This window comes from Gaiella sp. (assembly GCF_057140465.1).
Window position 1 is genome coordinate 1 of the sequence record NZ_DBNHWK010000041.1, and the last position, 41,283, is coordinate 41,283.

General features: G+C 73.0%; 40 protein-coding genes. 19 read left to right on the plus strand and 21 right to left on the minus strand.

The genetic code is table 11. From position 1 onward, the window contains the following. Positions 1-48 precede the first annotated feature (48 nt). Positions 49-216: a hypothetical protein gene (locus tag AC162C_RS05905; protein ID WP_462975469.1), complete on the minus strand. Its 168-nt coding sequence runs from the start codon at positions 214-216 to the stop codon at positions 49-51. A gap of 120 nt (positions 217-336) precedes the next feature. On the opposite strand from AC162C_RS05905, the gene AC162C_RS05910 reads away from it, so the two are divergent. Continuing rightward, complete coding sequence (locus AC162C_RS05910; RefSeq protein WP_484096741.1) at positions 337-1,989, plus strand: MFS transporter; 1,653 nt, start codon at positions 337-339, stop codon at positions 1,987-1,989. 27 nt (positions 1,990-2,016) lie between these two features. Here the strand turns inward: AC162C_RS05910 and AC162C_RS05915 are convergent, their stop codons facing one another. Genes AC162C_RS05915 through AC162C_RS05925 form a run of 3 tightly spaced genes read right to left on the minus strand, consistent with a single transcriptional unit; the run spans position 2,017 to position 4,744 of the window. Further along, a complete protein-coding gene (locus AC162C_RS05915; protein WP_484096742.1) occupies positions 2,017-3,093 on the minus strand; it encodes a lysylphosphatidylglycerol synthase transmembrane domain-containing protein in 1,077 nt (358 codons plus the stop codon). After that, a complete protein-coding gene (locus AC162C_RS05920) occupies positions 3,090-4,232 on the minus strand; it encodes a glycosyltransferase family 4 protein (protein WP_484096743.1) in 1,143 nt (380 codons plus the stop codon). The genes AC162C_RS05915 and AC162C_RS05920 overlap by 4 nt, the downstream gene beginning before the upstream one ends. Before the next feature lie 50 nt (positions 4,233-4,282). Next, entirely contained in the window at positions 4,283-4,744 is a 462-nt protein-coding gene (locus AC162C_RS05925; RefSeq protein WP_484096744.1) for a MarR family winged helix-turn-helix transcriptional regulator, read from the minus strand. A 48-nt stretch (positions 4,745-4,792) separates the two neighbouring features. Here AC162C_RS05925 and AC162C_RS05930 point away from each other — a divergent pair, with 48 nt between their 5' ends. Then, positions 4,793-5,719 (plus strand): VOC family protein, encoded by a 927-nt coding sequence (locus AC162C_RS05930; protein WP_484096745.1) that lies wholly within the window; start codon positions 4,793-4,795, stop codon positions 5,717-5,719. After that, the gene (locus AC162C_RS05935; protein ID WP_484096746.1) at positions 5,707-6,357 is read left to right on the plus strand and encodes an alpha/beta hydrolase; all 651 of its coding nucleotides are present in this window, start codon (positions 5,707-5,709) and stop codon (positions 6,355-6,357) included. Before AC162C_RS05930 ends, AC162C_RS05935 begins: the two co-directional genes overlap by 13 nt. Here AC162C_RS05935 and AC162C_RS05940 read toward each other — a convergent pair. Next, positions 6,341-8,593 carry a bifunctional alpha,alpha-trehalose-phosphate synthase (UDP-forming)/trehalose-phosphatase gene (locus tag AC162C_RS05940; protein WP_484096747.1) on the minus strand — a complete coding sequence of 751 codons (2,253 nt, stop codon included), beginning with the start codon at positions 8,591-8,593 and terminating at the stop codon, positions 6,341-6,343. The genes AC162C_RS05935 and AC162C_RS05940 overlap by 17 nt on opposite strands. A 56-nt stretch (positions 8,594-8,649) precedes the next feature. Here AC162C_RS05940 and AC162C_RS05945 point away from each other — a divergent pair, with 56 nt between their 5' ends. The 3 genes from AC162C_RS05945 (at position 8,650) to AC162C_RS05955 (ending at position 12,427) form a co-directional block, all read left to right on the plus strand. Next, positions 8,650-10,410 (plus strand): glycoside hydrolase family 15 protein, encoded by a 1,761-nt coding sequence (locus AC162C_RS05945; RefSeq protein ID WP_484096748.1) that lies wholly within the window; start codon positions 8,650-8,652, stop codon positions 10,408-10,410. 9 nt (positions 10,411-10,419) lie between these two features. Beyond that, on the plus strand, positions 10,420-11,436 hold the full coding sequence (locus AC162C_RS05950) for an adenosine deaminase family protein (protein WP_462973521.1): 1,017 nt from the start codon (positions 10,420-10,422) through the stop codon (positions 11,434-11,436). A gap of 61 nt (positions 11,437-11,497) precedes the next feature. After that, the gene (locus AC162C_RS05955; protein ID WP_484096749.1) at positions 11,498-12,427 is read left to right on the plus strand and encodes an EamA family transporter; all 930 of its coding nucleotides are present in this window, start codon (positions 11,498-11,500) and stop codon (positions 12,425-12,427) included. 29 nt (positions 12,428-12,456) lie between these two features. Here the strand turns inward: AC162C_RS05955 and AC162C_RS05960 are convergent, their stop codons facing one another. The 3 genes from AC162C_RS05960 to merB are packed head-to-tail and all read right to left on the minus strand — an operon-like array spanning position 12,457 to position 14,560. Then, positions 12,457-13,869 (minus strand): cystathionine beta-synthase, encoded by a 1,413-nt coding sequence (locus AC162C_RS05960; protein ID WP_484096750.1) that lies wholly within the window; start codon positions 13,867-13,869, stop codon positions 12,457-12,459. A gap of 13 nt (positions 13,870-13,882) precedes the next feature. Beyond that, entirely contained in the window at positions 13,883-14,107 is a 225-nt protein-coding gene (locus AC162C_RS05965; protein WP_462973524.1) for a hypothetical protein, read from the minus strand. Between the two features lie 6 nt (positions 14,108-14,113). Further along, a complete protein-coding gene (gene merB / locus AC162C_RS05970; protein ID WP_484096751.1) occupies positions 14,114-14,560 on the minus strand; it encodes an organomercurial lyase in 447 nt (148 codons plus the stop codon). Between the two features lie 110 nt (positions 14,561-14,670). On the opposite strand from merB, the gene AC162C_RS05975 reads away from it, so the two are divergent. After that, on the plus strand, positions 14,671-15,000 hold the full coding sequence (locus AC162C_RS05975; protein WP_462973526.1) for a hypothetical protein: 330 nt from the start codon (positions 14,671-14,673) through the stop codon (positions 14,998-15,000). A gap of 4 nt (positions 15,001-15,004) precedes the next feature. Here the strand turns inward: AC162C_RS05975 and AC162C_RS05980 are convergent, their stop codons facing one another. From AC162C_RS05980 to AC162C_RS06010, 7 genes are all read right to left on the minus strand, one after another. Beyond that, on the minus strand, positions 15,005-15,532 hold the full coding sequence (locus AC162C_RS05980; RefSeq protein ID WP_462973527.1) for a C40 family peptidase: 528 nt from the start codon (positions 15,530-15,532) through the stop codon (positions 15,005-15,007). A 174-nt stretch (positions 15,533-15,706) separates the two neighbouring features. Next, on the minus strand, positions 15,707-17,248 hold the full coding sequence (purH, locus tag AC162C_RS05985) for a bifunctional phosphoribosylaminoimidazolecarboxamide formyltransferase/IMP cyclohydrolase (RefSeq protein WP_484096752.1): 1,542 nt from the start codon (positions 17,246-17,248) through the stop codon (positions 15,707-15,709). Further along, positions 17,245-17,778, minus strand: coding sequence for a phosphoribosylglycinamide formyltransferase (purN, locus tag AC162C_RS05990; protein WP_484096753.1), 534 nt, complete (start codon positions 17,776-17,778; stop codon positions 17,245-17,247). Before purN ends, purH begins: the two co-directional genes overlap by 4 nt. 5 nt (positions 17,779-17,783) lie before the next feature. Next, positions 17,784-18,743 (minus strand): phosphoribosylformylglycinamidine cyclo-ligase, encoded by a 960-nt coding sequence (gene purM / locus AC162C_RS05995; RefSeq protein WP_484096754.1) that lies wholly within the window; start codon positions 18,741-18,743, stop codon positions 17,784-17,786. Between the two features lie 11 nt (positions 18,744-18,754). Beyond that, the gene (purF, locus tag AC162C_RS06000; RefSeq protein WP_484096755.1) at positions 18,755-20,146 is read right to left on the minus strand and encodes an amidophosphoribosyltransferase; all 1,392 of its coding nucleotides are present in this window, start codon (positions 20,144-20,146) and stop codon (positions 18,755-18,757) included. Positions 20,147-20,150: 4 nt separating this feature from the next. Further along, on the minus strand, positions 20,151-22,247 hold the full coding sequence (purL, locus tag AC162C_RS06005) for a phosphoribosylformylglycinamidine synthase subunit PurL (RefSeq protein WP_484096775.1): 2,097 nt from the start codon (positions 22,245-22,247) through the stop codon (positions 20,151-20,153). Beyond that, entirely contained in the window at positions 22,244-24,688 is a 2,445-nt protein-coding gene (locus AC162C_RS06010) for a cation-translocating P-type ATPase (RefSeq protein ID WP_484096756.1), read from the minus strand. Before AC162C_RS06010 ends, purL begins: the two co-directional genes overlap by 4 nt. Before the next feature lie 120 nt (positions 24,689-24,808). Here AC162C_RS06010 and AC162C_RS06015 point away from each other — a divergent pair, with 120 nt between their 5' ends. The 4 genes from AC162C_RS06015 (at position 24,809) to AC162C_RS06030 (ending at position 27,848) form a co-directional block, all read left to right on the plus strand. After that, positions 24,809-25,690 carry a DMT family transporter gene (locus AC162C_RS06015; RefSeq protein ID WP_484096757.1) on the plus strand — a complete coding sequence of 294 codons (882 nt, stop codon included), beginning with the start codon at positions 24,809-24,811 and terminating at the stop codon, positions 25,688-25,690. Further along, entirely contained in the window at positions 25,687-26,616 is a 930-nt protein-coding gene (locus tag AC162C_RS06020; RefSeq protein WP_484096758.1) for a DMT family transporter, read from the plus strand. Before AC162C_RS06015 ends, AC162C_RS06020 begins: the two co-directional genes overlap by 4 nt. A gap of 57 nt (positions 26,617-26,673) precedes the next feature. Then, on the plus strand, positions 26,674-27,246 hold the full coding sequence (locus AC162C_RS06025) for an HdeD family acid-resistance protein (RefSeq protein WP_484096759.1): 573 nt from the start codon (positions 26,674-26,676) through the stop codon (positions 27,244-27,246). A gap of 68 nt (positions 27,247-27,314) precedes the next feature. Beyond that, the gene (locus AC162C_RS06030; RefSeq protein ID WP_484096760.1) at positions 27,315-27,848 is read left to right on the plus strand and encodes a GNAT family N-acetyltransferase; all 534 of its coding nucleotides are present in this window, start codon (positions 27,315-27,317) and stop codon (positions 27,846-27,848) included. Positions 27,849-27,902: 54 nt separating this feature from the next. On the opposite strand, the gene AC162C_RS06035 is transcribed toward AC162C_RS06030, so the two are convergent. Both AC162C_RS06035 and AC162C_RS06040 read right to left on the minus strand, forming a co-directional pair. Next, positions 27,903-28,412 carry a hypothetical protein gene (locus tag AC162C_RS06035; protein WP_484096761.1) on the minus strand — a complete coding sequence of 170 codons (510 nt, stop codon included), beginning with the start codon at positions 28,410-28,412 and terminating at the stop codon, positions 27,903-27,905. Next, positions 28,409-29,185 carry an MBL fold metallo-hydrolase gene (locus AC162C_RS06040; protein WP_484096762.1) on the minus strand — a complete coding sequence of 259 codons (777 nt, stop codon included), beginning with the start codon at positions 29,183-29,185 and terminating at the stop codon, positions 28,409-28,411. Before AC162C_RS06040 ends, AC162C_RS06035 begins: the two co-directional genes overlap by 4 nt. A 42-nt stretch (positions 29,186-29,227) precedes the next feature. Between AC162C_RS06040 and AC162C_RS06045 the strand changes: the two genes are divergently transcribed. Genes AC162C_RS06045 through paaK form a run of 6 tightly spaced genes read left to right on the plus strand, consistent with a single transcriptional unit; the run spans position 29,228 to position 36,707 of the window. Next, positions 29,228-30,604: an SHOCT domain-containing protein gene (locus AC162C_RS06045; RefSeq protein WP_484096763.1), complete on the plus strand. Its 1,377-nt coding sequence runs from the start codon at positions 29,228-29,230 to the stop codon at positions 30,602-30,604. An 8-nt stretch (positions 30,605-30,612) separates the two neighbouring features. Further along, positions 30,613-32,634 carry a phage holin family protein gene (locus AC162C_RS06050; RefSeq protein WP_484096764.1) on the plus strand — a complete coding sequence of 674 codons (2,022 nt, stop codon included), beginning with the start codon at positions 30,613-30,615 and terminating at the stop codon, positions 32,632-32,634. Positions 32,635-32,645: 11 nt separating this feature from the next. After that, a complete protein-coding gene (locus AC162C_RS06055) occupies positions 32,646-33,770 on the plus strand; it encodes an AI-2E family transporter (RefSeq protein ID WP_484096765.1) in 1,125 nt (374 codons plus the stop codon). Between the two features lie 58 nt (positions 33,771-33,828). Continuing rightward, the gene (locus AC162C_RS06060) at positions 33,829-34,944 is read left to right on the plus strand and encodes a lysylphosphatidylglycerol synthase transmembrane domain-containing protein (protein ID WP_484096766.1); all 1,116 of its coding nucleotides are present in this window, start codon (positions 33,829-33,831) and stop codon (positions 34,942-34,944) included. A 33-nt stretch (positions 34,945-34,977) separates the two neighbouring features. After that, on the plus strand, positions 34,978-35,391 hold the full coding sequence (gene paaI, locus AC162C_RS06065; RefSeq protein WP_484096767.1) for a hydroxyphenylacetyl-CoA thioesterase PaaI: 414 nt from the start codon (positions 34,978-34,980) through the stop codon (positions 35,389-35,391). After that, the gene (gene paaK / locus AC162C_RS06070) at positions 35,391-36,707 is read left to right on the plus strand and encodes a phenylacetate--CoA ligase PaaK (protein ID WP_484096768.1); all 1,317 of its coding nucleotides are present in this window, start codon (positions 35,391-35,393) and stop codon (positions 36,705-36,707) included. The genes paaI and paaK overlap by 1 nt, the downstream gene beginning before the upstream one ends. A 50-nt stretch (positions 36,708-36,757) precedes the next feature. On the opposite strand, the gene AC162C_RS06075 is transcribed toward paaK, so the two are convergent. The 4 genes from AC162C_RS06075 to AC162C_RS06090 form a co-directional block, all read right to left on the minus strand. Further along, positions 36,758-37,576 carry an alpha/beta fold hydrolase gene (locus AC162C_RS06075; RefSeq protein WP_484096769.1) on the minus strand — a complete coding sequence of 273 codons (819 nt, stop codon included), beginning with the start codon at positions 37,574-37,576 and terminating at the stop codon, positions 36,758-36,760. A 61-nt stretch (positions 37,577-37,637) separates the two neighbouring features. Then, positions 37,638-38,306 carry a DUF6962 family protein gene (locus AC162C_RS06080; protein ID WP_484096770.1) on the minus strand — a complete coding sequence of 223 codons (669 nt, stop codon included), beginning with the start codon at positions 38,304-38,306 and terminating at the stop codon, positions 37,638-37,640. Between the two features lie 81 nt (positions 38,307-38,387). Beyond that, positions 38,388-39,713, minus strand: a complete 1,326-nt coding sequence (locus AC162C_RS06085) for a DUF1254 domain-containing protein (protein WP_484096771.1) — start codon at positions 39,711-39,713, stop codon at positions 38,388-38,390. Beyond that, positions 39,713-40,108: a VOC family protein gene (locus AC162C_RS06090; RefSeq protein WP_484096772.1), complete on the minus strand. Its 396-nt coding sequence runs from the start codon at positions 40,106-40,108 to the stop codon at positions 39,713-39,715. Before AC162C_RS06090 ends, AC162C_RS06085 begins: the two co-directional genes overlap by 1 nt. A gap of 125 nt (positions 40,109-40,233) precedes the next feature. Between AC162C_RS06090 and AC162C_RS06095 the strand changes: the two genes are divergently transcribed. Beyond that, on the plus strand, positions 40,234-40,893 hold the full coding sequence (locus AC162C_RS06095) for a cysteine dioxygenase family protein (protein ID WP_484096773.1): 660 nt from the start codon (positions 40,234-40,236) through the stop codon (positions 40,891-40,893). Then, positions 40,890-41,174: a cupin domain-containing protein gene (locus AC162C_RS06100; RefSeq protein WP_484096774.1), complete on the plus strand. Its 285-nt coding sequence runs from the start codon at positions 40,890-40,892 to the stop codon at positions 41,172-41,174. Before AC162C_RS06095 ends, AC162C_RS06100 begins: the two co-directional genes overlap by 4 nt. Positions 41,175-41,283: the final 109 nt, after the last annotated feature.

A 41,283-nucleotide genomic window follows, 5' to 3' on the forward strand; every position in this document is an offset into this window, starting at 1 on the left:
GAGGGGCGCCCGGGGGGCGCCCGTCGACGACGTTCGGTACGGCTCGAATCAGACGTCGGAGACCTTGTCGACCCACTTGTCGGCGACCTTGTCCGCGACCTTCTCCTCCATCCGATGACCCTCGAAATCGGCTGAGTCCTCGGCGACCCGGTCTGCGACCCGGTCAGCGACCTTCTCGGGATCCTGCTCGAACCGCTCGCGCTCCTGATCGGACATTCCTCACTCCTTTCTCGCCGCCCCCCGGAACGGGGCCTTCTCGCACATGACGCGGCGAATAGGTGAAATCTTCCCTCGAATGTGGTGTCCTGTGCAACCGATGCTACTGAAACCCAGGCGATGAGCGGGTTCCGCGGCCGCGCTGTCGAGGCCGGCACGGCACTCGGGCGCTCGTTCCGCAACCCCGACCTCCGCCGACTCCAGCTCGCGTGGCTCGGATCGGTGATCGGGCACTGGTCGTACGTCGTCGCCCTCTCGGTCTACGCGTACGACCAGGGTGGCGCCGCGGCCGTCGGCCTCGTCTGGGTGCTCCGCCTGATCCCCGCCGCGGTGCTCGCCCCGCTCCTCGCGACGATCGCCGACCGCTTCTCGCGGAAGCGCGTGATGATCACGGCCGACCTCGCCCGAGCCGTCCTGATGGGCCTGGCCGCGGCGCTGATCGCGACGGACGCTCCGGCGGCGTCCGTCTATGCGGTCGCAATCGCCGCGACGGTGATCGGCGTCGTGTTCAGGCCTGCGCAGTCCGCGCTGCTGCCTCGCCTCGCACGCGACCCGTCCGAGCTCACCGCCGCCAACGTCTCCGCGAGCACGATCGAGAGCGTCGCCTCGTTCGCGGGCCCGGCCCTCGGCGGGCTCCTCCTCGCGGTCACGAGCACGGACGTCGTGTTCGCGGTCAACGGCGTCTCGTTCGTGTGGTCGGCGCTGCTCGTGCTGGGCGTGCGCACCCCGTCGGACGTCGCCGAGGACCGCCCCGCAGGTCACCCGAGCTTCCTGCGGGAGATGACCGCCGGCGCCGGGACGATCGTGCGCACGCCCGCGATCGCGACCGTCTCCGGGCTGTATGCCGCCCAGACCCTGGTCGCGGGGGCGATGAACGTGCTCGTCGTCGTGCTCGCGCTCGACCTGCTCGATGCGGGCGAAGCCGGTGTCGGCTACCTGAACGCGATGATCGGCGTCGGAGGCATCGTCGGCGGCTTCGTCGCACTCGTCCTCGCGACGCGCGGAAAGCTGGCGGCGGACTTCGCCGTCGGCCTCGTGCTGTTCGGGCTCCCGCTCGTCGTCCTCGGCGTCGCGACGGAGGTGCCCGTCGCGATCGTCGCGTTCGCGGTGCTGGGCGTCGGCAACGCGATGGTCGACGTGACCGCCCTCACGATCCTGCAGCGCATCGTCCCCAACGACGTCCTCGGTCGCGTCCTGGGCACGCTCGAGGGGGTCCTGCTCGGCGCGATCGGCCTCGGTGCGCTGCTCACGCCCCTCCTGATCGAACTCGTCGGGGAGGAGGCGACGCTCGTGGTCGCCGGGGCGCTGCTCCCGACCCTGACGCTCCTCACGGTCGGCGTCCTGCGACGCATCGACCGCACGCGCGCGGCGCCCGAGCACACGGAACTGCTCCGCGGCGTCTCGATCTTCGCGCCGCTCCCGGAACCGGTGCTCGAGCACCTCGCCGCCGCGCTCGTCGAGGTGCGGCGCCCGGCGGGGAGCGCGGTGATCACGATCGGGGAGCCCGGCGACCGCTTCTACGTCATCTCGCAGGGGGAGGTCGAGATCGAGGGCCGGCGCTTCGGCCCCGGCGAGTCCTTCGGCGAGATCGCCCTCCTCCACGAGGTCCCGCGCACGGCGACGGTCACCGCGGCGACCGACGTCGTCCTGCAGGCGCTCGAGGGCGGGGAGTTCCTCGCCGCCGTCACCGGGCACGAGCCCGCCCGCGCGGCGGCGGACGAGGTCGTGGCGGCGCGTCTCGGCCGCCTCGAGAGCGGCCTCCCGCCGATCTGACACCGCCGATCCACGATCACGCGGCCTCTAGGAGCGGCCGGCGCCCACCTGCTCGCGCGACCGCTCGTCGTCGCGCGCCATCTCGGCGAGAATCGCGTCCTCCGCCTCCTCCTCGGACTCCTCCATCGCCTTCAGCGAGGCGAACGAGAGGCCCTCGTGGGCGAGCATCACGAGCCCGACGCCGACGCCGACCGACATCTCGATCGCCTGCAGCACGAGCCCGTACGCGAACCCGGTGCCGTAGGCGACCCCGTACGACACGAGCGGGAGCGCCACCGCGGCCTGCAGCAGTCCGACGTTGCCCGGCCACAGCGGGAAGATCGTCGCGACGTTCATGAGCAGCAGCACGACCCCGGCCGCGTGCAACGGGACGTCCATGTCGAACGCCATCGTCACGACCCACACGGCGAGCAGCTGGAGCAGCCAGCCGACGGTCTGGAAGAAGATCGCGGCCGCCGCCGCCAGCGGCGCGCGCATCACGGCCAGGCCCTGCCGCGCCATCCCGAGCAGCCGCCGGACGGTGCCGGTCGCCTGGGATCGATGCGAGCCTCCTCGACGGGCGGAGAGCATGGCGAGCGCGAGGAGCGCGAGGCCGACGAGCCCGAGGATGACGAGGCTCGTCACCGCCCAGTGCGGGATCTTCGCCGTGACGAGCACGAAGGCGACGAGGAGCGCGACCGGGAAGAGGTCGAAGAGCCGATGGGCGAAGACCGTGCCGAGGAGCGTCGCGCTCGAACCGGGCCCGGCCTCCACGTGCCGGCGCAGCACCGCCACGCGCGCGAGCTCGCCGGCGCGGGCGGGGAGCACCGCGTTCCCGAGCAGCCCGATGCCGAAGGCGGAGAAGACGCGGCCGAACGGCGGCTGCGGGTCGGGGAGCGCCTGCCCGATCGTGAGCTTCCAGGAGATCGCCCGGGCGAGCACGGAGACGAGGTTGAGCGCGAGCCCGGCGACGATCCACCGCCAGGCGACGAAGTCGAACGCGTGGTAGACGTCGTCCCAGTTCGGGCCCCGCCACCAGAGGGCGAGCAGCGCCGCGGCGAGGACCAGGAGGACGAGCACGCCGCGCGCCCAGGGGTTCCGTGCCAGGACACGCAGCCGGTTCACGCGGCGGCGGCCTCCTGGGCTGTCCCGAGCACGCTCTCGTACACCGCCTCCAGGCGGCGGGCGACGTCGGACCACGCGTACCGCTCGACCGCGAGCTCCCGCGCGGCAGCGCCCATCGCGGCGCGACGGGGCTCGTCGGCGAGCACCGACTCGAGCGCATCGGCGAGCGCGCCCGGGTCGCCGGGCGCCACCGGCACGGCGGTCTCCGGCGTGACGACGTCGCGGTATCCGGGGATGTCGGAGGCGACGACGGGCGTCGCGCACGCGAACGCCCGGGTGAGCACCATCCCGAAGCTCTCGCCGCCGAGCGACGGCGCGACGAGCGCCTTCGTGGTCGAGAGCGTCGACGTCAGGTCCTCCTGGCTGAGGAAGCCGAGGACGTCGACGCCGTCGGCGGGGACCCGCAGGCGTGCGAGCAGGAGCTGCACCGCGAGCGGGTCGGCACCGGCGATCTGCAGTCGCGCCCCGGTGCGCCGGTGGACCTCGGGCCACGCGCGCAGCAGCACGTGCAGGCCCTTCCGCGGCTCGTGGCGGCCGGCGAAGGTGACGGTGTGCGTCCGCTCGCCGGGATCCACCCGCTCGGGGAGGAGCACCCCGTTCGGGATCACCTCGAACTCCCCGCGGAGCCACCGCGCCGCCGAGGCGCGCGCCTGCTCCGAGACGGCGATCCGGCGGTCGACGCGGTCCATCAGGAAGCCCCAGATCGGCATGCCGAGGCGCATCCACCCGAGATCGCCGGACGCATGGTGCGTCGCGACGATCGGGCAGGTCGCGAGCGTGAGCGCCGAGACGCAGATCGCGGGCGTCATCGGCTCGTGCAGGTGGAGCACGTCGAAGCGCTCGCGCTCGAACACCCGGCGGACGCGGAAGAACGCGCGCGGGCTGAGCGAGATGTTCGGGAGCGACCCGTTCGCCGGCACGATCACCGAACGGCCCACCGGGATCACCCACGGAGGCGGATCACCGTGCCGTCCGACGCGCGGGTGGAGGGCGCGGGTGAACTGGCCCGGCGGGTCGTTCGCCATCACCAGCCTGACGTCGTGCCCACGGGCAGCGAGCGCCTCCGCCTGGAGCTCGGCGTGCTCGACGACCGCCCCCCAGAACGACCACGAAAAGGGCACGACGATGCCGACCTTCACGCCGGGAGCCTATTCGGTCGGGGTGAGGCGATGCGTCGCCCGGGCCGGGCTCATGCGACGGCGCCGGGCACGATCGCGGCCCAGCACCGCGCGAGCGCGGCGAGGTCGCCGTCGTCGAGCCGCTCGAGGAACAGCGCCCGCACGCCCGCGAGATGCGTCGCGCGGGCGGCGTCGAACGCGTCCCGCCCCGCGTCCGTGAGCATCGCCCACTGGCCTCGTCGATCCTCTTCGCACCGCACCCGTCGCACGAGGCCCTCGCGCTCGAGACGATCGACGAGGCGCGTCAGGCCGCTCTGGCTGAGCAGCACCGACGCGGCGAGCTCCGACATGCGGAGACGGCTCTCCGGCGCGTCCCGGAGGTACAGGAGCACCTCGTAGGCGCGGAGCGGCAGCCCGTGCTCGACCTCCAGCTCGTGGTCGAGCTCGCGGACGAGGTGCGCGTGTGCCCGGAGGAGGCCGCGCCACGCGGCGAGCTCCTCACGCGACAGCTTGGAGGCCTCGGTCGACGCCATCGTTCGACTATCGTTGAGTCTACAACTATCCCCGCGATCAGGACGACCATGCACCTCGAGGGAATCCACCACGTCACGTGCATCACCGGCGACGCCCGCTCGAACGTCGACTTCTACACGCGCGTGCTCGGCCTGCGACTGGTGAAGAAGACCGTCAACCAGGACGACCCCACCGTCTACCACCTGTTCTACGCCGACGAGGAGGGGAGCGCGGGGAGCGACATCACGTTCTTCGAGTACCCCGGCGCCCGCCGCGGACGCGCGGGCACGGGGATGGTGCACACGGTGACCTGGCGGGTGCCGTCGCCGGAGGCCCTCTCGTTCTGGGAGCAGCGCCTGGCCGGGGCGGGGGTCTCGACACGCCGCCGGGACGACCGGCTCGCCTTCGCCGACCCGGAGGGCCTCGGGCTCGAGCTCGCGGTCGTGGAGACGGACGATCGACCGCTCGTCGCCTCCCACCCCGAGATCCCGGCCGACGTCGCGCTGCAGGGCTTCGACGGCGTGCGCGCGTTCGCCGACGATCCCGAGCGGAGTCGTCCACTGCTCGAAGGGGCACTCGGATTCGCACCGGCCGGCCCGGCGTCCTGGGACGTCCGCGGCACCGCGCGCGGCGGGCTCTACGCATTCGATGCGCCGCCGGCCTCCGGCCCGGGGGTGCCCGGCGCCGGAACCGTCCACCACGTCGCCTGGTCCTCCACGATGGAGGCGCACGAGGCGTGGCGCGAGCGGGTGGCCGCTGCCGGCGGCCGGCCGACCCCGGTGATCGACCGCTTCTGGTTCCGTTCGGTGTACTTCCGCGAGCCCAGCGGCGTGCTGTTCGAGCTGGCGACCCTCGGCCCCGGCTTCGCCGTGGACGAGGACCCCGCGCACCTCGGCGAGGCGCTCATCCTGCCGCCGGCGTTCGAGCGCCTGCGCCCACAGGTGGAGGCGGTGCTGACGCCGATCGAGAACCCCCGCGCCGCGTGGAGCCGTTGACGCCGCTCGTCCGGCGCGTCCGGCCCGCCGCCGGGGACCCGGAGGGGGCGCTCGTCCTGCTCCACGGTCGCGGCGCGGACGAGCACGATCTCTTCCCGCTGCTCGACCTGCTCGACCCCGAGCGACGGCTGGTCGGGATCACCCCGGGAGCGCCGCTCAGCCTCCCGCCGGGCGGACGCCACTGGTACCGGCTCGCCGGCATCCCGACGCCGGACGCCGCGACGTTCCATGCCTCGATCCCGGCGCTCGACGCGCTCCTCGCCGAGCTGCCGGTCCCGTTCGAGCGGGTCGTCCTCGGCGGGTTCTCCCAGGGCGCGGTGATGTCGTGGGCGCTGACGCTCGGACCGGGTCGGCCTCGACCCGCAGCGGTGATCGCGCTCTCGGGGTTCCTCCCCCGGGTCGAGGGCTGGCCGCTCGACCCGTCGCGTCTCGGCGGCGTCCCCGTCGCGATCGCTCACGGCTCCCTCGACCCGGTGATCCCGGTGGCGTTCGGCCGCGAGGCGCGAGACGTCCTCGAGGCGGGAGGCGCCGAGGTCAGCTGGTCGGAGACGCCCGTCCCGCACACGGTCGATCCGGGCTGGATCCCGGCGCTGCGCGCGGTCGTCGCCGGGGCGCTCCCGCCTACGACGCCGACGTGACCGCGTCCACGATCTCACGGAGCAGCGCACGGGCGCTCTCCGGGTCGGGCAGCTGGTGCTGGTGGCGGACCGGCCCCAGCGGATGGCCCGTGCCGACGTGCAGGCTCGACGCTCCGGGAGGGAGCGCCGCGTACATCTCCTGGTCGGTGCGGTCGTCGCCGATGGCGAGGATCGCGTGCCCGCGCTGGCGCCCGTGGGGGAACAGGCGCCCGACGTAGACGCCCTTGTTGACGCCGTTCGCCCTCACCTCGACGACCCGGTGCCCGAGCAGGATCTCGGCCGGGACCCCGGGGAGGAGCTGCTCGATCATCAGCAGCAGCTCCTTCGCGCGCCAGGCGCCGTACTCCGGCTCCGCCTGGCGGTAGTGCCAGGCGACCGCGCAGGCCTTGCGCTCGACGAACGTCCCCGGCACCTCCGAGGCGACGCGCCGCAGCACCCGCTCCATGCGCGGGAGCCATGCGAGGTCGACGTCGAGCAGTTGCCGCCACGGCTGCCCGGGCGCGCGCTCGACGAACCCGTGCTCGGCGCACAGCCACAGCGGGAGCGCGCCGAACCAGTGCTCGAGCGACTTGCGGTCACGGCCGCTGACGAGGTGCACCTCCGTCTCGGGAAGCGCCGCGAGCTCGCCGAGGAGGTCGAGGATCTCCGGCGTCGGCGCCGCGAGCTCCGGGTGCGAGACGAGCTCGCGGAGGGTGCCGTCGTAGTCGAGCAGGATCGTCCGCCGCCGCGCCCGGACGAAGCGCTTCAGGAGCCGCCGGCGCGACGCCTCGGAGAGCGGCGTCGCGACGCGCGCACGCCGCCGCCGCCGGGCGGAGGCGTCGAGCCGGGACAGGAACGTGGCCGCCCACCGACGCGTGTCGAGCTGCGCGATCCGGGCCGCCATCGTCTCGAGGCGGGTCTTCCGCTCGGCGCGGCCGAGTGCGGCGGCCTCCGCGAGCCGCTCCGCGATGTCGCCGACGTGCCACGGGTTCACGAGCACCGCACCCGGCAGGACGTGCGCTGCGCCGGCGAGCTCGCTGAGGAGCAGCACGCCGTTCCAGCGCCGGGGCGGGCCGGGAACGCTCTGGCAGTACGCGAACTCCTGTGCGACGAGGTTCATCCCGTCGCGCAGCGAGGCGACGACCATCACGTCTGCACGGCGGTACGAGGCGACGAGCTCGGCCCGGGAGATGCTGCGATGGATGTACTCGACCGGCGTGATCCCGGGCCGTCCGAAACGCCCGTTGATCGCGGTCACGAGCCGCTCGATCTCGTCGAGCTGCGCCTGCACCTCGGGGCTCTCGAGGCGCGACGGGACGAGCACCTGGAGCATCGTCGTCGTCCGTGCGCGCTCCGGGTCGACCTCGAGGTACCGCTCGAACGCCCGGAGCTTCTGGAGCACGCCCTTCGTGTAGTCGAGCCGCTCGACCCCGAGCACGAGCGTCTGCCCCTCGTACCGCTTCTCGAGCTCGGCCAGGGTCTCCGCCGTCGCGGGGTCCTTCGCCGCGGCACGGAACGCGGCCGTGTCGATCCCGATCGGGTCGATCCCGATGCCGACGGTGCGCCCGTCCACCTCGAGAGCGTCGGGTGCGGAGTCGAGGCCGAGGATCCGGAGACAGGCGGAGCGGAAGTGCCGCGCGTCGTCCGCCGTCTGGAAGCCGAGGTAGTCCGAGCCGAGCAGCCCCCGCAGCACCTGCTCGCGCGCGGGGAGGAGCCGGTAGACCTCGCTCGAGGGGAAGGGGGTGTGGAGGAAGAACCCGACCGCGAGGTCCGGGCGCTCGGCTCGCAGCATCGCCGGCACGAGCATCAGGTGGAAGTCGTGCACCCAGACCCTCGATCCGTCGCTCGCGATCGCGAGTGCGGCCTCGGCGAAGCGACGGTTCACGGTGACGTAGTGCTCCCACGCCTCCTCGGTGATGCGGAGGCGGTCGACGAAGTAGTGGAAGAGCGGCCACAGGGTGTCGTTGCAGATGCGGCCGTAGAAGCCCTCGACCTCGTCCTCGTCGAGGAACACGGGATGGAGGCCGTCCTTCGCCAGCGACTCCGTGACACGCCGCCTCTGGGCGCGGGAGACGGGGCCCCCCGGCCAACCGACCCACCCCTCCAGGCCCTCGACGGCGGAGAGGGCGCTGACGAGCCCCCCGGCGCTCGGCTCGAACGTGATCCGGCGCGCGCCGGGCACGAGCCGGACGGGAAGCCGGTTCGAGACCACCACGACCTTGCCGGGCGGGCGCGGCCGATTTCTTGCCACCGTCATGCGGGATTGCACCTCCCCGTGTCGAACGGCGTCACGTACGACTCTAGTCACATCGAATGGCCAACGGACTCGGCATCATCGGGAACTGCTCCTACGCCGCGCTGCTCGATCGCGGCTCGGTCGAGTGGCTGTGCTGGCCGCGCCCCGACTCGAGCTTCGTGTTCGGGGCGCTCCTCGACCGGCAGCGGGGAGGCGCCTTCGTCGTCGAGGGGGTCGGCGCCGAGGAGATCACCCAGGAGTACCTCGAGAACACGAACGTCCTCCGGACGACGTTCACGGGGCCCGGGGGCAGCTTCGAGCTGATCGACTTCGCGCCGCGCTTCGCCCAGTACGGACGCCACTACAAGCCGTTGATGCTCGTCCGCATCCTCCGTCGCGTCGACGGTGAGCCCCGGGTGCGGATCCGCTGCCGGCCGGTCTACGACTACGGGGCGGTGGAGACCCGGTCCTGGCGCGCGAGCAACCACATCGAGTACACCGACCTCCCCGCCCCGGTCCGTCTGACGACGAACGTGCCGCTCAGCTACCTCGAGGAGGAGCGGCCGTTCCTCCTCGAGCGCGACCACCACGTCGTGCTGACCTGGGGCGAGCCGCTCGAGGCCGGGCTCGAGGAGACGGCCGAGCGGTTCCTCGAGCGCACCGTCGACTACTGGCGCCAGTGGGTGAAGGGGACGCGCACCCCGCGCGACTACCAGCGTGAGGTGATCAGGTCGGCGCTCGTGCTGAAGCTCCACCAGTACGAGGACACCGGGGCGCTCCTCGCGGCGACGACGACGAGCCTGCCCGAGCACCCCGGGTCGGGACGGACGTGGGACTACCGCTACTGCTGGCTCCGCGACGCGTACTTCACGCTGAACGCACTCGAGCGGCTCGGATCGAACGACGAGATGGAGCGGTTCCTCGTCTACCTCCGGAACCTCGGCGAGGAGAGCGCAGGGATACTGCAGCCCGTCTACACGATCTCGGGCGGCGACCGGGCACCGGAGCGGGAGATCGAGGCCCTCGCGGGCTACCGGGGCGAGAAGCCGGTGCGCGTCGGCAACCAGGCGTTCGAGCACGTGCAGAACGACGTCTACGGCGAGATGATCCTCGCCGTCAGCCGGCTCTTCCTCGACGCACGATTCGCCGGCGAGGTGCCGCCGAGCACGGCACTCGACCTCGTCAGCCAGCTGCTCGAGCAGATCGAGGTCCGCCTCGAGGACCCCGACGCGGGCCCGTGGGAGCTCCGCGGCATGCGCAAGCTGCACGGGTTCACGGTGCTCGCGCACTGGGCGGGCGCGCAGCGCGCGGCGGAGGTGGCCTCGGTGCTCGGAGACGCAGCGCTCGAGGCGCGGGCGGGAGCGCTGCAGCAGCGAGCCGGGAGTATCCTCGACGGGCGGTTCTGGGACGACGAGCTCGGCGCCCTGACGCAGGCCGCGGACGAGCCACACCTCGACGCGGCGATGCTGCTCGCGGTGCAGCTCGGGTTCCTCGAGGCCGACGACCCGCGGGCGGAACGGCACGTCGACACGATCCGCGAGCAGCTCCGCATCAACGGCGACCTCCTCCAGCGGTACCGGGCGCCGGACGACTTCGGTCGCCCCGTCGCGGCGTTCACCGTCTGCTCGTTCTGGCTCGCCGAGGCCCTCGCGCTGCTCGGGCGGCACGAGGAGGGGCGCGCGCTCTTCGACCACCTGCTCACGCTGCACAACGGGCTCGGGCTCTACAGCGAGGACATCCTTCCGGAGACGTACGAGCAGACGGGCAACTTCCCGCAGACGTACAGCCACGTGGGCCTGATCAACGCGGCGTTCCGCCTCTCGCGCCGCTGGGAGTAGACTCGGCGCGTGACGGACGCGCCGAACGGGCTCGCCGAGCTCCACACCCACCTCGGCGGGTCGGTCGCCTCCGACATCCTCTGGAGCCTCGCGCACGAGCAGGGGATCGCGCTCCCCGTCAAGGACTACTGGGCCTTCGACGCGCTCGTCACGGTCAGCGACCCGCGCGGCGTCGAGAACCTCGACGCGCTCGACGCGATCTACCACTGGGTCGAGCTGATCCAGTCGTCCCCGCTCGCCGTCGAGCGGTCGGTGCACGGCGCGATCGGCGGCGCCTACCGCTCACAGGGGATCACGACGCTCGAGCTGCGCTTCAACCCGATGAAGCGGAACCGCGGCGGTGAGCGCGACCTCGACCACATCATCCTCGCCGCAGTCCGCGGGCTCGACCGGGCCCGCCTGGAGTACCCGCAGGTGCGGGCCGGCCTGATCCTGATGATGGACAGGACGTTCGACCACCGTCAGAACGAGGTGATCGTGGAGAAGGCGATCCGCTGGGCGGCACGCGGCATCGTCGGCGTCGACATCGCGGGGCCGCGCCCCGGCGGGCTCCGGTACGACTACACGCAGGTCGCGCCGATGGTCGAGACTGCGCGCGAGGCCGGCCTCGGGATCACGATCCACGTCGGCGAGGAGGGTGGCGTCCACGGGCGCGAGGAGATCGGGGAGGTCGTCGAGCACCTCCGCCCGGACCGGATCGGTCACGGGATCCTCGCCGCCGAGGACGCGGAGCTGATGACGCTCCTGCACGAGGCGGGCGTCGTGCTCGAGATCTGTCCGACCTCGAACCTGCTGACGAAGGCCCTGCCGGACGAGGGCGCGATCCGCGACACGATCCGGCGCTTCCTCGAGCACGAGGTCGCATTCACGATCGCGACCGACGGCCCCGAGATGATGCGGACGCACCTGCGTGACGAGCTCGACCTGCTGCTCCGGATCGGCGCGCTCGGCGAGCCGGAGCTCGCGGCCGTCAACGAGCTCGGCCACTCCGTCAGCTTCGTCAACCGCACGCGGACGTTCGTCTGAGCGGCGAGGCGGCCTCGGTGCGAGCACCTCACGCGATCCGCCGCCCCGGCGTTCCCTGAGCATGCGCCCGTCGTCGACGAGGCTCTGGGTCGCCCTCGGCACCGTGTACGTCGTCTGGGGCTCGACGTACCTCGCGATCAAGCTCGCCGTGCGGACGCTGCCGCCGGTGCTCACCGCCGGCACGCGGTTCCTCGTCGCGGCCGCGCTCCTCGCGGCGGTGCTCGCAGCCCTGGGGCGCGGACTGCGCGTTCCGCGGAGCGAGGCGACGACGGCGGCGGCGCTCGGCGTGCTGCTGCTCGCCGCCGGGGTCGGCATGGTGCACGTGGCGGAGACGCGGATCGACTCGAGCGTCGCCGCGATGATCGCGGGCTCCGTGCCCCTGCAGATCGTCCTGTGGCGGACGCTCGCCCGCGACCGCGTCGCGCGGCAGACGGTCGTCGCCGCGGCCGTCGGGCTCGCGGGGCTGGTGCTCATCGTCGTCCCGGGCGGCTTCGACGGCCGCTCGGCGGCGATCGGCCTCCTCGTGATGGTGGTCGCGTCGCTCTGCTGGTCGCGCGGCTCGTTCGTCGCCCGACGTCTCCGGCTGCCGACGGATCCCTTCGTGTCGACGACCTACCAGATGATCGGCGGCGGCGCCGTGCTCGTCGTCGTCGGCACGGCGCTCGGGGAGTGGCGAGAGCTCGGCGACGGGGCGCTCCAGCCGGGGCCCGTCGCCGCCTGGCTGTACCTCGCGGTCGCCGGCTCCGTGATCGGCTTCAGCGCCTACGTCTGGCTGCTCGGGAACGCCCCGATCTCCCAGGTCGTCACGCACCAGTACGTCAACCCGGTCGTCGCGGTCGCGCTCGGCGCGCTGCTGCTCGGGGAACGTCCGTCGGCGACCGTGATCGTCGGCTCGGTGCTGATCGTCGGCGCGGTCGTCGTCACGGTGCGCCACGAGGGCCGGGCCGCGGCCCGACCTGCGCCCGCTCCCGCGCCCGTGCGGGCCCGCTGAGGGGCGCCCGGAGCCCCGGGCGCGAGGGCTCAGCCGTCGACGCGCGTCCGCTGGTGGGCGAGGAACTCGAGCAGGTCGGCGCGGGTGAGGATCGCGGTCGGACGGCCGGCGACCCCGACCACCACCGCCGCGCTCGGCCCCGAGAGGTCGGCGAAGACGTCGTCGAGCGAGGCGCTGACGTCCACGGCCGCGAGCGGCGGCTGCATCGCGACCGCCACGTCCTCGTTGAGCGCGTCCGGGTTCTTGAACACGCGGTCGAGCAGTGCGCGCTCGCGCAGCGAGCCGATCACGTCGGCGAAGGAGCCCGCGGGGTCGCTGCGCACCACCGGGAGCTGCGAGATGCCGTACTGCTGCATGAGGTCGATCGCGGCGCCGACCTTGCTGTGCGCATCGACGACGACGAGCTCGGGGAGGTCGTGACCCGGCTCGCGCTTGTGGCGCAGCACCGCTTCCACCGTCGGCGCCGGCGTGCGGCGCTCGAGGAAGCCGTACTGGATCATCCAGTTGTCGTCGTAGAACTTCGAGAGGTACGACCGGCCCCCGTCCGGGAACGTCATCACGATGCGGCTGCCGGGACCCAGCCGATGCGCGACCTGGAGCGCCGCCCACGCCGTCGAGCCGCACGAGCCGCCGACGAGCAGCCCCTCCTCGCGGGCGAGTCGGCGGGCGGTCACGAACGAGTCCCGGTCGGAGACGCGGATCCACTCGTCGACGACGTCACGGTCGAGCGTCTGCGGCCAGGTGTCCTTCCCGATTCCCTCCACGAGGTAGGGGTGCAGCGGGTGGTCGTCGTCCGCCGTGAACACCGACCCCTCCGGATCGGCGCCCACGATCACCGCCCGTGACCCGTGTTCCTTGAAGTACCGGCCGACGCCGGTGATCGAGCCGCCGGTGCCGACGGAGATCACGACTGCGTCGACGTCCCCTCCCCCGGTCTGCTCCCAGAGCTCGGGGCCGGTGGTGCGGTAGTGGGCGTCCGGGTTGGCGAGATTCGAGTACTGATCGGGCTTGAAGCCGCCCGGGATCTCCTCTGCGAGCCGGTCGGAGACGGAGTAGTAGCTCTCGGGCGAGTCGTGGTCGACGGCGGTCGGCGTGATCACGACCTCGGCGCCGTAGGCGCGGAGCGTCGCGATCTTCTCCTGGCTCATCTTGTCGGGCATCACGAAGATGCAGCGGTACCTCTTCTGCGCCGCGGCGATCGCCAGCCCCACGCCCGTGTTGCCCGACGTCGGCTCGACGATCGTGCCGCCCGGCCGCAGGAGGCCATCGCGCTCCGCCGCCTCGATCATCGCGAGCCCGATCCGGTCCTTGTTCGAGCCTCCCGGGTTGAGGAACTCCAGCTTCGCGAGGAGCGTGGCGCCGGTCTCGCTCCCGAACGAGGCGAGACGGACGATCGGGGTATTCCCGACGAGCTCCAGGACGGTGGGGTACTCGTGAGCCACGTGGCGCCGAAGCCTACCCGGCGGGGGCGAGGTCCCAAAACGGGCCGGTGAGCCCGAGCCCCGCGAGGATCGCCTGCGACTCGCTCACCGGTCGCGGGCGCCAGTCGGGGTCGAGGCGCGTCCACCACCAGCGCCGCGCGAGCTCGTTCAGCACCGGCGCCGCGAGCGTGGCGCCGGGCTCGTAGCCGTTCTCCCCGAGCCACCGACCCAGGTGCTCCTCCGACCGGAGGAAGACCATCGTGCTTCACGTGAACGCGATGTCGTCCCACCAGTGGCGGGCGGGCACGAGGATGTGTGCGAGGAGGTCGCCACCTTGCGCCAGCGTCCCGTCGACGACCTCGAGGCGCAGGAGCTCGCCGCAACAGGCGCACGACGTGTCCACGATGCCGTTGGCATGGAAGGCGCCGGGGATGCCGAGGGCGTCCCAGCAGCACGTCCCGACCCACTCACGGCCGACCGCCGTGACGCGATGCGGGGTGGGCGCGAAGCAGAACGGGTTCGCGATCCAGATCTCGGTCGTCCCGGGGGCGAGCACCAATGCGTGCGCCGCGTCGAGGCGCCGGTAGGCGGCTTCCACCTCGGCGGTGCCGCGACCGAGGGCCCGGGCCGCCTCGCCGACGGTCGGCGCCCGGCCGGTCGCGACGATCACCCCGTAGACGTGCCGCCGCACGGCGAGGTCGAGCGGGCCCATCGATGCATTCTCGCTCGTCGGCCGTCCGCTGCCGCATCGTGGAATCCCCGCAACCGCAATCCGCGCCGCGCCCGATGGCATTTCCACGGAGGGCGTGCAAGGGTCGGGCCGTGCACCGCGACGAGGAGCACCATCCTCTCTGCACGCTCGAGCTCGTGGCCGAGGGACACGCCGAGCGCTGTCCCGGCGAGGGCTGTGCGTTCTGGGAGAGCGGGTGCGCGCTCGTCCGCGTCGAGACGGAGCTGAGCGGACGCCCGGAGGTCGCGCGACTGCTGCTCGACCTCCGCCGCGAGATCGAGGCCGGACGCCGCGTCACCCTCGAGGACGCGCGCACGCGCTTCTCCTACATCCTCAACGTCGAGGAAGGGATCGAGTCGGAGGCCGGAGACGCCGGGCTGGACCACCTGGGCCCCGCGAGCGGCGCCACGTCCCCCGTCTGAGCGCTCAGCTGACGACCGGACGCCGGGCGCCGACGAGCCGCGCGCGGTAGTGGTCGGCCAGCCGCACGATCTCGACGTGCCCCCCGGTCTGCGGCGCGTGGATCATCCGCCCGCGGCCGACGTACATGCCCACGTGGCCGAGGCCTTCGAAGAAGAGCAGGTCACCGCGGCGGAGCCGCGCGAGCGGGATCGCCCGACCGACCCCGAACTGTGCGGCCGCGTTGTGCGGGAGGTCGACCCCGAGCTCCGCGTAGACGAAGCGCGTGAACCCGGAGCAGTCGAAGCCCGACGGGCCGGTGCCCGAGTACCGGTACGGCGTGCCGAGCCAGCGTGGCGCGAGCTCGGCGGCGCGCTCGCCGAGGTCGACCTGCTTCGGCGGGCGCACCGGAACCTCGAGCGGCCACGAACGCTGCACGCGGAAGGAGACGACCGACGCCTCCTCGGCGGAGGACGCCGCTGCACGCACGCCGAGCGCCACGGCCGTGACGACGAGCGCGATGACGGGCAGGGAGACGAGAGCGAGGCGGGACACGTGTCGGGACGGTCGAGGCCGCGGAAGGGGTGGAGGGCGGCCTCCGGCTGTCAGGAGTCACGAAATGTATCGGAATGCAGGGATGTTCTGCGTCACTCGACCGAGGGACGTCGCCTCCGCGGACGGAGGGGGCCACGCGCCGCACGGTGATCCGGGGCTGCGGTGCCGACCCGATCAGTGCCGGAAATGGCGACGGTGGGTGAACACCATCGCCGCCCCGGCATCGCGCACCGCGGCGACGACCTCGTCGTCCCGCTTCGAGCCGCCGGGTTGCACGATCGCGGTCACCCCGGCGTCGAGGGCGAGCGACGGCCCGTCCGCGAACGGGAAGAAGGCGTCGGACGCGAGCACGGCGCCCGCGGGGTCGTGGCCGTGCTCCCTCGCCTTGTCGAGCGCGATCCGCACGGCGTCCACGCGACTCATCTGCCCGGCGCCGACCCCGATCGTCGTTCCGCCCGCGGCGAGCACGATCGCGTTCGAGGTGACGTGCTTCACGACCGTCCACGCGAACAGCAGGTCACGCCAGGTGTCGTCGTCCACCTCCCCGCAGACGACCGTCATCTCGTCGCGCGGGTCGGGCCCCAGGTCGCGGTCCTGCACGAGCAGCCCGCCGACGACCCTCCGCAGGTCGCGCGGGGACACGTCCAGGCGCCGCCGCTCGAGGTCGTTGAGCACCCGCGTCGACTGCTTCCGGGAGAGCGCCTCGATCGCCTGCTCGTCGTACCCGGGGGCGAGGAGCACCTCGACGAACTGGTCGGCGAGCATCTCGCCGAGCGCCGCGCTGACCGCCGTGTCGAGCACGACGACGCCGCCGTACGCGGAGACGGGATCGGCGGCGAGGGCCTTCCGGTACGCGTCCTCGGCCGTGCGGGCGACGGCGACCCCGCACGGGTTCGCGTGCTTGACGATCACGCACGCAGGCCCGTCGAGCTCACGGACGAGCTCACGCGCCGCCGACAGGTCGTTGAGGTTGTTGAACGAGAGCGGCTTCCCCTGCACCTGATCGACACGGGAGAGGAGGTGCGTGCGCGATCCCCGCTCGACGTAGTAGGCCGCACGCTGGTGCGGGTTCTCGCCGTACGCGAGCGTCGCCGCGCGCTCGTAGGCGGGGACGAGGACCTCGGGCACCGGGTCGTCACCGGAGAGCCACGCGGCGACCGCGGCGTCGTACGCGGCGGTGGCGGCGAACGCCCTCAGCGCCAGGGCCCGCCTCGTCTCCTCCGTGACGGCACCGCTCGCGCGCAGCTCGTCGAGCACGGTCCCGTAGTCGTCGGGCCGGCAGACGGGGACGACGTGGGCGTGGTTCTTGGCCGCCGCCCGGAGCATCGCCGGGCCGCCGACGTCGATCTGCTCGACCGCCTCCTGCCAGGTGACGCCCGGGCGGGAGACGGTCTCCTGAAACGGGTAGAGATTGACGCAGACGAGGTCGATCGGCTCGATCCCGTGCCGTTCGAGGTCGGCGAGATCGTCCGGCACGTCGCGTCGCGCGAGGATCCCGCCGTGAACCGCCGGGTGCAGCGTGACGACCCGGTGGCCGAGCATCTCGGAGAAGCCCGTGAGCTCCTCGAGCGGTGTCACCGGAAGCCCCGCCTCGCGCATCACCCCGGCGGTGCCGCCGCTCGCGAGCAGCTCCACCCCGCAGGACACGAGCCCGCCGGCGAACTCCGGAAGCCCACGCTTGTCGTACGTCGAGAGCAGGGCGCGGCGGACGGTCATGCGTCACAGAGCTCGCCGACGACCTCGGGCAGGATGCGGTGCTCGACCTCGCGGATGCGCGCATGGAGCGTGTCGACGGTGTCGCCCGGGAGCACCGGCACCGTCTCCCGTCGCAGCGCGCGCCCGGTGTCCACGCCTTCGTCCACGAGGTGAACGGTGGCACCCGTCTCGGACACCCCTGCCTCGAGCGCGTCCCGGACGGCGTGCGCTCCCGGGAAGGCCGGGAGCAGCGCCGGGTGGACGTTGACGACGCGGTCCGGAAAGCGCTCCAGGAACGCCGGCGTGAGCAGGTGCATGTACCCGGCGCAGACGACGAGCGTCGCGCCGCGCGCCTCGAGCCAGTCCGCCATCGCCACGTCCCGCGCCTCGCGGCTCGGGTACGCCTCGAGCGCGAACACCCCGGTGGGGACGCCCGCCGTCGCGGCGCGGTCGAGCGCCGGCGCGCCGGGGACGTTCGACGCCACGGCGCCGACGGGCAGGCCGGCGTCGAGGAGCGCCTGCAGGTTCGAGCCGGCTCCCGACACGAGCACGCCGATCACGGGTATGCCCAGGTCACGCCGTCGACGTCGTCCGCGACGTGCCCGATCACGAGGTCGCCGTCCGTGACGTCTGCCGCCGGGACGACCGCGCAGTAGCCGATCCCGAGGTTGAACACCCGCCGCAGCTCGTCCTCCGGCACGCCGTTCGCGGCGAGCCACTCGAAGACGGCGGGGCGCTCCCAGGCGCGCGGGTCGACGACCGCGCCCAGCCCGTTCGGGAGCACCCGGGAGAGGTTGCCGGCGATCCCGCCGCCGGTGACGTGCGCGAGGGCGCGGACGTCGGCCCGTCCGCGGAGCTCGCGGACGGGCTCCAGGTAGCAGACGGTGGGCGGCAGCAGCAGATCCGCGTCGAACGGCCCGTCGCCGACGATGCGCCGGACGAGCGAGAAGCCGTTCGCGTGGATGCCGGCCGACGCGAGCCCGAGGACGACGTCGCCGGCCGCGACCCGGGAGCCGTCGATCAGCCGGTCGCGCTCGACGAGCCCGACGACGGTGCCGCAGAAGTCGATCTCCTGCTCGCGGTAGATGCCGGGCAGCTCGGCGGTCTCGCCGCCGAGGATCGCGCACCCCGCCGCCCGGCAGACCTCGGCCGCCCCCTCGACGAGCTCGGCGACCTGTCCCGGCTCGATCACGTTCGCCGCCACGTAGTCGAGGAAGAACAGCGGCTCCGCGCCGGTCGTGAGCACGTCGTTGACACCGTGTGCGGCGAGGTCCATCCCGCACCACCGAAGCCGCCCGGCCCGCCTGCCGAGCACGAGCTTCGAGCCGACGGAGTCGGTCGACGCCGCGAGCAGCCGGCGCTCGTCGAGGGCGAAGAGCCCGGCGAAGGCACCGAAGGAGCCGACGACGCCGGGCGTCCGCGTCGAGTCGACCGCGTCGTGCAGGCGCTTGACGACGGCGTCGGCCGTCGCGAGCGAGACACCCGCCGCCGCGTACGTGTGCTGCTCCGCCGTCACGGCCGCCCCCGTCAGGCGCGCGAGCCGACGGCCTCGAAGCGGAGCTTGTCGGCCGCTCCCTCGGCCGGCACGCGCGTCGGGTAGCTCCTGGTGAAGCAGGCGCGGCAGACGCTCGTGGAGGGGAGGTGCGTCGCCCACTGCATTCCCTCCACCGAGAGGTACGCGAGCGACGTCGCGCCGATGTGCTCGCGCATCTCGTCCACCGAGCGGTGGGCGGCGGCGAGCTCGTCCTCGTCGGCCATGTCGATCCCGTAGAAGCACGGGGAGACGACCGGCGGGGACGAGACGCGCACGTGCACCTCCTCGGCGCCGGCGTCGAACAGCATCTGCACGAGCTGGCGCATCGTGTTGCCGCGCACGATCGAGTCGTCCACGACCACGATGCGCTGCCCGGCGATCTCGTCGAGCGGGTTGAACTTGAGCCGGATCCCCTGCCGTCGCAGCTCCTGGTCCGGCTGGATGAACGTGCGCCCGACGTAGCGGTTCTTGATCAGGCCCTCGTCGTACGGCAGCCCCGAGCGCTTCGCGAAGCCGATCGCCGCCGGCGTGCCGGAGTCGGGGATCGGCATCACGACGTCGGCCGCCGCGGGCGCCTCCTCGGCGAGCCGCTCGCCCATCCGCACGCGCGCCATGTGCACCTCACGGCCACCGAGCCGCGAGTCGGGGCGCGCGAAGTAGACGTGCTCGAAGATGCACGCAGCCGAACGGCCCTCGGGCACGGCCTGCGCCGTGTGGAGGCCGTCGGCGTCGACCCACACGACCTCGCCGGGACGAACGTCGCGCTCGAACCTCGCCCCGACGAGATCGAGCGCACACGTCTCGGACGCGATCACCCAGTCGGAGCCGATCGCCCCGATCGAGAGCGGCCGGATCCCGTGCGGGTCGCGGAAGGCGACGAGCGTCCCCTCGGCGACGCAGACGACGGAGTACGCGCCCTCCAGCCGCCGCATCGCGGCCGCGACGGCCTCCGCGAGCGGCGCCGGCTCACGCGCGACGAGCGCGGCGATGACCTCGGTGTCCGAGGTCGAGCCGAGGCGGACACCGTCCGCCGCGAGCTCCTCGCGCAGCTCCTCGGAGTTGACGAGGTTGCCGTTGTGCCCGAGCGCCACCGTCCGCACGGCGCCGCGGTGCATGACGGGCTGCGCGTTCGACCAGTGCGCTCCCCCCGTCGTCGAGTAGCGCGTGTGGCCGATCGCCACTTCCCCGGGCAGCGCCTGCAGCTTCTCCTCGCTGGAGAACACCTGCGGCACGAGCCCCATGTCCCGCACGATCGTGATCCGCCCGCCCTCCGACACGGCGATCCCGGCGGACTCCTGCCCTCGGTGCTGCAGTGCGAACAGGCCGAAGTACGCGAGGCGCGCGACGTCGCGGCCCTCGGATCGGATGCCGAACACGCCGCACATCGCGCTACTCCCGCTCCCAGACGAGATGGAGCTCCGAGACGGGCACTCCGAACAGCGTATCGCCGCCGACCTCGCCGATGCGTCGGAGCTCGACCTCGGACCCGAGCGGGTCGACCTCCACCTGGTCGGGCGGGAGCGCGATCACGGCGCGCCCCCCTCCCTCGCCGAACAGCTCGACCGGATCGTCGGTGAGGTCGAGCGCCGCGCCGAGGCCCGAGTGGATCGCCATCTCGGCGAGGCACACGGCGAGGCCGCCCTCGGAGACGTCGTGCAGCAGCGAGGCGCGGGGCGCCGTTCGCCAGAGCAGCTCGACGAGGGCGGACTCGGCGGCGACGTCGAGCAGCGGCGGCGCCCCGGAGACCGTCCCGTAGCGTGCCTGGTACTCGGAGCCCGCGAGCGCCGGGGCGCCCGCCGTGGCGAGCAGGAGCACGTCGCCCTCCCGCCACCCCCGCGGGACGCGCCGCACGTCGCGGACGAGACCCACGCAGCCGACGACCGGCGTCGGCGGGATCGACGTCCCGTCGGTGTCGTTGTAGAGCGATACGTTGCCGGACACGATCGGCGCGCCCAGCGCCTCGCACGCGACGGCCATCCCCTCGATCGCCTGCGCGAGCTCCCAGCCGATCTCGGGCTTCTCGGGGTTCCCGAAGTTCAGGCAGTCCGTGAAGCCGATCGGCTCGCCGCCGGTGCACGCCACGTTCCGTGCCGCCTCGAGCACGGCGAGCGCGCCGCCGACGAACGGGTCGAGCCGGCCGACCCGACCGGTCCCGTCGAGGGTGAGCGCGAGCCCGCGCCACGAGGGACGCAGGCGCAGCACGGCGGCGTCCAGGCCGGGCCGCCGGACGGTGCGGGACTGGACGAGCTGGTCGTAGCGCCGGGTGACGAACGCGCGCGAGCGCAGCGCGGGCGAGCCGAGGAGGTCGAGCAGCGCCTCCCGCGTGCCCGGCGCCGACTCGACCGGCACCTCCGGGGCGGCGATCCGGGGCTCCTGCGCGACGGCGTAGCGCGGGCACTCGTCGGTGAGCAGGCGGGCGGGGATCGCGCCGACCTCGTCCCCGTGCCACAGGGCACGGAGGAGGCCCGAGTCGGTGACCTCTCCGATCACCGCGTGGTGCAGCTCCCAACGGTCGCAGACCGCCTGCACCGACGCGAGGCGGTCGGGGGCGACGATCGCGACCATCCGCTCCTGCGACTCCGAGATCATCACCTCCCACGGCTCCATGCCCTGCTCGCGCAGCGGCACCCGGTCGAGGTGGACGTCGATGCCGTACTCCGCCGCCATCTCCGAGAGCGACGACGCGAGCCCGGCGGCCCCGCAGTCCTGCAGCGACTGGACGAGCCCGCGCTCGACGAGCGCGACGGACACCTCGATCAGCTTCTTGCCGGTGAACGGGTCGCCCACCTGCACCGAGGGGCGCTTGTCGGCGTCGTCCTCGCCGAGCTCCTGGCTCGCGAGCACGGACGCGCCGCCGATCCCGTCGCGACCGGTCGTCGCGCCGTAGAGGACGACGAGCGCGCCCGCCCCGGTCGCCTTCGCGCGCGTCAGCCGCTCGGCGGGGAGCAGCCCGACGCACATCGCGTTGACGAGGCAGTTCGACCCGTAGGCCTCGTCGAAGACGACCTCGCCGCCGACGTTCGGCACGCCCACGCAGTTGCCGTAGTGCCCGATGCCCCCCACCGCCCGCGAGAAGTGGAAGTCGGGGGCGCCGAAGCGGAGGCCGTCGAGGAGCGCGACCGGACGTGCGCCCATCGCCGACACGTCGCGCAGGATGCCGCCGACCCCCGTGGCCGCGCCCTGGAACGGCTCGACGGCGGACGGATGGTTGTGGCTCTCGACCTTGAACGCGACGGCGCTCCCGTCGCCGAGGTCGAGGACTCCGGCGTTCTCGCCCGGGCCCTGGAGCACCCGCTCACCGTCGCTCGGCAGGCGCCGCAGCAGCAGCGCCGAGTGCTTGTAGCCGCAGTGCTCCGACCAGAGCAGCGAGAAGACCGCGAGCTCGAAGTGGTTCGGCTCCCGCTCCAGCAACGCGACGATTCGGGTGAGCTCCCCGTCCGTGAGGCCGAGCTGGCGGTGGAGCGGCTGTTCCGCAGTCGAGCTCAGGCGGCCATCCTATCGGGCGTCCAGGCGCGCACCCGCCACTTCGCCGCCTCGGCGGCGATCGCGGGAGCGACCGCGAGCAGGAGGACGAGCGCGGCCTCCCACGCGTCGAGCGCCACCGTTCCCAGCGGCTCGTGCAGCCCGGGGACGTACAGCGCGGCGGCGACGAGCCCGAACGAGACGGCAACGGCGAGCCACAGCGGCCGGTTGGCGACCAGGCGCCAGCTCGGCAGCAGGTCGGAGCGGCAGGAGAACACGAAGACGAGCTCGGCGAGCGCGACCGTGGCGAAGGCGGCGGTCTGCGCGGCCTCCGGCCGGCGCTCCCGCACGAGCAGGTACGCCGCGAGGGAGCACAGCCCGATCAACATCCCCGCCCCGAGCAGCCCGCCCACGAGGCCGCGCGGCAGGAGCGGCCCCCCACGGCGCAGCCACTCCCGCCCCGTGGTCGCCTTGTCGGCCGCGAGGGCGACGGCGGGCGGGCCGTCCGTGAGGAGGTTGACGACGAGGACCTGCACGACCGTCATCGGGACGCCGAGCCCGGCAGCGATCGCGATGCCGAAGAGGACGACCTCGCCGACGTTCGCGGAGAGGAGGAAGGCGAGGAACGAGCGGACGTTCGCGCCGACCCGCCGACCCTCTTCGACGGCCGCGACGATCGACGCGAAGTCGTCGTCCGTGAGCACGAGCGCCGAGGCCTCGCGCGCGGCCTCGGTGCCCGCACCGCCCATCGCGATCCCGATGTCCGCCTGACGGAGCGCGGGCGCGTCGTTGACGCCGTCGCCGGTGACGGCGACGACCTCGCCGCGGCGCTGCAGCTCCTCGACGAGCCGGAGCTTGTCGGCGGGCGTGAAGCGAGCATGCACGTCGTCGGGGGGAAGGCCGAGCTGGCGTCCGATCGACGCCGCCGTGAGCGGGTGGTCGCCGGTCAGCATCTGGACGTCGAGCCCGAGCTCTCGCGCGCGCGCGACCGACGCCGCCGCGGTCGCCCGCAGCGGATCGGCGAGCCCGACGATCCCGACCGGCTCGAGCCCCTCCTCGAGGCCCGGCTCCTCGGGGCTCTCGACGGGCCGGCGCGCCACGGCGAGGACGCGCATCCCGTCGGCCGCCCACTCGTCGGCGACGCCCGCGAGCCTCGAGCGCTCGGGGTCGCCCGCCCGGCACCGCTCCAGCACGACCTCGGGCGCCCCCTTGACGACGACGGAGAGCCCGTCGCCGTCGGCGACGACGACCGTCGCCCGCTTGCGCGCCGCCTCGAACGGGAGGGAGCGCACCACGTCCGGGGCGACCGTGACGCCGTGCTCGGAAGCGGCGCGGACGAGCGCCCGGTCGACGGGGTCGACCTCGGCGACGGACGACGCGGCGACCGCGACGAGCACCGCCTCCTCGTCGCGCTCCCGGGCCGGCTCGACGCGCGCCAGGCGCATGCGGTTCTCGGTCAGCGTCCCGGTCTTGTCGGCACAGACGACCGTCGCCTCGCCGACGGTCTCGATCGCCGCCAGCGTGCGCACGATCGCCCGCCGCCGCGCCATCGCCCGCGAGCCGAGGGCGAGCGCGATCGTGAGGATGGCGGCCAGGCCCTCGGGAACCGCCGCGACCGCCACCGAGACGCCGACGAGGAACGCCTCGTGCGAGGACTCGCCGCGCGCGAGCATCGCAGCGGCGAGCACGAGCGTGATCCCGACGCCGACGGCGACGAGGAGCCGGGACAGTCGGCCGAGCCGCACCTGCAGCGGCGTCGGCGGCGGCTCCGCCTGCTCGACGAGCTGCGCGATCGTGCCCTGCTCGGTCGTCGCGCCCGTCGCGACGACGATCGCCGTCGCGCTGCCGCGGGTGGCGCCGGTGCCCGCGAAGAGCATCGAGGAGCGCTCGGCGAGCGTCGTCTCCCGCGCAACGGCGCCGGGGCCCTTCTCCACCGGCACCGACTCCCCGGTGAGCAGGGACTCGTCGACCTCGAGGCCGTGCGTGTGGAGGAGGCGCGCGTCCGCGGGCACCCGGTCTCCCTCGCGGACGACGAGGACGTCGCCCGGGACCAGCTCGGCCGCGCGGACGACCTGCTCGACGCCGTCGCGGACGACCGTGGCCTCGAGCTCGAGCGACGCGTGCAGCGCGAGCACCTCCCGCTCGGCGCCTGCCTCGAGCGCGAATCCGAGCACCGCGTTGAGGACGACGATCGCTGCGATCACGACCGCCTCGAGCCCCTCACCGATCGCGGCCGAGACGACGGCCGCGGCCACGAGGAGCGCGACGAGCGGGTCGACGAACTGGCCGAGCGCGATCCGGAGGTACGGCGGGCGGTGCGGTCGACGGAGCTCGTTGCGACCGTGGCGGGCCAGTCGCGCAGCGGCGTCGCGCGCGTCGAGGCCCCTCTCGACGTCGACGCCGAGCTCCTCCGCCACGGCGTCGGCGGGGAGCGCGTACGCATCTCGCGAGGGGTCGGGGGGCATGGGTCCATCGTCGCAGCACCGCCGCCCCGGACGCTTCCGCGTCCCCACGGAAGAGGCATCGGGGCACCCCCCGATCGGTTCCCGCCCCCAGAGGTCGGCAGGACGGTCTACCGTCCGCCGATGACCCGCCGCGACGCCGGCCTGCTGCTGCTCCTCTCCGCGATCTGGGGCGCGAGCTTCCTCTTCATCAAGCTCGGCGTCGACGAGGTCGAGCCGTCGGTCGTCGTGCTCGGCCGTCTCGTCGTCGGCGTCGCCGTGCTCCTGCCGCTCGCCCCGCGCCGCGGCGGGCTGCGCCCGATCGGCGCCTTCCTCGTCCCGCTCGCCGTGCTCGGCGCCCTCAACAACGCGCTCCCCTTCTGGCTGCTCGGGTTCGCCGAGACGCGGATCGACTCGGGCCTGACCGCCGTCATCCAGGCGGCCGCGCCGATCTTCACGGTGCTCCTCGCGACGCGGATCGACGCCACGCAGCGGGTGACGGGGCTCCGGCTCGTCGGCATCGGCGTCGGCTTCGTCGGGGTCGTCCTCCTCGTCGGCGTCCAGCGCGGCGGCGAGGTGACGGCGGCGCTCGCCGTCGTCGCCACGGCGCTCTGCTACGCGGTCTCGGTGCTCTACGCCGGCCGCACGCTGCGCGGGCTGCGGCCGCTGCAGGCGTCGATCGGGCAGCTCGCGTGCGGTGCGATCGTGGTCGCGCCGCTGGCGCTCGCCCAGCTCCCCGACGAGGCGCCGCCGGCGGGCGCGATCGCGGCCATCGTCGCGCTCGGCGCGCTCGGCTCGGGCATCGCGTACCTCCTCTACTTCGCGATCATCGCGAGCGCCGGCGCCTCGCGCGCGATCCTCGTCACGTACCTCGTCCCCGGGTTCGCACTCGTGTACGGGGCGCTGCTCCTCGACGAGCCCGTGACGTCGAGCGCGCTCGTCGGGCTCGTGCTGATCCTCGGGGGGACGGCGCTCGCGACGGGTGTCGCGCGCCTCAAGGGGCGCACGAGTACCGTGCGCCCGTGACGCGCTTCTGGCCTCTGCTCTTCACGCTCGCCGCCGCCTGGGGGGCCTCCTACCTGTTCATCAAGGTCGCGGTCGAGGGAGGGCTCGCGCCGGCGCCGCTGATGGCGGCGCGCTCGGCGATCGCCGCGGTGCTGCTGTTCGGCTACCTCTGGCACGCGTTCGGTGCGAGGCAGGCGGTCGGGCAGCTGCGCCGGGCGTGGCGCCCCGCGCTCACGCTCGGAGCCGTCGGTGCGGCGATCCCGTTCTGGCTGGTCGGATGGGGAGAGACGCACATCGACTCCGGGATCGCCGCGATCGCGCAGTCGACGGTGCCGATCTTCACGGTCGTCCTCTCGTCGAGGTTCCTCCCCCACGAGCGCATCCGGCCCGCACAGGCCGCCGGGATCGGCGTCGGGCTCGTCGGTGTCGCCGTCCTCGCAGGCGTCGACCCCTCGGGTGGCTGGTGGGTCGTCGCGGGCACGCTCGCGGTCGTGCTCGCGTCGCTCGCATACGCGTCGGGCAACGTCATCGCCAAGCGCCACGTGCACGACATCCCGGGGCCGGTGCTCGCCACGGGGGCGATGATCGCGTCGACCGCGTACCTGCTCGTCCCGGCGATCCTCCGCTGGCCGAGCGACGTGCCGACACGCGGGGCGATCGTCTCGCTCCTCGCGCTCGCGGTCATCGGCACCGCCGGCGCACAGCTCGTCTTCTACCGCACGCTCCGCCTCTACGGATCGACGCGCGTCAGCCTCGTCACGTACCTGATGCCGGGCTTCGCCCTGGTCTACGGTGCCCTCCTGCTCGACGAGCCGATCACCGCGGCGGCGCTCGGCGGGCTGGCGTTGATCCTGCTCGGCGTCGCACTCGGCTCCGGGCGGGTCGGCCCGCGCCGACTGACGTCGGCGGACGGGAGGAGCGCCGCGACGGAGGTCGAATCGCTCTAGGCAACGCGCGGCGCGCTCGGGGCGCTGCGCCCGAGACCCCACGGAGGAGTGCTGCGCATGTCTTCGTTCGTCCTCGACGACAGCGAGGTCCGCGAGGAAGCCGGCCGCTGGTGGTGGCTGTTCCTCGTCACGGGCATCGCCTGGCTCGTCGTCTCACTGGTCATCTTCCGCTTCGAGTACGAGAGTGCCGCGGCGATCTCGTACCTCTTCGGCTTCGTGGCGGTGTTCTTCGGCATCAACGAGTTCTTCGCGATCGGAGCCTCGACGACGGGCTGGAAGATCGTGCACGCGCTCCTCGGCGTGCTGTTCGTCGTCGCGGGCGTGATTGCGCTGACGACGCCGTTCACGACCTTCGCGGCGGTCGCGAGCCTGATGAGCTTCTTCCTCGTGCTCAAGGGCACGTTCGACATCGTCGTCTCCTTCATCACGAAGGGGGACGTGCCCGCGTGGTGGCTGCAGCTCGTGGCCGGGATCATCGAGATCGCGCTCGGCTTCTGGGCCGCCGGGTACTTCGGACGGCAGGCGTTCCTGCTCGTGATCTGGGTCGCGGCGGTCTGCATGATCCGCGGCGTCACCGAGATCATCCTCGCGATCAAGCTCCACGGCCTGCGCAAGGCCGCGCCGGCCTGACCGCGCGCCGGCCGTGCCCGACCGCGTCGGGCACGGCCGGTCGCACGGCTGGGGAGTAGAATCGCGCCGTGTCCGACGCGGTGACGATCCGGCGGGCGACCGCCGACGACGTCGACGACCTCGTCGGTCTCGTCACCCACGGCGACGTGGCGCCGTTCCTCGCCGCGATCCGTCCCGGCTCGGCGGAGGAGCTCCACGCCGCGATCGCCGCCGCCGACACCGATCCCGACGCCTCGGGGCTGTACGTGATCGAGGTCGGCGGGGAACGCGCCGGGACGATGGCGTTCCAGCGCGTCAACCGGCGCTCCCGCATCGCGGGCCTCGAGGGGGTCGCCGTCGATCCACGGTTCCGGGGGCGCGGCGTGGCCGACACGGCCGCCCGGCTGTTCCAGCGCCACCTGATCGACGAGCTCGGCTTCCATCGGCTCCAGCTCGAGGTCTACGCCTTCAACGAGCGCGCGATCCGCCATGCCGAGCGTGCCGGGTTCGTCCGCGAGGGCGTGCGCCGCAGCGCCTACTGGCGGAACGAGACCTGGGTCGACGGTGTCCTCTTCGGCCTCGTCGCCGAGGACCTCGCCGGCGACGGGCCGCCGCCGCGCTGACGGCGCACGGCCGGCCGAGAGGTCGCCCTCCGACTCCGGCACGATCGGCGGCCGCTAGTGCGCGAGCAGCGCCTTGAGGCCGATCAGCGCCAGCCCGAGCGCGACGTTGACCGCGACGACGGCGGCGGTCGCCGGCCGCCCGAGGTGCTCGAGGCGGGCGTAGCGCAGCCCCTGCGCGGCGAGCGCTCCCGCGCCGAGCGCGACCGCGAGCCAGATCGCGCGCGTCGGCCGGACGACGCCGACGGACCCGAGCAGCAGCGCGGCCACCGGCAGCGCCGCCGCGAGGATGATCGACGACTCGCGACGCGCGAGGTCGAGCACGTCGCGCCGCGTGAGCCGTGAGCCGCGGATCACGCTCTCGCCGAGGCCGTGCGCGTACACGTGCGCGACGTAGAGGACGACGGCGGTCACGGCGACGAGCGCCGCGAGGCGCCCGAGGGCCGTGTCGCTCCCCCGGTCGGCGCCGGCGATGATCGAGAGCACGACGATCGTGCCGTAGACGGAGCCTGCGATCCCGTGCCCGCTCCCGAGCACGCGTCGCGCGGCCGCTCGCGCCCCGCTCACCTCGTCGACTCCTGCGCCCGTGCGCCCTCGACCACCGTCTCCTCGCCGGGCTGGAGCACACGGATCTCGACGTCCGGCGCGACCTCCGCGGCGGCCGCGCGGAACGCACCCGGGGGAGACGCGAGGTACGCGGGTCGCCTGCCGATCCCCTTGTGCATCGGGAAGTACGTCCCCCAGTGCACGGGGATCGCGACGCGAGGCCGCAGCAGGGCCACCGCCCGGGCGGCGCGCTCCGGGTCGAGGTGACCGGGCCCGAGGCCCGGGCCCCATCCCCAGATCGGGACGAGAGCGACGTCGAGCGGGCCGATCTCCGCCATCCCCGCGAAGAGGTCGGTGTCTCCCGCGTAGTAGACGCGCTGGGAGCCCTCGAGGAGGAAGCCGACCGGGTCGACCTTCGCCCCGAAGGGGAGGCGGCTGCCGTCGTGGGCGGCCGGCGTGGCGCGAACTGTGAGCGCGCCGACGCGGAGCTCCTCCCCCACGTCGAGCTCCGCCACGTGGACGAAGCGCCTGCGGCGCAGGAGGCGGGCCGCTCCGCGCGGCACCACGATCGGGAGCTCACGGCCGAGGCGCTCGAGCGACGGGAGGTCGAGATGGTCGAAGTGGAGGTGCGAGACGAGCACGGCGTCGACGCCGCGGAGGGCGTCGTGGTCGACGCGCCGTGCACGGCGGAGGTGGGTGACGACGAGCCGCAGAACGGGATCGGTGAGCAGGCGGACGCCGTCGAGGTCGACGAGCACCGTGCCGTGCCCGACGTAGACGATGCGTGACGCCATGGTCGCCGATGCTACTGACCGCGACCTGCGATACTGCCGCCCGTGGCGGAGACACCGACTCCGGAGACGCGAGCCTCGGGCGGCGAGGCACCGACACCGGCCCGTCGCGCCCGCCGTGTGCTCGCACGTGCCCTGGTCGTCGCCGGCATCGTCCTCGCGCTCGTCAGCGCGCTCGCGAACTTCGTCCGGGCGGAGGCGCTCGACACCGACCAGTTCAAGGAGACCTCACGGCTCCTCATCACCACCGAGGAGATCCAGACCCAGGTCGCGGCGACGCTCGTCGACGCCCTGTACACGAACATCGACGTCGCGGCGGAGCTCGAGGACGAGCTGCCGGACAACCTGCAGTCGCTCGCCGGCCCGATCGCCGGCATCTCCCGTGAGCTGGCGGACCGGGCGGCGAAGGAGCTCCTGAAGCGGCCGGCGGTGCAGACGGTCTGGGTCGAGGTCACGGGCGCTGCTCACGAGCAGCTGGTGAAGGTGCTCGATGGCGAGACGCGCTTCCTCCTCACGCGCGGCGGCGACGTCACGCTCGACCTGCGTCCGCTCGTCACGCGCCTCGCTGACCGCTTCTCCTTCGTCAGCAACGTGACCGACCAGCTCCCGGAGGACACCGGCCGGGTCGTGATCCTCGAGTCCGGACAGCTCGAGGCGGCCCAGGACGTGACGCAGTTCCTGAAGGTGATCGCGAACTGGATCTGGCTCCTCGCGCTCGCCGCCTGGGCGGCCGCGATCTGGCTCGCACGCGGGCGCCGCCGTCTCGAGCTGCGGGCGATCGCGATCGGGCTCGTGATCGCGGGCTTCCTGCTCCTGGTCCTCCGCTCGCTCGGCGGGAGGTACATCGTCGACTCGCTCGTCACCTCCGAGTCCGTGAAGCCGGCGGTCGAGGAGGCGTGGGACATCATCACGCGCCTGCTCACCGGTTCCGGCTGGAGCCTCGTGATCGTGGGGATCGTCGCGCTCGCCGGCGTCTGGCTCGCAGGCCCCGCGAGGCGGGCGACGGGCCTCCGCGGCGTGATCGCGCCGTGGCTGCGGCGACCCGAGCTCGCCTTCGGCGCGGCCGGCATCCTCTACCTCCTGCTGCTGCTCTGGAAGCCGACGCCGCAGTTCGGCCGCGGCCTCTGGATCCTCGTCTTCGCGGTGCTGGCCGCCTTCGGCGTGCAGCTGCTGCGTCGCCAGACCGCTCGGGAGTTCCCCGACGCCGTCGCCGTCGACTGGATCGGCGTGGCCCGCGAGCGCTACGACAGCTGGCAGGCGGGCCGGCAGGCGCGCGCCGCCGGGGCGGCCCCCGCCGCACCTGCAGCGGGGACGGCATCGGAGCTCGAGCGACTCGCCACGCTCCATGCGAGCGGCGAGCTGACCGACGAGGAGTACACGGCGGCGAAGGCCGCGCTCCTCATGCCGCCACCACAGGGATAGGCTGGCCTATGACCGAGGGCGGGACGACCCCCTACGCGGAAGCCGTGCGCTGGCAGCCCGAGCTGCCGCGCCTGCGACCGACGCACCTCCTCGTCCGCTGGCTCGTCGGGGCCGCGTCGCTGCTCGTCGCGGCGGCGATCGTTCCCGGCGTCTCGATCGAGGGGTTCCTCGGCGCGATCGTCGTCGCGGCGGTGATCGGCGTCCTCAATGCGTTGCTGCCGCCCCTGATCGCAGCGCTCCGGCTCCCCTTGACGCTCGTCCTCAACTTCCTGCTCGTCCTCGTCGCGGACGCACTGATGCTGTTGATCGCCGACGCCGTCACCGAGCAGGCGATCTCGGTGACGTCCTTCTGGCGGGCCCTGCTGACGGCGCTCGTCGCCGCGGCGGTGACGATCGTCCTCGAGGTGCTGCTCGGCACGAACGACGACGACGAGTACACGTTCCGCGTCGTCCGCCGCGTCGCACGGCGGCAGGGCGACGTCACGGCCGCCGACGCTCCGGGCGTCCTCTTCCTCGAGATCGACGGGCTCGCCCTCCCCGTCCTGCGCCGCGCGATGCGCGACGGCAACGCCCCGAACATGGCACGGTGGCTCGCCGAGCACGAGTACGAGCTGACGGGGTGGGAGACCGACCTGTCGTCGCAGACCGGCGCGAGCCAGGCCGGGATCCTGCTCGGCTCGAACGAGGACATCCCGGCCTTCCGCTGGGTGGAGAAGGAGACGGCGACGACGATGACGTGCTCGGCGCCTCCTGACTGCGCCGAGATCGAGCGGCGCCACGCCGGCGGCCGGGGGCTCCTGCTCGACGGCGGGGCGAGCCGCGGCAACCTCCTCTCCGGCGAGGCGGACGAGGTGATCCTCACCGTCAGCCGCATCGAGGCCGAGAAGCGCGCGAACCCCGGCTACCGGGCGTTCTTCGCGAACGGCTTCAACGTCACGCGCGTGCTCGTGCTGTTCGGATGGGAGGTGATCCTCGAGTGGATCGCGGCCCTGCGCGCGATCCGCCGCGACGTGCGGCCCCGCGGCCATCGCGGCGGCATCTACCCGTTCATGCGCGCGGCGATGTGCGTCGTCGTCCGCGACCTGATCGTCTACGGCGTGCTCACCGACATGATGCGCGGCCGCCCCGCCGTCTACGCGACGTTCTCGAGCTACGACGAGGTCGCGCACCACTCGGGGCTCGAGCGGGCGGACACCCTCGAGGCGCTCCGCAAGCTCGACCAGCAGTTCGGCCGCATCGAGCGCGCGCGCCGCTACGCGCCGCGCCCGTACGAGATCGTCGTCCTGTCCGACCACGGGCAGACGCAGGGCGCGACGTTCAAGCAGCGCAACGGCTACGGGCTCGACGACCTCGTCGAGCGCTCCCTCGAGGGCATCGACGTGTCGGAGATGGCGGGCGGCGACGAGCAGGACTCGATGGTCGGGCACGCGCTCGGCGAGGCCACCGGCCGCAGCGGAAAGCAGAAGCGCCCGAAGAACGACGTCTCCGACCAGAAGGTGGTCGTGATGGGGTCGGGGAACCTCGGCCTCGTCTACCTGATGGAGGAGCGACGCCGCCTCACGCTGGAGGAGATCCAGGAGCGCCACCCGCGCCTGATCCCGGCGCTCCGCGAGCACCCGCACGTCGGCTGGCTCCTCGTCCGTTCGTCCGAGCGCGGCGCGGTGGCGCTCGGCGGCGGCGGCGCCCACTACCTCGCCGACGGCCGGGTCGAAGGCGAGGACCCGCTCGCGGCGTTCTCGCCGAACGCGCCCCGCCACCTCCTACGCACCGACGGCTTCCCGCACGTGGCCGACATCATGATCGGCAGCTTCTACGACGGCGCGCTCGACGAGGGGTGCGCGTTCGAGGAGCTGATCTCCTTCCACGGCGGCCTCGGCGGGCCCCAGACGGAGGCGTTCATTCTCCACCCGCGGCGTCTCCGGGCCCCAGACGAGCCGATCGTCGGCGCCGCCCACGTGAACGAGCTGCTGCGCGCGTGGCGCGCGGAGCTCAACGGCGGCCCGGCGAGCGCCGTCCTGCCGCCCGAGTAGCATCGCCGCCCATGACGGGCCTGGACGAGCCGGTAGCAACGCCCGGCAGGTACCGCTCGCTCAGCGTCACGATCACGACGCGCACGCTCCTCCTCGCCGCTCTCGTCGTCTTCCTCGGGGCCGCGGTGGTGACGGTCCGGCACGCGCTGCTGATCGTGTTCCTCGGCATCTTCCTGGGCCTCGTCTTCGAGGCACCGACGCGCTTCCTGATGAAGAAGACAGGCCTCGGCCGCGGCCTGTCGGCGACGATCATGGTGCTCGGATCCGTCGTCCTGCTCTGCATCCTCGGCTTCCTCCTCCTGAAGCCGCTGCTCGAGTCGATGCAGCAGTTCCTCACGGAGCTTCCCGACACGGTCGCGTCGCTCCGCGACTCCGACGAGCTCGGGTGGCTGGGAGACACGACGGCCGGGTCGGAGACCGAGAACGCCGCCCAGCAGGTCGCAGACCGGATCCCGGACGCGCTCTCCGGGCTCGTCGGGCTCGCCGGCGGCCTCTTCAGCGCCGGGCTCGCCGCGTTCACGCTCATCTTCGTCTCGCTCTTCTTCATCTCCGACGCGCCGAACCTCCAGCGCGCGATCGCCTCGATCCTTCCCCCGAGCGAGGGCGACACGGCGACGAGGCTCTGGGAGCGATCGGCGAACACCGTCTCGCGCTGGGCGATCGGAGCCGCGTCGATCGCGGTGATCGCGGGCACGGTGCAGGGAGGGACTGCCTGGATCCTGGGCTCGAGCTACGCGCTCGCGCTCGGCGTGATCGCCGGGTTCCTCGACCTGATCCCGAACCTCGGTGCCACCATCGCCGGGTTCATCCTGACGCTCGTGCTCCTCGCCGAGGAGGGCCTCACGGCGGCGTTGATCATGCTCGCCGTCGTGCTCGTCTACCAGCAGATAGAGAACAACCTGCTCACGCCGACGATCCAGGGCAAGGCGGTGAACATCTCCGGCTTCTTCGTGATCACGAGCGTCACCGTCTTCGGCGCGCTCCTCGGTGTCGTCGGGGCGCTGATCGCGGTTCCGCTGACCGCCTCACTCCAGATCATCATCGGCGAGTTCACCAAGGACCGGCGGGAGCGCTACGCGGCGATGCGGGCGGCGGCGGGCGACGGCGAGGACGGCCCGGAGCTGCCTGCGACCTGAATCCGGGCGCCCGGGCGGTCTATGCTCGCACCATGCCGTTGAGGGTGGGCACGCGCCCGTGACCGACGCCGTCTCCGTCGTCAGCCCGCTCGGCGACCGGTCGCGCAAGCGCCGGCTGACGAAGATCCTCGGCTGGGTCGCGGGGATCCTGATCCTCCTCGTCGTCCTCGACCTGCTCGGGATCGACGTCACCGGCTGGCTGTCGGAGTTCTGGGCGACGCTCAAGGACGTCCCCGTCGGCTACCTGTTCGCCGGCTCGGTGCTGCAGGTCGCGCAGACGACGTTCAACGGTGTCGCGTACTACTTCATCCTCCGCTACGGCTACCCCGACGGAGGCGTGCAGCTGTGGCCGATCGTCACCGCGTACGCGGTCGGCGTCGCCATGAACAACTTCCTGCCGGCGAACATCGGCACCTTCGTCACGCTCCTGATGTTCGTCGCGATCATCCAGGGCGCAACCTTCACCGGGGTCTTCGCCGCGTACCTCGTGAACAAGATCTTCTTCACGGTCGTCGGCGGGCTCGTGTACCTCTACCTGTTCCTCGAGGCCGGGGCGGCCTTCGACGTCGAGCTCGGTTGGTTCCGCGACCACCCGGTGCTCGCGCTCGCGATCGTCGGTGGAGCCGTGTTCGTCCTCGTGCTGCTCACCAGGATCTTCTGGCGGTGGCTCAAGAAGCTCTGGGATCAGGCGAAGACGGGCGGCAAGATCCTCTCCTCGCCCAAGGCCTACACGCTGCAGGTGCTCCTCCCCCAGGCCGCGAGCTACGCGGCGAAGATCGGCGTCATCTGCATCTTCCTCGCCGCGTACTCGATCCCGGTCACCGTCGGCTCGGTGATGTCGGTGATCGGATCCAGCTCGGCCGCCAACGTGACGTCCGTGACGCCGGGTGCCGTGGGCATCACGCAGGCGGCCAACGCCGTCGCGCTCTCCGACTACACGGACGCGACGACCGCGACCGCCTACTCGCTCGCGCAGCAACTCTGGACGACCGCGATCAACCAGGTGTACGCGCTCGTCCTCGTGATCATCGTCTTCGGCTGGACGGGCGGGAAGCTGCTCGTCAAGGAGTCCTACGTCGACGCCAAGGCGAAGGCGGCGGAGGCCCGGTCACGGAAGAAGGACGGAGCCGACGACGAGTCGGGCGACGGCGACCAGCCCGCGAGCGGTGCCTAGCGCACCCCGGGCCGGTCACGAGGATCGGGGGCGATGCTGAGCGCCGATCGCGACGCGGCTCCGGCCTCGGCACGGCGGATGTGGGACGCCGACGTCGCGAGCCGCGCCCTCGGCATGGAGCTCGAGGAGCTCGGCGACGGCTACGCGAGGGTGCGGATGACGGTGACCGACGCGATGGTCAACGGGCACGGCCTCTGCCACGGCGGCTACGTGTTCACGCTCGCCGACAGCGCCTTCGCGCTCGCCTGCAACACGGAGGGGCCGACGACCGTCGCCGCCGCCTGTGACATCGCCTTCGTCGCACCCGTGCGCCTCGGCGACGAGCTCGTCGCCGAGGGCCGAGAGCGGACGCGGTTCGGGCGCAGCGGGATCTTCGACGTCACCGTACGTCGCGGCGACGCCGTCGTCGCCGAGTTCCGCGGGCATTCGCGAACGCTCGGGACGTGATGACGCGCCGTCGAGACCGCGCCCCCGGGGACGGGGAGCTCGAGCCGATCGAGCGCGCGTCGCACGACGAGCTCGCCGCCCTCCAGCTCGAGCGGCTGCAGTGGACGCTGCGGCACGCGTACGAGAACGTCGCCCACGTCCGCGCACGCTTCGACGAGTCGGGTGTCCACCCCGACGACTGCCGGACGCTCGAGGACCTCGCCCGGTTCCCGTTCACGACGAAGGACGACCTCCGGTCGACGTACCCGTTCGGGATGTTCGCCGTGCCGCTCGAGCAGGTGGCGCGCATCCACGCCTCGAGCGGGACGACGGGGCGGCCGACGGTCGTGGGCTACACCCGGCGCGACCTCGACGTCTGGGCCGACGTCGTCGCCCGCTCGATCAGGGCGGCGGGGGGCCGGCCGGGCAGCCGCGTCCACATCGCCTACGGCTACGGCCTCTTCACCGGCGGCCTCGGCGCCCACTACGGGGCCGAGCGCCTCGGCTGCACGGTGATCCCGGTCTCGGGCGGGATGACCGCGCGTCAGGTGCAGCTGATCGTCGACTTCGAGCCCGACGTGATCATGGTCACGCCCTCCTACATGCTCGCGATCGTCGACGAGCTCGAGCGCCGGGGGATCGACCCGCGGTCGACGTCGCTCGAGGTCGGGATCTTCGGCGCCGAGCCCTGGAGCGAGGAGATGCGGCGCGAGATCGAGGGGCGGCTCGACATGCACGCCGTCGACCTCTACGGCCTCTCGGAGATCGTCGGCCCGGGCGTCGCGAGCGAGTGCGTCGAGACGAAGGACGGCCCCCACGTGTGGGAGGACCACTTCTACCCGGAGGTGATCGACCCCGTCACGGGTGCCGTCCTCCCGGACGGGGAGGAAGGGGAGCTCGTGTTCACGACGCTCACGAAGGAGGCGCTGCCGATGATCCGGTATCGGACGCGCGACCTGACGCGTCTGCTCCCGGGCACGGCACGAACGATGCGCAGGATCGAGAAGGTGACCGGACGGAGCGACGACATGATCATCCTCCGCGGCGTCAACCTCTTCCCCACGCAGGTGGAGGAGCTGATCCTCGCCGTCCCCGCGCTCGCCCCCCACTTCGAGCTCGTGCTCACGCGGCCGCGCCGGCTCGACGAGCTGACGGTGCGCGTCGAGGCACGGCCGGGCGCAGCGAGCGACGACGAGCGCGCCGCCGCCGCCGGGCAGCTGCGTGCGCTGGTCAAGGGGACGATCGGCGTCACGGTGTCGGTGGACGCGCTCGAGCCGGGCACGATCGAGCGCTCGCTCGGGAAGGCGAAGCGCATCGTCGACCTGCGCGACGCCTGAGCGAGACGGCACGCGGGGCGCAGGACGCCCTCCTGCCGCCGCGGCCGGCCTCAGCCCTGACGGTCGACGGCTTCGGCGAACGCGAGGATCGCGGCGGCGAGCACGTCCGGGGCGGTGACGTTCGCTGCGTGCCCGTGCCCCTCGATGACCTGCACCGTGCTCTCGGGCAGCACGGCCGCGAGCTCGTCGATCGACGCCCGGAACGCCCCGGGGCTCTCGCCGCCGGTCAACAGGAGCGTCGGCACCGTCATCCGGGCGAGGCGCTCGGCGACCGCGACGTAGCCGGCGTCGGCGCGGTCCTCGCGCGTGAACGTGTGGGCCGCGCCCACGCGGTCGCCCCACGTGGGGAAGGAGCGGAGCACGGCGAGCTCGTCCTCCGTGAGCTGCGCCGCGTCACGGAGGTACGTCTCGGCCGCGGCCTCGGTACGCCCGGCGGCGACGTGCGCATCGACCCTCTGCAGGGTGGGCTCGTCGATCGGCCACCCGATCGCGGGCTCGTAGAGCACGAGGCGACGGAGGCCCGTCGTGAGCAGCGACGCCTCGAGACAGCACGTGGCACCGTGGGAGTGCCCCACGAGCACGACGGGCTCGCCGAGGGCGTCGACGACCGCCACGATGTCCTCCGCCTCCCGCTCGATCGCGTAGTCGGGGCCGTCGCCGCTCGCACCCCGTCCCCGGCGCTGGACGGCGACCACCGTGTGACCGGGCTCGAGGTGCGGTCGCACGAATGCCCAGGAGAAGTCGGATCCGGTCGTCCCGTGGACGAGCACGATCGGCGGCCCGGAGCCGCTGACGCTGCTCGCGATCGTCGTCCCGTCGCTCGAGGTGACGGTGAGCGCGCCGCCGGCCGGCTCGTGCGGCCCGGTCATCGCGTCCGGCACGCCTCCGGAACGCGTGCGGATCCTCCGCGCGCCCCGTCCGGCGATCCGGTCACGGCGTCCCCGCGGCTTCGGCCGGCACGCGCCGAGCCCAGCCGTCGGCTCCCCGTCCTGCGAACCCGGTGACCGCCCGGAAGAGGAGCACGATGCCGACGATCTGCGCGAGGTGGTACGTGGAGTTCGGGTCGAGACCCACGCCCTGCAGGACGTCGGCGGCGGGGAGGTGGGCGGCGGACGCACCGATGCTGGCCGCGATCGCGAGGAGCATCGGGCGGCCGAGAGGATGGTCGCGGTAGGCGGCCCACGCCCACAGCCCGAGCACGCTCAGCATCGTCAGGCCCTCGCAGGCGAGCATCGTCCCGACACCGGCGAACCCGAGCGCCGCCAGCACGACGTAGGCGACGACGCCGACCGAGCGGAGCAGCCAGAAGGCGCGCGACCGACCCGGCCCGAGCACCTCCACGACGGTCGCGGCGAGCAGGAACGAGACGGCGATCACGACGCCGGAGCTGATCACGGCCCAGCTCACCTGCGCCGCCTCGGCGGAGCGCACGATCACCCCGTGATGGACGAAGCCGGCGAGCGCCGCCGCCCCGAACCACCAGAAGACCCGGCGCCAGTGCGGCGTGATCGACGGCGCGCGGCGCAGCTGCACGGCGAGGGAGACGGCCACCACCCCGAGGGCGAGGTCGGTGAGCGCCTGTGCAGGCTCGGCGAGCATCAGGAAACGGTACTCCTTCGACGCCCCCGAGGGGAACGGCCGGGCCCCGGCCGGCCCGGCGGATGCCCGTCCGTCGGTCGGTCAGGAGACCCTGTCGACCGGCGGCGGCGACCACGCGCCATCGAGCGCGGCGGCCTCGGGCCAGTAGATGCGCAGGGCGAGGTAGAACGGCCCGGCAGGGGCGGGCAGCCAGTTCGGCGCGTGCTCGTCCTCCGGGCGGTCGTGCTGGACGTGGATCGTGAGCGACCCGTTGTCGCCCGTGACGAGCCCCTCGGTCGTCGAGTTGACGAGGTAGCGGCCGATCGGGTTCTCGACGAGGTACCCGGCGACGCCGTCGTACGACGTGTCGTACATCGTCACCGACCAGAACGCCCGCGCCGGGGGCAGGCTCTCGAAGCGCAACCGGTAGCGGTGCGCTCCGTCGAGGGGCGCGCCGTCCCCGTCGACGCGCGTGAGCGGGTACGAGGCCTCGACGCGGTCGTTGCCGCCCCAGCCGGCCATCGCCGACGCCGCCCGAAGCAGGTAGTCGCCCCCGTAGAAGCCCCGATCGCCGAAGGCATCGACTGCGGTCCAGCCGTTGACGGTGGCCCCCAGGCGCTCGGCCTTCGCAGCGATCGCACCGCGGGCCGACTCGACGCCGGCGCGCAGGGCCTCCCGGGCGTCGGCCTCGAGGCCGTCCGCGTCGAAGGGCGCGCCCGGCGCGATCCCGATCTCCGCGAAGCGCGCCAGCAGCTCGGCCTCGCTCGGATGGGTCGGCCGGCAGAGGCCGAGGAGGAACGAGAGATACGCGAAGGCGCGCTCGTCGCGCGAGGCGTCGTCGTCCCAGAGCGGCCAGTCGAGGTGCGGCGCCGGGGGCGGCGGGTCGACGTCGAGGAACGCGCTGAGCGGCTGGAGCCGGTACCCCTGCTGCACCGCCCCGAGCGCGGGCAGGTCGTCTGCGCCGAGCAGCTGGGTGCGCCCGATCACGAACGCGAGGTCGGTCTCGAGGGGCAGCACGGCTTCGGTGCCGGGCGGCCGCTCCCCCTGCCAGCCCGGCCCGGCGAGGACGTAGCTCCCGGCAGACCTGCCGGTCGCGCGCGTGCCGACGTAGTGCGCGTTCGTCCCGAACAGGTCCTCGATCTGCATCACGTAGTAGCGATCCGTGACCGCGGGGACGCGCAGCACCACCGGCTCCGCCCGGAGGTCGAGCACGGCCATCGAGTACGGGGTGTCGGCGTTCGGGGTGATGACCTCCCTGAACGTGTGGTCGAGCGTCCGCGCATCGCTGACGAGCGCGTTCAGCGACCCCCGGTACCCCGGGCTCTTCTCGTACAAGGCCATTCCGAACGCCGCCCGGTACCCCATCAGCATCGGGAACGCGAAGACGTACGCCTCCTCGGCGATCGCGCGCGCCCGGGCGGCGTCCATCAGTGGCTCCGTCGCTCGATCAGCTCGATCCGGTAGTCGTCGGGATCGCGCACGAAGCAGATCCGCGACCCGCCCTCGGTCACGCGGTAGGGCGGACGCTCGGGCTCGATGCCGTGCTCCCGCTGCAGCTGCGCGAGCGCGCCGTCGAGGTCGTCGACGCCCACCGCGATGTGCCCGTACGCGGTGCCGATCTCGTACGTGCGCCCGTCGTGGTTGTAGGTCAGCTCGAGGACGTTCTCGCTGTCGCCGATCGAGAAGAAGTAGTTCGTCGCCTCGAGCTCGCCGTCACGGACGATGTCCATGTCGCGGCTGAAGCGGAACCCGAGCGCCTCGTAGAAGGCGCGGGAGCGCTCCGGATCGGTGATCCGGACCATGGTGTGGAGGAAGGTGGCCATGCGGCCATCCTATCCGGGGGTCGACGCCCGCCCGGCACACGCCGGGGACGCCCGACGAGGCCGGGCGTCGTGCGCGGCCGCCGCCGGGGCGACGGCGCTGGATCCGGCGGTCGTCCACGACTATCGTGGGCGGCCGACCGCCGATGTGCGACTTCCACGATCACGACCTCGAGCCGCTCGAGCACGACGAGTGGCTCCTCGATACCCCGCTCGTCCGCGCGTTCGTCGACGAGGTGCGCGGGGCGATCACCCGCTCCGCGTCCGCCGAGGAGGCGTGCCGCCTCGTCGAGCCCGCGTTCCGCCGGCTGCTCGCGACCCCCGACTGGCTGCCCGCGGCGTTCCAGGAGGACGCTCCCGAGAGCGGCATGGGCGGCGGGATCGGGCAGTGGCTCCTCTTCCGCGCGGCCGACCGCTCGCTCTGCCTGTTCAGCCTCGTCGTCCCGCCGGGGTCGATGACGCCGGTGCACGACCACCTCGCCTGGGGACTCGTCGGCCTGTACCGGGGCAACCAGGACGAGGAGTTCTACGAGCCGGGCGACGGCCGCCTCGACCTCCTCCGCCAGCGCCCGCTCGAGCCGGGCGACTACTACGTGCTCCTCCCCCCACGGGACGATGTCCACCGCGTGCGGACGACCTCGGACGTGACGTCGGTGTCGATCCACCTGCTCGCGAACGACACGGGGTGCGTGCTCCGCCACACGTTCGACGAGGAGACCGGCGAGGCGAGGCCGTTCCGCTCGGGCTACGTGAACGCCGAGTGCGTCGAGACGGGAGAACGGCCGTGACCGAGCGCGCAACCCCGACGGTGCTGATCGAGAACGACGCCGTGCGCGTCACCCGCTGGCACTTCGCCCCGCGCGCGGCGACCGGATGGCACCGGCACGAGTACGACTACGTCGTCGTGCCGCTGACGGACGGCACGCTCCGGCTCGTCGAGCCGGACGGAGAACGGGACGCGATCCTCGAGGTCGGCGCGCCGTACTTCCGGGGAGCGGGTGTCGAGCACGACGTCGTCAACGCCAACGACTACGAGTTCACCTTCGTCGAGGTCGAGCTCAAGCGCTGAGCGACCTGCGTCGTCACGCTCGGGTAAACGCCGTCTAGTCGCTTTCGATACGCGGTCCGACTCGGGGACCGCTGGGTATGGGTGCTGGATCCGGGCCAATACCCCGGAA

Coding starts and splice junctions, on each gene's coding strand:
- AC162C_RS05910 (WP_484096741.1), top strand. CDS start 337: ATGAGCGGGTTCCGCGGCCGCGCTGTCGAGGCCGGCACGGCACTCGGG.
- AC162C_RS05955 (WP_484096749.1), top strand. CDS start 11,498: ATGCGCCCGTCGTCGACGAGGCTCTGGGTCGCCCTCGGCACCGTGTAC.
- AC162C_RS06085 (WP_484096771.1), bottom strand. CDS start 39,713: ATGGACGCCGCCCGGGCGCGCGCGATCGCCGAGGAGGCGTACGTCTTC.
- AC162C_RS06025 (WP_484096759.1), top strand. CDS start 26,674: ATGTCTTCGTTCGTCCTCGACGACAGCGAGGTCCGCGAGGAAGCCGGC.
- AC162C_RS05945 (WP_484096748.1), top strand. CDS start 8,650: ATGGCCAACGGACTCGGCATCATCGGGAACTGCTCCTACGCCGCGCTG.
- AC162C_RS05905 (WP_462975469.1), bottom strand. CDS start 216: ATGTCCGATCAGGAGCGCGAGCGGTTCGAGCAGGATCCCGAGAAGGTC.
- paaI (WP_484096767.1), top strand. CDS start 34,978: ATGCTGAGCGCCGATCGCGACGCGGCTCCGGCCTCGGCACGGCGGATG.
- AC162C_RS06055 (WP_484096765.1), top strand. CDS start 32,646: ATGACGGGCCTGGACGAGCCGGTAGCAACGCCCGGCAGGTACCGCTCG.
- AC162C_RS05940 (WP_484096747.1), bottom strand. CDS start 8,593: ATGACGGTGGCAAGAAATCGGCCGCGCCCGCCCGGCAAGGTCGTGGTG.
- AC162C_RS05965 (WP_462973524.1), bottom strand. CDS start 14,107: ATGGTCTTCCTCCGGTCGGAGGAGCACCTGGGTCGGTGGCTCGGGGAG.
- AC162C_RS05930 (WP_484096745.1), top strand. CDS start 4,793: ATGCACCTCGAGGGAATCCACCACGTCACGTGCATCACCGGCGACGCC.
- purH (WP_484096752.1), bottom strand. CDS start 17,248: ATGACCGTCCGCCGCGCCCTGCTCTCGACGTACGACAAGCGTGGGCTT.
- AC162C_RS06075 (WP_484096769.1), bottom strand. CDS start 37,576: ATGACCGGGCCGCACGAGCCGGCCGGCGGCGCGCTCACCGTCACCTCG.
- merB (WP_484096751.1), bottom strand. CDS start 14,560: ATGGGCCCGCTCGACCTCGCCGTGCGGCGGCACGTCTACGGGGTGATC.
- AC162C_RS06080 (WP_484096770.1), bottom strand. CDS start 38,306: ATGCTCGCCGAGCCTGCACAGGCGCTCACCGACCTCGCCCTCGGGGTG.
- AC162C_RS06090 (WP_484096772.1), bottom strand. CDS start 40,108: ATGGCCACCTTCCTCCACACCATGGTCCGGATCACCGATCCGGAGCGC.
- purF (WP_484096755.1), bottom strand. CDS start 20,146: ATGTGCGGCGTGTTCGGCATCCGATCCGAGGGCCGCGACGTCGCGCGC.
- AC162C_RS06015 (WP_484096757.1), top strand. CDS start 24,809: ATGACCCGCCGCGACGCCGGCCTGCTGCTGCTCCTCTCCGCGATCTGG.
- paaK (WP_484096768.1), top strand. CDS start 35,391: ATGACGCGCCGTCGAGACCGCGCCCCCGGGGACGGGGAGCTCGAGCCG.
- AC162C_RS06050 (WP_484096764.1), top strand. CDS start 30,613: ATGACCGAGGGCGGGACGACCCCCTACGCGGAAGCCGTGCGCTGGCAG.
- AC162C_RS05925 (WP_484096744.1), bottom strand. CDS start 4,744: ATGGCGTCGACCGAGGCCTCCAAGCTGTCGCGTGAGGAGCTCGCCGCG.
- AC162C_RS06010 (WP_484096756.1), bottom strand. CDS start 24,688: ATGCCCCCCGACCCCTCGCGAGATGCGTACGCGCTCCCCGCCGACGCC.
- AC162C_RS06040 (WP_484096762.1), bottom strand. CDS start 29,185: ATGGCGTCACGCATCGTCTACGTCGGGCACGGCACGGTGCTCGTCGAC.